Annotated in this window: 45 protein-coding genes and 1 pseudogene (1 of these 46 only partly in view); 26 read left to right on the plus strand and 20 right to left on the minus strand. The window is 60.4% G+C overall.

Annotated elements, in window-relative coordinates; all coding sequences use genetic code 11:
- Window positions 1-202: 202 nt before the first annotated feature.
- Window positions 203-1,096, plus strand: a complete 894-nt coding sequence (gene galU, locus ACZ881_RS08930; RefSeq protein WP_476114385.1) for a UTP--glucose-1-phosphate uridylyltransferase GalU — start codon at window positions 203-205, stop codon at window positions 1,094-1,096.
- 23 nt (window positions 1,097-1,119) lie between these two features.
- On the opposite strand, the gene ACZ881_RS08935 is transcribed toward galU, so the two are convergent.
- From ACZ881_RS08935 to ACZ881_RS08970, 8 genes are all read right to left on the minus strand, one after another.
- Window positions 1,120-1,473 (minus strand): VanZ family protein, encoded by a 354-nt coding sequence (locus tag ACZ881_RS08935; protein WP_476114387.1) that lies wholly within the window; start codon window positions 1,471-1,473, stop codon window positions 1,120-1,122.
- A gap of 360 nt (window positions 1,474-1,833) precedes the next feature.
- Window positions 1,834-2,451, minus strand: coding sequence for an LPXTG cell wall anchor domain-containing protein (locus tag ACZ881_RS08940; protein WP_476114389.1), 618 nt, complete (start codon window positions 2,449-2,451; stop codon window positions 1,834-1,836).
- 175 nt (window positions 2,452-2,626) lie between these two features.
- Window positions 2,627-4,342, minus strand: a complete 1,716-nt coding sequence (locus ACZ881_RS08945) for a DUF4012 domain-containing protein (RefSeq protein ID WP_476114390.1) — start codon at window positions 4,340-4,342, stop codon at window positions 2,627-2,629.
- Between the two features lie 153 nt (window positions 4,343-4,495).
- Window positions 4,496-5,809, minus strand: a complete 1,314-nt coding sequence (locus tag ACZ881_RS08950; protein ID WP_476114393.1) for a UDP-glucose dehydrogenase family protein — start codon at window positions 5,807-5,809, stop codon at window positions 4,496-4,498.
- A gap of 39 nt (window positions 5,810-5,848) precedes the next feature.
- Complete coding sequence (locus ACZ881_RS08955; protein ID WP_476114398.1) at window positions 5,849-7,285, minus strand: sugar transferase; 1,437 nt, start codon at window positions 7,283-7,285, stop codon at window positions 5,849-5,851.
- Window positions 7,286-7,332: 47 nt separating this feature from the next.
- Window positions 7,333-8,307, minus strand: coding sequence for a GDP-L-fucose synthase family protein (locus ACZ881_RS08960; RefSeq protein WP_309074501.1), 975 nt, complete (start codon window positions 8,305-8,307; stop codon window positions 7,333-7,335).
- Window positions 8,307-9,335 (minus strand): GDP-mannose 4,6-dehydratase, encoded by a 1,029-nt coding sequence (gene gmd / locus ACZ881_RS08965; protein ID WP_017197215.1) that lies wholly within the window; start codon window positions 9,333-9,335, stop codon window positions 8,307-8,309. Before gmd ends, ACZ881_RS08960 begins: the two co-directional genes overlap by 1 nt.
- Before the next feature lie 45 nt (window positions 9,336-9,380).
- Window positions 9,381-10,652, minus strand: coding sequence for a glycosyltransferase family 4 protein (locus ACZ881_RS08970; RefSeq protein WP_476114401.1), 1,272 nt, complete (start codon window positions 10,650-10,652; stop codon window positions 9,381-9,383).
- A 782-nt stretch (window positions 10,653-11,434) separates the two neighbouring features.
- Between ACZ881_RS08970 and ACZ881_RS08975 the strand changes: the two genes are divergently transcribed.
- Window positions 11,435-12,403, plus strand: coding sequence for a glycosyltransferase family 4 protein (locus ACZ881_RS08975; protein WP_476114404.1), 969 nt, complete (start codon window positions 11,435-11,437; stop codon window positions 12,401-12,403).
- Window positions 12,404-12,765: 362 nt separating this feature from the next.
- Window positions 12,766-12,975 (plus strand): annotated as a pseudogene (locus tag ACZ881_RS08980) (DapH/DapD/GlmU-related protein); the annotation flags it as partial.
- A 57-nt stretch (window positions 12,976-13,032) separates the two neighbouring features.
- Here ACZ881_RS08980 and ACZ881_RS08985 read toward each other — a convergent pair.
- From ACZ881_RS08985 to ACZ881_RS09005, 5 genes are all read right to left on the minus strand, one after another.
- A complete protein-coding gene (locus ACZ881_RS08985) occupies window positions 13,033-14,082 on the minus strand; it encodes a polysaccharide pyruvyl transferase family protein (protein ID WP_476114406.1) in 1,050 nt (349 codons plus the stop codon).
- Between the two features lie 15 nt (window positions 14,083-14,097).
- On the minus strand, window positions 14,098-15,309 hold the full coding sequence (locus ACZ881_RS08990) for a lipopolysaccharide biosynthesis protein (RefSeq protein ID WP_476114409.1): 1,212 nt from the start codon (window positions 15,307-15,309) through the stop codon (window positions 14,098-14,100).
- A 105-nt stretch (window positions 15,310-15,414) separates the two neighbouring features.
- The gene (locus tag ACZ881_RS08995; protein WP_476114411.1) at window positions 15,415-16,923 is read right to left on the minus strand and encodes a tyrosine-protein kinase domain-containing protein; all 1,509 of its coding nucleotides are present in this window, start codon (window positions 16,921-16,923) and stop codon (window positions 15,415-15,417) included.
- Window positions 16,924-17,401: 478 nt separating this feature from the next.
- A complete protein-coding gene (locus ACZ881_RS09000) occupies window positions 17,402-17,950 on the minus strand; it encodes a YdcF family protein (RefSeq protein WP_476114414.1) in 549 nt (182 codons plus the stop codon).
- The gene (locus ACZ881_RS09005) at window positions 17,947-18,411 is read right to left on the minus strand and encodes an Lrp/AsnC family transcriptional regulator (protein ID WP_055971413.1); all 465 of its coding nucleotides are present in this window, start codon (window positions 18,409-18,411) and stop codon (window positions 17,947-17,949) included. The genes ACZ881_RS09000 and ACZ881_RS09005 overlap by 4 nt, the downstream gene beginning before the upstream one ends.
- 171 nt (window positions 18,412-18,582) lie before the next feature.
- Between ACZ881_RS09005 and pdhA the strand changes: the two genes are divergently transcribed.
- Genes pdhA through ACZ881_RS09020 form a run of 3 tightly spaced genes read left to right on the plus strand, consistent with a single transcriptional unit; the run spans window position 18,583 to window position 22,399 of the window.
- Window positions 18,583-19,800, plus strand: coding sequence for a pyruvate dehydrogenase (acetyl-transferring) E1 component subunit alpha (gene pdhA, locus ACZ881_RS09010; RefSeq protein ID WP_476114417.1), 1,218 nt, complete (start codon window positions 18,583-18,585; stop codon window positions 19,798-19,800).
- Window positions 19,797-20,897 (plus strand): alpha-ketoacid dehydrogenase subunit beta, encoded by a 1,101-nt coding sequence (locus tag ACZ881_RS09015; RefSeq protein WP_476114419.1) that lies wholly within the window; start codon window positions 19,797-19,799, stop codon window positions 20,895-20,897. Before pdhA ends, ACZ881_RS09015 begins: the two co-directional genes overlap by 4 nt.
- Before the next feature lie 2 nt (window positions 20,898-20,899).
- On the plus strand, window positions 20,900-22,399 hold the full coding sequence (locus tag ACZ881_RS09020; protein WP_476114423.1) for a dihydrolipoamide acetyltransferase family protein: 1,500 nt from the start codon (window positions 20,900-20,902) through the stop codon (window positions 22,397-22,399).
- 253 nt (window positions 22,400-22,652) lie between these two features.
- Here the strand turns inward: ACZ881_RS09020 and ACZ881_RS09025 are convergent, their stop codons facing one another.
- Together ACZ881_RS09025 and ACZ881_RS09030 are read right to left on the minus strand one after the other, a co-directional pair.
- Window positions 22,653-22,826 (minus strand): hypothetical protein, encoded by a 174-nt coding sequence (locus ACZ881_RS09025; RefSeq protein ID WP_476114425.1) that lies wholly within the window; start codon window positions 22,824-22,826, stop codon window positions 22,653-22,655.
- Window positions 22,827-22,909: 83 nt separating this feature from the next.
- Entirely contained in the window at window positions 22,910-23,032 is a 123-nt protein-coding gene (locus ACZ881_RS09030; protein ID WP_476114427.1) for a hypothetical protein, read from the minus strand.
- Between the two features lie 68 nt (window positions 23,033-23,100).
- Here ACZ881_RS09030 and ACZ881_RS09035 point away from each other — a divergent pair, with 68 nt between their 5' ends.
- The gene (locus ACZ881_RS09035) at window positions 23,101-23,409 is read left to right on the plus strand and encodes a hypothetical protein (RefSeq protein ID WP_476114430.1); all 309 of its coding nucleotides are present in this window, start codon (window positions 23,101-23,103) and stop codon (window positions 23,407-23,409) included.
- Between the two features lies 1 nt (window position 23,410).
- Here the strand turns inward: ACZ881_RS09035 and ACZ881_RS09040 are convergent, their stop codons facing one another.
- Window positions 23,411-25,981, minus strand: coding sequence for an S-layer homology domain-containing protein (locus tag ACZ881_RS09040; protein WP_476114432.1), 2,571 nt, complete (start codon window positions 25,979-25,981; stop codon window positions 23,411-23,413).
- A 380-nt stretch (window positions 25,982-26,361) separates the two neighbouring features.
- Between ACZ881_RS09040 and ACZ881_RS09045 the strand changes: the two genes are divergently transcribed.
- The 10 genes from ACZ881_RS09045 to ACZ881_RS09090 all read left to right on the plus strand — a co-directional run bounded on the left by ACZ881_RS09045 (window position 26,362) and on the right by ACZ881_RS09090 (window position 43,163).
- The gene (locus ACZ881_RS09045) at window positions 26,362-26,691 is read left to right on the plus strand and encodes a transporter substrate-binding domain-containing protein (protein ID WP_476114434.1); all 330 of its coding nucleotides are present in this window, start codon (window positions 26,362-26,364) and stop codon (window positions 26,689-26,691) included.
- Window positions 26,688-27,698, plus strand: coding sequence for a cation efflux transmembrane domain-containing protein (locus ACZ881_RS09050; RefSeq protein WP_476114436.1), 1,011 nt, complete (start codon window positions 26,688-26,690; stop codon window positions 27,696-27,698). Before ACZ881_RS09045 ends, ACZ881_RS09050 begins: the two co-directional genes overlap by 4 nt.
- 148 nt (window positions 27,699-27,846) lie before the next feature.
- On the plus strand, window positions 27,847-29,655 hold the full coding sequence (locus tag ACZ881_RS09055; protein ID WP_476114437.1) for a polymerase: 1,809 nt from the start codon (window positions 27,847-27,849) through the stop codon (window positions 29,653-29,655).
- 100 nt (window positions 29,656-29,755) lie between these two features.
- Window positions 29,756-31,312: a polysaccharide pyruvyl transferase family protein gene (locus ACZ881_RS09060; RefSeq protein ID WP_476114439.1), complete on the plus strand. Its 1,557-nt coding sequence runs from the start codon at window positions 29,756-29,758 to the stop codon at window positions 31,310-31,312.
- A gap of 93 nt (window positions 31,313-31,405) precedes the next feature.
- A complete protein-coding gene (locus ACZ881_RS09065; RefSeq protein ID WP_476114442.1) occupies window positions 31,406-32,278 on the plus strand; it encodes an MBL fold metallo-hydrolase in 873 nt (290 codons plus the stop codon).
- Between the two features lie 113 nt (window positions 32,279-32,391).
- On the plus strand, window positions 32,392-33,474 hold the full coding sequence (locus ACZ881_RS09070; RefSeq protein ID WP_476114443.1) for a hypothetical protein: 1,083 nt from the start codon (window positions 32,392-32,394) through the stop codon (window positions 33,472-33,474).
- A gap of 98 nt (window positions 33,475-33,572) precedes the next feature.
- Window positions 33,573-35,729, plus strand: a complete 2,157-nt coding sequence (locus ACZ881_RS09075; RefSeq protein WP_476114446.1) for a beta strand repeat-containing protein — start codon at window positions 33,573-33,575, stop codon at window positions 35,727-35,729.
- A gap of 264 nt (window positions 35,730-35,993) precedes the next feature.
- Complete coding sequence (locus ACZ881_RS09080) at window positions 35,994-37,211, plus strand: MFS transporter (protein ID WP_476114448.1); 1,218 nt, start codon at window positions 35,994-35,996, stop codon at window positions 37,209-37,211.
- 172 nt (window positions 37,212-37,383) lie between these two features.
- Complete coding sequence (locus ACZ881_RS09085) at window positions 37,384-40,152, plus strand: S8 family serine peptidase (RefSeq protein ID WP_476114451.1); 2,769 nt, start codon at window positions 37,384-37,386, stop codon at window positions 40,150-40,152.
- Window positions 40,153-40,355: 203 nt separating this feature from the next.
- A complete protein-coding gene (locus ACZ881_RS09090) occupies window positions 40,356-43,163 on the plus strand; it encodes a S8 family serine peptidase (RefSeq protein WP_476114452.1) in 2,808 nt (935 codons plus the stop codon).
- Between the two features lie 101 nt (window positions 43,164-43,264).
- Here ACZ881_RS09090 and ACZ881_RS09095 read toward each other — a convergent pair whose 3' ends face one another.
- On the minus strand, window positions 43,265-44,620 hold the full coding sequence (locus ACZ881_RS09095) for an acyltransferase family protein (protein ID WP_476114454.1): 1,356 nt from the start codon (window positions 44,618-44,620) through the stop codon (window positions 43,265-43,267).
- Window positions 44,621-44,830: 210 nt separating this feature from the next.
- On the opposite strand from ACZ881_RS09095, the gene ACZ881_RS09100 reads away from it, so the two are divergent.
- A complete protein-coding gene (locus ACZ881_RS09100) occupies window positions 44,831-45,103 on the plus strand; it encodes a hypothetical protein (RefSeq protein WP_476114456.1) in 273 nt (90 codons plus the stop codon).
- A gap of 94 nt (window positions 45,104-45,197) precedes the next feature.
- Here the strand turns inward: ACZ881_RS09100 and ACZ881_RS09105 are convergent, their stop codons facing one another.
- Window positions 45,198-46,106: a phosphatase PAP2 family protein gene (locus ACZ881_RS09105; RefSeq protein WP_476114458.1), complete on the minus strand. Its 909-nt coding sequence runs from the start codon at window positions 46,104-46,106 to the stop codon at window positions 45,198-45,200.
- A gap of 156 nt (window positions 46,107-46,262) precedes the next feature.
- Here ACZ881_RS09105 and ACZ881_RS09110 point away from each other — a divergent pair, with 156 nt between their 5' ends.
- From ACZ881_RS09110 to ACZ881_RS09125, 4 genes are read left to right on the plus strand one after another with little or no spacing between them, the layout of a single operon-like run.
- A complete protein-coding gene (locus ACZ881_RS09110; protein WP_476114460.1) occupies window positions 46,263-47,681 on the plus strand; it encodes an extracellular solute-binding protein in 1,419 nt (472 codons plus the stop codon).
- Window positions 47,678-48,643, plus strand: a complete 966-nt coding sequence (locus tag ACZ881_RS09115; RefSeq protein WP_476114462.1) for a carbohydrate ABC transporter permease — start codon at window positions 47,678-47,680, stop codon at window positions 48,641-48,643. Before ACZ881_RS09110 ends, ACZ881_RS09115 begins: the two co-directional genes overlap by 4 nt.
- 8 nt (window positions 48,644-48,651) lie before the next feature.
- Window positions 48,652-49,524 (plus strand): carbohydrate ABC transporter permease, encoded by an 873-nt coding sequence (locus tag ACZ881_RS09120; protein ID WP_214818532.1) that lies wholly within the window; start codon window positions 48,652-48,654, stop codon window positions 49,522-49,524.
- Between the two features lie 20 nt (window positions 49,525-49,544).
- Entirely contained in the window at window positions 49,545-50,957 is a 1,413-nt protein-coding gene (locus tag ACZ881_RS09125; RefSeq protein ID WP_476114465.1) for a glycoside hydrolase family 32 protein, read from the plus strand.
- Between the two features lie 248 nt (window positions 50,958-51,205).
- Here ACZ881_RS09125 and ACZ881_RS09130 read toward each other — a convergent pair whose 3' ends face one another.
- Window positions 51,206-52,255 (minus strand): LacI family DNA-binding transcriptional regulator, encoded by a 1,050-nt coding sequence (locus ACZ881_RS09130; protein WP_476114467.1) that lies wholly within the window; start codon window positions 52,253-52,255, stop codon window positions 51,206-51,208.
- A 66-nt stretch (window positions 52,256-52,321) separates the two neighbouring features.
- On the minus strand, window positions 52,322-52,951 hold the full coding sequence (locus ACZ881_RS09135; protein ID WP_476114469.1) for a DUF2510 domain-containing protein: 630 nt from the start codon (window positions 52,949-52,951) through the stop codon (window positions 52,322-52,324).
- Between the two features lie 115 nt (window positions 52,952-53,066).
- Between ACZ881_RS09135 and ACZ881_RS09140 the strand changes: the two genes are divergently transcribed.
- The 4 genes from ACZ881_RS09140 to menD form a co-directional block, all read left to right on the plus strand.
- Window positions 53,067-53,675, plus strand: coding sequence for a hypothetical protein (locus ACZ881_RS09140; protein WP_476114471.1), 609 nt, complete (start codon window positions 53,067-53,069; stop codon window positions 53,673-53,675).
- Between the two features lie 61 nt (window positions 53,676-53,736).
- On the plus strand, window positions 53,737-54,753 hold the full coding sequence (locus ACZ881_RS09145; RefSeq protein WP_476114475.1) for an o-succinylbenzoate synthase: 1,017 nt from the start codon (window positions 53,737-53,739) through the stop codon (window positions 54,751-54,753).
- A gap of 78 nt (window positions 54,754-54,831) precedes the next feature.
- Window positions 54,832-56,919 (plus strand): PhoX family protein, encoded by a 2,088-nt coding sequence (locus ACZ881_RS09150; RefSeq protein WP_476114477.1) that lies wholly within the window; start codon window positions 54,832-54,834, stop codon window positions 56,917-56,919.
- Window positions 56,920-57,182: 263 nt separating this feature from the next.
- Window positions 57,183-57,671: the beginning of a 2-succinyl-5-enolpyruvyl-6-hydroxy-3-cyclohexene-1-carboxylic-acid synthase gene (menD, locus tag ACZ881_RS09155; RefSeq protein WP_476114480.1), read on the plus strand. The gene runs 1,221 nt beyond the window's last position; only the first 489 of its 1,710 coding nucleotides appear in the window; it begins with the start codon at window positions 57,183-57,185; the stop codon falls past the right edge of the window.

The raw sequence follows: 57,671 nt of genomic DNA on the forward strand, positions 1-57,671 counted from the left end.
CCTGTATTGGCACTGTTCTTGGCCTCAGACGAATTTGCGGACGTGGCAGCCATGCCTGCAAGGCTGTGTAAGCTGCCCGCATCAAGCTTGGGCAAGGGCCTGATGCGGGCAGCTCACGCCTAATGCTAAGGCAGCTTGTTAAGCCGTTGGCAATATTGGGCAGCTAATTTCGCATTTCATCCGCGAGCTATATGGTTTGTTCATGACTCATTGGGGGAGCACTGTGCGAAAAGCTGTTATTCCGGCTGCTGGGCTGGGAACCCGTTTTTTGCCTGCTACTAAGGCCATGCCAAAGGAGATGCTGCCGGTGGTGGATGCGCCGGCCATCCAGTATGTAGTTGAGGAGGCCGTCAACGCTGGTCTCACGGACTTACTTATGATCACTGGACGCAGTAAGAGGGCTTTAGAAGACCACTTTGATCGCGCTCCCGATCTCGAACAGACTTTGGAAGCCAAAGGGGACGAGACGCGCCTGGGCGCGGTTCGATACTCCTCAGAGCTCGGTCCTATTCACTACGTTCGGCAGGGCGAGCCCAAGGGACTGGGGCACGCAGTGTTGTGCGGCCGCCAGCATGTGGGGAATGAGCCATTCGCCGTCTTGCTGGGGGATGATCTGATAGACGAGCGCGACGAACTCCTCACAACCATGATGGATGTCCAAGCCGAAACTGGTGGTTCGGTGGTTGCGCTAGTAGAAGTTGATCCATCACAAATCAGTGCCTATGGCTGTGCCGACGTCTCGGCGATCGTCGGCGAACGTTTCGTGCGGGTCAATGCCTTGGTTGAGAAGCCGAAAGTTGAAGAAGCCCCGTCAGGGTTAGCTGTTATCGGACGCTATGTTTTGCACCCGGCAGTCTTCGACGTCTTGGAAACCACGGAACCTGGCCGGGGCGGTGAAATCCAATTGACCGACGCGCTTCAGAGCCTGATTTCAATCGAAGGCGAGGGCTCTGGCGTCTACGGTGTCATTTTCCGCGGTAGGCGGTACGACACGGGAGACAAGCTTAGTTACCTCAAGGCGGTAATCAGCCTGGCTACCGAACAGGCGGAATTTGGCGAGGAGTTGAAGTCGTGGATGAAGGGTTTAGTCAACTGATTTAGGTCTACTGTCCAAAATAGTCAGCGCGAGGCTTCAGCAGCCTGCTGGGCCGTTCTTCGCAGAAGCAACCGGGCGCTTGCTATGCCAATAACGGCACCAAGGGTGTTTGTGACAACATCTAAAAGACTTGAAAAGCGGGCAGCAAGAAACAGCAACTGCCCCAGCTCCATGCATGTCGAAGCCAATAAACCGATGCCCGCTACTTGCCACCAGGCCGTGGCCGGCAGAGCCATTCGGGTAAGAAATCCGAATGGGATAAACATGGCTACGTTGGCCGACGCTTCTACTACGTGGTAGTCGAACCACCGTGGAACACCAACTTCGTGGAAATACCTGAGGACTGCGGCAAGTTCTCCGTAAATGGGTTGATCCACGGGCGTGGGCCAAAAACCAACGACTGCTAGACCAGCTATGTATGAGGCCAAGAGAATTCGCCAAGGGAGCGGGTTTTTCAAGCCTACCTTCAGGAAGTTCGTAGGAGAGCGAAAGCACTGACGCTGAACGCAGCTGCAGCAAGTAAACCTAGTAGTAAGTATTGTGGGAAATCCTGCGGCAAGTTGGGTAAGTGGATGCGTGGAAGTTGCAGATCAACACGCCATCCACGTCTTCTCCAATGTCGCCCCATAGTCCCTATGAATACCACAGCTGGGTCCATGGGGGAAACGGATCAAAACAAAAGGGTGGATTGCCAACAAAGTGCGTTGACAACCCACCCTCAAGTGGCTTGGTCTAAATTATGCTGAAGCCTCGGTGCCCTTTGCCCGACGGCGAGCTACCACGACGGATGCCGTGCCGGCTGCCAGCGCGCCTGCGCCAACGAGGGACCACAGGATAAGGCTGGAGTCAGCGCCAGTGTTGGCCAGCGGCACACCGCCAGTGTTTGCCAGGTTTGTGCCCGTTCCGGTGGTGCCGCCCGTGTTGGAGAGGGCTGCGCCACCGACTACTACCGTTACCGGTCCAACGGTTACTCCGGAGGAGTTGCCTGTGGCAGTGAGTGCGTAGGCGCCCGGCTCGTTGATGACGATTGAAGCAGAGAATGCACCGTTCCCATCAGCCACCGTTGAAATGTTGGACGGGGCCAGCGGAATGCGTGCCGAAACGGAGAGGCTACCAGCGGAGACGCTGCCGCTTGCCGCAGGTGTTCCCGTCGGCGTTACGGTGATGGTGATGCCTTCGCCCGGGGTAAAGCCCGTGCCGCTGAAGACAAATGCTTCACCCGGCGCCACGGAGGCATCGGAAACGGCGACGGATGTGTTGGGTGCCGGGTAGTTGGCGTTGTTTGCTACGGCCGGAACTGCGCCGAGAAGTGCGATGGAGCCTGCGAGCGTAAGCGCTGCAAGAGATTTCCTCATGTGTGTCCCCCCTGAGACCTTTAAGTGGTACGACGTGGTGTTGGAGATTTCCGAGACCCTACGAGACCGTAAGTGAAATCTCATTATGCTGCCCACGTAGAACTTACCATTCAATGCTTGCAAGCTGCAAAGAAAATCCATACCCGTTACAAAGGATTAACGTGCGCGTCTTTCTCTATTCACAGGAAGCGGGCTGTGGAGCCAAGATGACATCCTTGACCGCCTGAGTTGTGGGCGTGACAGCTATTTCAGGGGTCGAGTGCTGAACGATGTGGCCAAAATTGAACTCCAAAGTAGTGCTCTCACCCGGCCCCAGCCTGATGGTGGTTGTACCTACACCGCGTTGGCTATGTCGCTGAGCGGCGAAGGGTATCTTGACACCATCTCTTACAACTGTGTCAATATCTGCCTGAACTGGACCATAGGCCACAACGTTTGTTTGGACCGCACCTGCCGGGACACCGAACGCACCATCACCTGTCACGTATGCGGGGAGTGAAGTCGCTGCATCGGCTGGTGCCGTATTTGTACTCGTCACCCTCACGGCCACCTCGCGGTAACCATCTCGTGTGCAGTCTTTGACCACCTGCACAGTTCGCTGCATCCAGTAGTCCATTTTGGCGCCTGTGCCGTCATTGAAATAGATACCGAACTGAGCTGGAGCGATGGCGGAACCAGAAATCATGCCGCCGAGTGGGTATCGTCCAAGAGTGTCCTGTTCTGCTGTGGAGTTCGACCACAGAAGAATCCGGCGTTCCTCGACTCCCTTGGAAAGAGCATCCATCAGTCGCTTAGCATCTGTTGTTCCAGAGGATAGGGCACCGAAAATTTCTTTAGCTGCGGCGGCGAAGTAGACGTCTTGAAGCTTCGGTTCGTCTATCTTTGCGTACGCATCCGACAAAAGGGTCTGCACAACGTTCTTACTAGTTAGCTGTGCGGGCAACTCGGATCCGATCTGCTGCACGGTAGGGTCCGTGATTGGCACTGGCCCAGTTGCTTCGAGAATAAAGCTCAGGGCGACAGGATCGAGTGACAATACTCCATCCAATTGTTCACCTGAACTTTTTTCCCACATCGCGCGAGCTGTCTTAGCCGTTGTGGCGAAGTCTGGCGTGAGATTGACATCCTGCATGAATCTGCCAACGCGAGGGGTGTAGATGGCTTGCTGTTCAGCATCGATCGGTACCGGGGGAATAAAGGCTCCCAAGGCCGCGGCACTTGTCTGCGATTCGAGCTTAAGTTTGCCTTTGTCCACATTGAGGACGGCCAGTGCGCCTGGAATCCCTCCAGTGGCCCGGGATTCGGCATTGTTTTGCATAAGGAGGAGATAGCGTCTCGGCCTCTCTGCACCAAGCATGTCAGGAGCCAATCGTGCGGCGTCAGCTGCCGAGTCGAGTTCGCTTTGGAGCGATGAAAGCTTATCCCTGGCGTCAATAAGTGGTTCGGAGACTTGAGGGAGAAGGTTTGCTGTCTCAATGTTGTTTAGACGGCGGGAAGACTCTCGAACCGCATGAGCTGCAGCCTGAACTTGCGGTTCTGCTGTTTTTAATGGGGTGAGGTTCATGCCATCTGCCGAAGGAGCTAGAGACTTCCAATCGAGCGATTGAAAGGCTTTCACAAGGGGAGCAGCTCCAAGGCGCGCCACATCGTCCGCTGAAATTGCCACTTCGGCGGCGGCTTGGAGGTTAGGTCCCACCCAAGGCAAGAGAGCAGTTGCTTTCCATACCGGGTCGTTGGCAGCATCGCGAGCGGCCTTCGTGTGCTGTACCAATGAATCGACGGTTGCCGCCGCAGCTGCGGCATCGTTTGCAGCTATGTCCTTCTTGAGGCTGGGCAGTAGCGCCGTCGCGGCTTGCAACTCCGACTTCACATCGGCCGCTTTCAAGCCCACCCAAGAGGATACGCCCAACAATGCGATAGCCAGGGCAGCGGTCCAGATACTTAGCACAATGATCCGGCGGCGCAGTTTTCTCCGGGAACGCTTAGGCTTGCGAGCTGTGCCCTCGTCATCTGCGTTTGTGGCTTGTTGGTTTCCGCTCACTGGCTACGGCCGTCCCAGCCCACGATAGAGCCATCCCGCAGCTCGCCACTTTGCAGGATCCAGAACGTTCCGACCGTCGAGAATTCGTGGCGTCGCAACTGTGCCGGCCAACACATGTGGATCGAGCTCCCGGTACTCCTGCCATTCCGTCAGGAGCAATACGATGTCAGCATTCTGGAGTGCCGATTCGACGTCTTGTACATATTGAAGTTCAGGAAAGCGACGTGCAGCGTTAGCCAACGCCTTCGGGTCGGTAACAGTCACCACTGCCCCTTGCAATTGCAACTGTGCTGCAATGCTGAGAGCAGGTGAGTCCCGGACATCATCGCTTTCAGGCTTGAATGCTGCCCCAAGTACGGTTACTCGCTTACCTAGGAGTCCGTCGCCGCATAGCTCGCGAGTAAGCTCGACCACCCTTGTCCTGCGTCGCATATTAATCGCGTCGACTTCGCGGAGGAATGTCAGAGCTTGGTCGGCGCCGAGTTCCCCAGCTCTAGCCATGAAGGCTCGAATATCCTTTGGAAGGCAGCCGCCCCCAAACCCGATCCCGGCGTGGAGGAACTTCCGGCCGATCCGGTCATCCATACCGATGGCGTCCGCAAGCCTCGTAACGTCTGCGCCGGCAGCCTCACACAGCTCAGCCATGGCATTTATGAATGAAATCTTGGTTGCAAGGAAGGAATTTGCTGCGGTCTTGACCAATTCGGCGGTGGGCAGGTCGGTCACCAGACGCGGAGTGCCGCTCGCAAGCGGCGACGCATACACCTCATCCAAAACGGCTACGGCGGCATGTTCCTCTGAGCCATCGCTCACTCCGTATACGAACCGATCAGGGTGAAGAGTGTCGTCGACGGCGTGACCCTCACGCAAGAATTCGGGGTTCCAGACAAGGTGCACGTCTGGTTGATGTTCGGAGATCAAGGATGCGAGGCGTGCGGCTGTCCCAACAGGCACGGTTGATTTTCCGACAACGAGGTCACCGGCAGCCAAGTGGGGAAGAAGCCCAATAGTTGCAGCGTCCACATATGTCATGTCGGCGCCGTTTTCCCCCTTTTTCTGGGGCGTTCCGACACAAATGAAGTGGACGTCGCTGCCTGCTGCAGCCGCCATATCGGTGGTGAAAGAAAGGCGTCCGGTCTCTTGAACATCCTCGAGCAGTGCTTCAAGGCCAGGCTCGTAAAATGGGGCTCTCGCAGCTGACAGATCAGCAATCTTGCGGGCATCCACGTCGATTCCGACGACTTCATGACCTAGCTTGGCCATACAGGCAGCGTGGACAGCGCCAAGATAGCCACAGCCAATAACTGAAATACGCATTCGATTGGTTCCTTCCGCAGTTCTCTGCGCGGTTATGTGCTAGTAAGCGCCTGTGCTGTGGAATACAGCACGGACTGTGCGGAGAATGATTACGAGGTCGCCAGCCAGCGACCAATTTTCGACGTAGTAGAGATCCAACCGAACCGAATCCTGCCAAGACAGGTTTGAACGGCCGCTGACTTGCCAAAGACCTGTCAATCCGGGCTTGACCAGGAGGCGCCTTCGGACATCGTGCTCGTAAGCCTCGACTTCCCGGGGCAACGGCGGTCGGGGACCAACAAGGCTCATGGAGCCAGCCAGGATGTTGAACAACTGAGGAAGCTCGTCCAAGCTGTACTTGCGTAGCACCCCTCCAATGCGTGTAATTCGGGGGTCATCCTTGATCTTGAAGAGCAGTCCGTTGCCTTCATTGCGCTGCTGGAGCTCAGCCAAACGCGCTTCCGCATCTACGACCATGGAGCGGAATTTGAGCATTTGGAAATGCTTTCCTTCCATGCCTACGCGGTCTTGTTTGAATAAAACAGGACCTTTGCTGTCGAGCTTCACGCATGCCGCGATCACGAGCATCGGCAGCGCGGCCAGAATAATGAGAATCCCCGAAACCACTATGTCAAAGAGACGTTTGGCCACGCGTTGCCCGCCCTCGAGGGTAGGCGTCGTCACGTGGATCAGGGGGAGCCCAGCAACCTGCTGCGTGTGAATTCGCGGCCCTGCGATGTCTGTAAGTGCTGGTGCCATGATCAGCCCGACGTTTCGAGCTGCCAGTTCCCAGCCCAGATGGCGGATGGTTTGGGGATGGAGCTGCACGCCCGCAGAGACGGCGACCGCATCTGCGTTACATTCATCGATGGCGGCGAGAACGGACGCTGTGTCTGCTTGATGGCCGAGAATTGGCAGCCCAGATTCGGGTTCGATGCTCGGAGTTTCGACGACGCCGGGAGTGTAGGCCGCCACAGGAAGATATCCCGAGTGCTTTGCTCCGTGGAGTGACGATGCAAGGTGTGCTACGGCACTTGGACCACCCAGCAGAAGAAGCCGGGACATACTGTGACCTTTTTGTCTTGCGACGCTGAGGTGTTGGCGGAGCAACCACCGGGCGAGAAGTAGCCCAGCCAACCCGACCGGCAAAGCTATGCCCACGTATCCTCGAGCTGTTTCGATTCTCAGTGAGTAGGAAATGATGGCAACAAGGCCAAAAAGCCACAGTGAGGCCGCTGCCACACGCTTGTATTCGTCCGGCCCGGCTCCGAGAATTCGGCTCTGTCGGCTGTTCCAAGCGCCCAGCATGAACCACCACACGACGGCAAGGGCAATAGAAACCCACACGTAATTGGGTTCCTGACCTGAAATGACAAAGTCAGGTTCGAATCCGAAACGAATCACGTAAGCGCCAACTACTGCCCAGATAATGACGAACGCGTCTGCAACCCGGAGTCTCCGGGATGCCTGTATTTGCCACGCCTTGTCGCGACTCAAAAGAGTCCCCCCACTTCCGGTATCAAGAACCATGAACCCAGCGACAACTAGCTACGGACTTGTCCGTGCTTTGAGCGGTACCAAGCGACAGTCGAACGGATACCTTCTTCAAGACCAATGGATGCTTTCCATCCCGCCTGGGCAAGATTGGATACATCAAGGAGTTTCTGAGGTGTGCCGTCGGGCTTTGACGTGTCCCACTCGATGTCGCCTTCGTATCCGACTGCATTCGCGACAATTCCGGCAAGGTCTTTGATGGTCACGTCAGAACCGGTCCCAACGTTGACTTGCTCCGGACCGTCGTAGTTCTCCAACAGGTGAAGGCACGCCGAGGCCATGTCATCCACATGAAGGAATTCTCGGCGAGGTGAGCCCGACCCCCAATTCGTGACGCTGGAGACGCCTTCTGCTACAGCCTCGTCGTAACGACGAATAAGGGCTGGAAGGACGTGCGATCCCGTCGGGGAAAAGTTATCGCCAGGTCCGTAGAGATTAGTAGGCATTGCAGAAATCCATGGCAAGCCGTACTGACGACGGATCGCTTGCACATGCATGATGCCTGCGATCTTCGCGATCGCGTAGGCATCATTTGTAGGTTCCAGGTGTCCGGTAAGCAACGAATCTTCACGGATCGGTTGATCAGCAAACTTCGGATAGATGCATGAAGATCCCAGGAAGAGTAAACGTTCCGTACCGTGTTCGCGCGCAGCATCAAGCACGTTTACCTGGATCCTCAAGTTATCGCTGAGAAAATCCACCGGGTATGTGCTGTTGGCGAGGATGCCGCCCACTTTGGCTGCGGCCAAGGCTACGTAGCGAGGCTTGTGTTCCGCAAAGAAGGCAAACACGTCGTCCCGATTTTTGAGATCGAGTTCGGAAGAAGTTCGTCCGAGCAAACGTTCGAAACCCTCTGCCTCCAGCCTGCGCCAGATTGCAGAACCTACGAGTCCTCGGTGACCTGCCACGTAGAAACTTGCATCCCGGTCAAGCGGACCAGGCCGGAACTCAACTGAATCGGTCATCAGCTCTTCCAACTCTCAAGGTCCACCGTGTCGATCCAGTGGTTGCCAGCGTGCTTAAGTGCTTCGATATCAGCGTCTACCATGATTCGAGCCAGTTCGGGCGTTTCGACGGTGGCTTTCCAACCAAGCTTTTCGTGAGCCTTCGACGCGTCACCAACAAGGGCGTCGACTTCGGTGGGACGCAGATAGCGCTCATCGAAACGAACGTGTTCTTCCCAGTCCAAACCCGCGTGCTCAAAGGCGATCTGCAGAAAATCACGAACGGTGTAGTTGCCGCCAGTCGCCAAAACAAAGTCGTCAGGCTCGTCTACCTGAAGCATTCGCCACATACCCTCTACGTATTCTGCGGCATAGCCCCAGTCGCGGACGGCATCGAGGTTGCCCATGTAGAGCAGGTCCTGCTTTCCAGCTTTAATGGCTGCGACGGCGCGGGTGATCTTTCTCGTCACGAACGTTTCGCCGCGACGCGGTGATTCGTGGTTGAACAAGATTCCGTTGACTGCAAACATGCCATAGGCTTCGCGGTAATTCTTCGTAACCCAGTAGCTATAGACCTTTGCAGCTCCGTAGGGAGAACGCGGGTAGAAGGGCGTTTCTTCGTTCTGGGGGGGAGGCGTCGCCCCGAACATTTCAGATGAGGAAGCTTGATAAAACCTTGTGTTAACTCCGGACATCCGCACTGCTTCAAGTAGCCGGATGGAACCGATGCCGGTGGTGTCTCCCGTGTGCTCGGGTTCGTCGAATGACACCCTCACGTGGGATTGAGCAGCAAGGTTGTAGACCTCGTCGGGCCTAATTTCTGCAATCAACGTCACCAGACGGGCACCGTCGCTTAAGTCACCGTAGTGCAAGAAGAGTTTTGCGGTCGGGTCATGAGGATCAACATATAGATGATCGACCCGCGCTGTGTTGAATGTCGAAGCCCGTCGAATAAGACCGTGGACTTCGTAGCCCTTCTTGAGAAGAAGCTCGGCCAGGTACGACCCGTCCTGACCAGTGATACCAGTAATTAGCGCGCGCTTTACCATGGATCCCCCCATTAGAGAATTTGTGCGTTGAAGAGTCGGGTGGGCCTAGCGGCTCCGTGTCGAGACGATGCTCGACAGGAACTCATCATAGTGGGCGATTGCGGTGTCCTCAGACAATGTGACTTGGCGAAACCTCAGGCCGTTGGCGGCCATGTCCTGTTTTTCTTGTGTTTCTTGTGATAGCCGTTCGAGTTCCTCTACTAATTTTGCGGGAGAGGCTGCATCGACGCGCAGGCCACCCCCTGAGGCGGCTATTTCTGCGGCAGTTACACTCCCATCGTCTGTTGCGGCAACTACTGGTACTCCCGCGTTGAAATAGGAGGTGAGTTTGCTTGGTACGGCCATGTCTTTGACGCCGGGCAGTTCATTGACAAGCAAAAAGTCAGCCGCGGAGAGCGCGACTTGGAATTCATCACCGGGTAGAGGATCCAAGAAGTCGATCCGCCGTAGACCGGAGGCCATTTCCTCAAGCTTCCGCCGCTGGTTGCCGTCACCCATGAGCACGAACTTCAGTCGGCTGTCAGATTCTTCCGCGATACGAGCTGCATCAATGACGTTTTCCAGACCTTGCTTCATTCCCATGTTGCCGGCGTGCAACACCACGACGTCGTCCGGCTCCCAAGCCAATCTTGCGCGCATTTCTTGCTGCCCACTGACAGGAGCAGCAGGCAGGTGTGTCCAGTTCCTGATAACTTTCACTCGTTCCGGCGCAACCGAAAGTGAATCTACGATGAAGTTTTTAAATCGGTCGTGGATCGCGGCAACTCCATCCGCTCCCTGAAGGATTGCCGACTCGAAGGCGCCCATGAGTTTGGCTACAAGACTCCCACCGGACCTGGTCTCCACGATGCCCCTGCTGTAAATATCCTGTACCCACAGTCCTACTGCGGGGCGGTTTGGTCTTAGCTTGGTCCGGGCTATGGCCATCCCACTCGAAAATAGCGCTGGGCTCACCACCAGTACTGCGTCTGGCTTGTTCCACCTGGCGAACATCACACGTAGCCCAAAGCTCAGCTCCATATGCATGCGATTGACGAGGGTTGGTTTCCTGGGGACGTAGTGCCGGAGCCTCTTAACGCGTACTCCATTTACGAGCTCCGAGCGCACCCAACCAGTGTATTCGGGGCTGCGTTGCCACATCGGATAATGTGGGTAGCCGGTGAGCACGGTAACTTGGTGACCTGATGCTGCGAGCCCCTCTGCCAAGCTCGTCGTGTAGGGCGCGTTGCCTGTGGGCTCAGGGGAATAGTTGAGTCCTATGATTGTGACTCGGAGCTTGGGATTGTTCACAGTCAAAGAATATGCTGACTCTGTCACAGTTGTGTAAACAACTCTACATATTTGTTGAGAGGCGCAATGGACGCATCAGAGAAAACGGCTGCCGGCGCGGCTCCGGACGTACCTGTAATCGACTTGGCAAGCGCTCCGGGGGAGCGGGCGGCTTGGAGTCGTCCTAAGTCACAAATCTATCTTTGGGCTATCGCCGAACGGCTCCTGGTCACGAATTCCTGGCAGATCAGCTCCAGGCTGCGTACCGCCGTACTGCGGAAGTTCGGGGCTAAGATCGGCTCAAACGTCACTTTCCGTCCGCGCACTCGCGTGTCGTTCCCCTGGAACCTGAGTATCGGCGATAACTGCTGGATAGGTGAAGGTGTTTGGTTTCACAATCAGGACCTTGTAACCGTTGGAGATAATTGTGTTATTTCACAAGAAGCCTTCATAACCAGCGGGAGTCACGCCCTTCGTACCGACATGGCCCTGATAACCAGTCCGGTCACAATCGAATCCGGCGCGTGGGTAACTTCCCGTTGCATGGTTCTGGGAGGCTCGACTCTGGGTGCCTCGTCCGTAGTTACCCCCAATACAGTGGTCCCGGCGAAGACCGTCGTACCTCCCAATGCCATCTACGGAAGCCCGAACCGTCCTCAGGTTCTGGACCACCGCTTCGCAACGAAAAGTGACCGACCTTGAAGTCTCAAACATCTCCTAGTCAATATGCCCTCTTCTTGGCCGTGCTTCCGAAGTATCGTCAGGCTTGCATAGACAGCCTTATAGGTTCGTTGGGTGACGACTTGAAAATACTCGTCTCCGAGAGTCACTTGGACGAAACAGTAAAAACTGGAATCTCACCAGAGCTGTATCGCAGAGTCCCCATGGCTCGCTTGTTGCGTAAGAAGTTCTTCATTCAGGGGGGCGTCCAAAATGTAGTGGGGACTCCGAATCTGGTGCTGGATCTTAACCCCAGGAGTCTCTCATCATGGTGGCTCCTTGTGGTGCGAAAGGTACTGCGTGGTAAGCGCACCTTGGTTTGGGGGCATATCCATCCTCAGGCGGGCTCGGACGCCAAGACTGCACCCCTGCGACTAGCGATGAGGCGGCTCGCTGACGGAACAATTTCGTATACCTACAGGGATAGGGCAAAGGCATTGGCCGACCTGCCAACGGAGCCCGTCTGGGTTGCCCCTAACTCTCTGTACCCGCTCGACTTGATGGTGCCACCTGAGACACCAGGTCTTCAGCGCAACTCTGTGCTTTATGTCGGACGCTTTGAGCCGGCCAAGAAAGTTGATCTCTTGGTGCGTGGTTTCGCTATAGCTGCCGCTTCCCTTCCTGAGCTCCGCCTCACCCTCGTAGGGGGTGGCAGTGAGCAGGCGAAGTTAAAGGATCTGGTCAATCAGCTAGGAATAGAAGAAAAAGTCAACTTTGCTGGCTGGATAGATGAACCGGAAGCTCTGAAGTCTCATTACAGTACTGCGATAGCAACGACATCGACTGGCTTTGCTGGCCTGGGTTTGACCCAAAGCCTTGGCTTTGGTGTGCCCATGATTGTGGCAAGGGACGAAAACCATTCCCCTGAAATCGAGTTGGCCGACTCTGGTGGCGTGACTTGGTTTGAATCAGATTCTGCCGAGGCCTTGGCGGAATCGATCTGTGAAGCGTGGCACAAACGTGAGCAACTTCCCAATGCGTCCATTAGCGAATTCACGAAGAAACGATATTCCGCTGAGGCGATGGCTGACGGACTCCGTACAGCGCTCCAAGGCTTACCCCAATCCCTTCCTGACTGAACGGACTATGCCTCAATATGACACGATCGACTAGGTCTGCTATTCCACGTCCGCTGACTCGAGCCGCCCGCCGTCTGCTGACATTACTTGCCACTCGTGGAAATGTAACCCACGGTGACAACTTCAGAGTCGGTCGGGGCGCCATTGTGTCGCCTCCGCACCGGTTGGAGATAGGAGCGGATGTTGCGATCGGGCCGAGATCAGTAATTCAAGTTGACGGCAAGTTCGGCGACTTTGTCATGATCGGCATGCACGTGCAAATCATCGGACGCAACGATCATGCAATTGATGAAGTCGGAGTGCCCATGATCCATGCGACATGGGTTGGAGACCGGGCCCAAGAACCCAGGGACCGTGTTGATATCGGGAACGACGTCTGGGTTGGCGCGTCGGCTATCATCCTTGGCGGTGTGACTATTGGGGAGGGGGCCGTGGTTGGAGCTGGCTCAGTTGTCACTAAGGACGTAGCGCCGTATTCCATAGTCGTGGGCAATCCTGCCAGAAAAGTCGGTGACCGTTTTACGAACGGACTTGATGAGAAGCAGCACAGCGCGGCAATTTCCCGAGCATGATGCGACAAAGTTCGTGAGGAAGCGAACGGCGACTATTGGTTCGCCGTTCGCCCTCGCTCACGAATAGTCCGGAACTTTGGAAGATATGTAATTTCCGAGGACAGTGCCAGCAGCTTTCGCCGAGTTGCCCAAGTCTTTGCGGTCATCTTCGGTTCGGCCTAGGAACCCGAAGTCAGGGTCCTCCAAGACCAAGCTGTCGAAGTCAACCCAAGGCTTCAAAGTCGTGGGTATCTTGTTCTGTTTCTCTTCGTGGAGTGCAACTGGGAAGGCTTGGTGGGCCACTCCGAACAGCAGGGAGTGCAGGCGGTTGCTTACTACCGCATGGGAACGAGAGTAATAATGCTCGATCACTTCTTCTTGCTCGATGTGCGTCCTGTTTTCCCAGAGAACGGCCTCTATGCCCAGAAGCTCGCTTAGGTCCGCATGGCGTTTGTCGTCGCGGCGTACCTGGGTAATTAGGACGGGCTTCAGACCGCGCGCATGGCTCTCGCTGACTAAGGAAGCTAAGCCGTCAAGGTTGACGTCACGATCGCTTCGGAATGACAGAGCAACGATATCCCGTTCTGCAGCAACAGTGTCGTTATCTAGGGATGCATTGCGAAGGAAGGCCATATCCGGCATGACGTCAGCGGAACGTCCGAGTACAGGCGCGGAAGCGGTATCGCGCATCGCGTAACTGGTAGCCATGGCACTCAATGCCCGCTCAAGCGCAACTGAAACACGTCCGGAACCTCGAAGCGAACGTCCGATCACGCTGAGCGAGCCACCGCGAATCCGTACAAACGCGCAAAGACCGAGAACCGCAGCAGCCTTGGCCAGTGACTTTGGAGAGTCCGTTAGGATGTGTGGTCCAGGTGCATAGGCCAAGCTAGCCCGTCCTAGAAGAGCATTGCGCATTACCGCTATCTGGAACGCCATGGGATTCGAGATGACCTTAGCGCCAGGCGGCAAATGGAATGCATCTATGTACGTCTTGGGCATGCTTCCAGCGAACACAACCAGATCGTATCCGCGCTGCAAGAACTGGTCGATAAGTTGACGTCGGATTTCGACGTCACCCAAATTATCCGACTGTGCTGCAATGCTGATGTGTAGTGTCTTTGTCATCTTTTCCTCAGGAAGTTAGGCGCGCTTTCTGAACCAGGCGAGTATGCCGATCGCAAGGATTAGGGCCTGAAATGTGAACGATGCGGCAAGGCCTGTAGCTGCCCCGATAGCACCAAACTGAACTGAACCCACTGATGCGCCCAAAAGGCACACAACGGTCGTGCCGACTGCCGTTTTTGCGACAAACTTCTGTTTTCCGACACCTTGAAGGATTGATCCGAAGAGGGATGCGGCGGCCGCAAATACGAGTCCACCGATTGCTAGTTGTATGGGTACTACTGCACCACTATAAGCGTCACCCAGGAACGTAACGACAAGCCACGGGGTAAAAACTATGATCCCCGAGTAGAGAATGCCTAAACACAGGCACACTCCAAGGGTAAGTGCGACCAAACGACGAATCCCTCGTGGAGTTGCCTTAGCCGCAGCAGGCAGGATGACTGTAGCCAAGGACGTGGATAGAATCCGCATCGGCCCGGTCGTCCTACTGGCCACGCCATAGAGCCCCGCTTGAAAAGGGCCGGCCACTGCAGAGACTATCGCTGAATCCAAATTTCTGGCCTGAGTTCCTAAGGAGTTGATCCAGTATGGGCGAGCAATCGAAAGAATATGTTGGCGGCCATGCTCGATCCTACGAACCATAATTAAGCCCGCCACGTAACGCCTGACGGCAACGGACGACGCTAGGGAAGCCATTGCGAGCGACACAGAAAACGCAAGGATGGCTGGGACGTTGAGGGCAACCATTGCTGCGTAAAGGCCAAGAGCAGCCGTTCTACGAAGTACAAGATTGACTGTATTGACCTTCGCGTCGCCGTCCGCCAAAGGGACCCCCAGCCATGTGTCCGCCTGGCGCTCAGCGCCAACCCAGACAGCGAGGGGCAGCATCATGAAAAATACTGGGTTCAAAAAGAGCCCAGCGCCAAGGAGGAGCACCGCAGCAGCAGCCGACAGATAGAGGGCGTTTACATCGGCCAGTTTCAGGGCATCCGTGACGATGGAATTGTGCTTTTCGGAAGCTCGTTCTCGGACGATCAATGTAGAAAGTCCAAAATCAAAGCCTGTTTGGATTACGGTAGCAATGCCGAAGGCAGCTCCAAGAAGTCCAAATTCCACAGGTCCAGCGTTACGGGCAACGAGGACGAATGTAACGGTCTGTAAAAGCGCTCCAAGTACCCGGCCCGCAGACACCCATAAGAATTGTCCTGCTATTTTTCGTCTGGTCACTGGCCACCGGCCGGTATGTCATCGAAGGTAATTCTGCGGGGCATCACGCGGCTCCCGGACAAGCCTCTTGCCCTGCCTGAAATAACCGGCCGCGGATGGCCTGCGCTATTCAGGACGGTGGCTTGTGCGCGCATAGATGTCGGCGTCTTCCGGTTCGCCGCCGCCGATGAGTCTGCGCCCTGCTGAACTTTGTGCCTCAGGCGCACCTGCTGAAGCTTTGCGCCGATTGTTGCGAGCAGTCCGGTTGGATTCTCGGATCTCCGTCGCGTCATAGGTCGTGTAACTGTACGCGTATGCGTCTGGGCCCTTAGTGGGCAAACGGTTGAGGACGACCCCCAACAATCTAGCCCCTACCATCTCCAATGATTGAAGGGACTTCTGAAGGACATGATGGGTCAGTTTTTGTGCCCCGACGACCATGACAACACCATCAACAAACTGTGAAAGCACTGCAGCGTCCGTGACAGGTAGAAGTGGCGGCGCATCGATAATTATTGTGTCAAATGACTGCCCGAGCCGCAGAAGGAGCTGCTGCATTTCCTCCGAGCCGAGAAGTTCGCTCGGGTTGGGAGGGATCTGGCCGGACGTGAGCACGTAGAGATTTTCGTCGCCCCAAGGCTGCAAGAGATCCGCTACATCGGCCTCAGCGACCAAGGCAGTTGTTAGCCCTGCGTTTCTGTCCAGGCCGAGATATGTGTTGATCATCGGTCGCCGGAGGTCAGCGTCAATAATGCAAATGGTCTTGCCAGCCTGCGCCAAAGAAATGGCCAAGTTGGTAGCGGTAGTACTCTTGCCCTCTCCGGGCACCGAGGACGTGACGAGGATTGTTTTCGTTTTGCCACCGACGTTGGCGAACTGGAGATTCGTGCGGAGCTGCCTAAAGGACTCTGAGCGGTGAGATTGCGTCGCGGATTGCGTCAAAAGCGGTGTCTTAGCCGCCTGAGGATCATAGGAAATTCCACCAAGAACAGGGGCGTTAGTGACTCGACGCAGGTCAGCTTCACCGCGGATTCTGCTATCCAAGGTCGACCTCAGAAGGGCGGTTCCGAGGCCCACAGCAAGACCGAGAAGTAGGCCAACGGCCAAGTTCACGCGGACATTAGGCGCGGAGGGCTGGGCTGGTGCCACAGCGGGCGTGACGATGGACAGCCGGATCGGTGAAACACCGTCAGTGGAGGGTTTTTCCAGATTCTCGACGGTCCGGATGAGACTGTCACCTACAGCCTGAGCAATTGCTGCCGACTGAACGGGCGATTGGTCCGTCACCGAGATGTTGATGAGAACAGTGTTGAGGTCTGTGGTCGCTTTGATTCTTGATGCCAACTGGACCGGGGTTTCATCCAAGCCAAGACTGTCAATAGCTGGTTGAAGAACCACAGGTGTTGTTGCGGTTTTAACGTATGACTGCACGCGCGCCTGGCTGAACGTGTTTCCTTGCTGCAGTTCCTGCACAGACCCCGAGTTCTGAATGGCAACAAAAAGCTGCGTCTCAGACGTGTAAGTGGGCTTGATAAGCACAGTTGCTATGCCCGCACAAAGTAGCCCCAAGAGCGTCAGCGCCGTTATCAGAATCCAGTTGCGCCTAAGAACGCTCAAGTAGTCACGAATTTCCAAAGTCTGGGTCCCCTTGTTTTTGCGGTCGTGCTTTAGTCAGCAGGCGCTTCCCGGCCACATCCAGCGTACGAGTCCTGATCATTGTAGCGGTCGTCGGTGTCACGAATGTTTCATCTTCGTTCAGCACATGACACAAAATGACGGGTTCGTATGTTGGGCGGCGTGAAGGCTGTCCGAACAGCGTATGACTCCCATGGCGTTCATGCCTTGAGATCTCTGACCGTGATCAAACTCTACAATTCAACCTTCGAGAACCGTACTGAGCGACCAATATTTGTCTGCGAGGATCGTACTGGGCCTCGTAACTTGGCAAATATCTTCTTTGCTGTCGTCGGGGGAACGTCTATCCGTAGCGTCACATCGCGGCTGGCCCAGCCAACACGCTCCGTTACAACGTCGTCCACGCCCACACTCAGCAACTCCCAAATGGCCTCAATCGCGCGGTCCGCCGTTAGCCCGACACTATTCCGTACAACACTCAGCACTCAGGCCGCAACCACACATCGAACAGCCCGCCCGTTTCCACCACGAATCGCCACGCCCAGCCAGCGGGGGAGAGTTGCGGCTCTGTACCGACCATGTAAACGTCGGCAGCGATGCACTGCTTCATCAGGGTGCCGGCCCGTTGGACGTGATAGTCAGAGGTAACCACAGTCACTGACTTCCAGCCCCGCTCCGCTGCAAGATCGCGGAGTCGCGCGGCCTCGCCTCTGGTGTTGAGCGGATCCGGACGGAAGCAGTCCAGGTGAGTGACGCCGTCGTGCTCTTCACAAAACTCATCCGAACCGGCGTTTGCCGGCAAGCCGGTGGTGACAACTACCAAATCCTGGATACCTAACTGGTCTCGCAACGCGAGGCCCACCGGGAGCCGTTCGTTGCTCATGCCGCCGAGGACCACAATCGCATCGGTCCGCTGGGGCGTGGCATGGGGAGGGTTGTGGAAGAGCTGGAAAGCTGCAATCAGCCACAGGACACCTGCCAGGACGCATGCCGCCAGCGTCCAGGCGAGCTTTCTTTTGAACGTCACCTGGTATCTACGTCCTCGAACACCAGGAAGGTTTGGGTGTCCAGGATGCCCTCCATGGACTGCAGCTGATCGAAGATGACGCGGCGGAGATGGATGTTGTCTGTTGCGCGGACCAGGAGGATGACGTCGAAGTCGCCGCCCACCAAAGCGATGTGATGGATTTCCGGGATGGCCCGCAGCTGTTCCTTGAGTTCGCGCCACGAGTGCTGCTGAACCTTCAATGTCACATAAGCCGATGACCGAAGGCCCGCTTTGATGGGATCCACCAGCGCCGTGAACTTGGTCAGCACGCCCTCGCCCGTGAGCCGGGCGATCCGGGTGTACGCGTGGGCGCGGCTGATGTGGACGTTCTCCGCCACCTGCGTGATGGACATGCGCCCATCGGTGGTCAGCTCGCGGATGATGTCCCGGTCCACGCTGTCCAGCGGTACGGCGGTCTGCTCCGCCTCGGCCTCGCTCACTGGCTCTCCAATTCGTCCACAGCACGGGCACGTTACCCAGCTCACAATTGCAATTCGTCTTTCAGAATAACCAGTTTAGGCAATGGCTTCCATGATTCGGCGGAAAGCTGGATACGAAACAGAGCCGGGGAACATACTGGAAGCACATAGTGGCTAGAGAAGGACGGACCAATGACGATCCACGCAGACCACTCTGCGCCGGAAACGGCTGTAGAGGACCAAGCTGCTGACGTTCGGACAAAATTCGGCATCAGCGTTGAGGACTACATGCTCCCCGCCCGGCACCAGATCCAAATGGTGAACCCGGACGGCACCCTCCGTTCCCATGACGAGCAAGGCACCGAACCCGGCCACGAGTACCCCACCCCCAGCGACGCTGAACTGATGGCCGCTTACGAGCAGCTCGTCGTCGGACGTCGCGTCAACGACCAGAACTCGGCGCTCGTCCGGCAGGGCCGCATGGCCGTCTACCCCTCAAGCCACGGCCAGGAAGCCTGCCAGGTTGCAGCTGCCATGTGCCTCAGCGAAGGTGACTGGCTGTTCCCCACCTACCGTGACGCCGTCGCCGTCATGACCCGCGGGGTGGACCCCGTTGAGGTGATGACCATCTTCCGCGGCGACTGGCACGGCGGATACGACCCCAAAGAGCACAACGTCGGCATCCAGTGCACCCCGCTGACCACCCAGCTGCTCCACGCCGTCGGCGTTGCCCACGCTGCCAAGCTACGCGGTGAAAACACCGTAGTGATGGCCATGTGCGGCGACGGCGCCACCAGCGAAGGCGACTTCCACGAGGCACTGAACTTCGCCGCCGTCTTCCACCTGCCCGTCATCTTCTTCGTGCAAAACAACAAGTACGCCATCTCCGTACCGCTCAGCCACCAGTCCGTGGCGCCGTCGCTCGCCCACAAGGCTGTTGGCTACGGCATGGCCGGCGAGCGCGTCGACGGCAACGACCTCGTCGCGCTGCTCGCCGTGATGGACCGCGCTGTGAAGCTGGCCCGCGAAGGATCCGGGCCGCTGCTCATCGAGGCCCACACCTACCGCATGCAGGCACACACCAACGCCGACGACGCCACCCGCTACCGCCCGGACAGCGAAGTTGCCGAATGGCAGGCCAAGGATCCGCTGGCACGCATGAAGTCGTACCTCACGGACAAGGGCCTGCTGGACGATTCCGCTTCGGAGCGCATCGCTTCGCATGCCGAGGCCGTGGCCACTCAGCTCCGCGAAGGCCTGGGGGAGGACGTTCCGGTGCAGCCGCTGGACCTCTTCAAATACGTCTTCGCCAAGCAAACCCCGCAGCTGAAAGAGCAGTCCGAACTGCTGGCCAGCGAACTCGCCCGCGCCGAAAGCGCCGACAACACCGGATCGGAGAGCGCAAAATGACCGTCACCACTACTGCCAACGGCACCACCACAGCCAACGTCAGCGCAGCCACCGCCAGCGCCGCCGCTTCCGCCGCGGCCACTGCCGAAGCCACCGGCCCGCAGAGCCTCACCATGGCCAAGGCGCTCAACACCGCCATGGCCGACGCCATGCGCGCCGACCCCTCCGTCCTGGTCTTCGGCGAGGACGTGGGCATGCTGGGCGGCGTCTTCCGCATCACCGACGGCCTCATGGCCGAATTCGGCGAACAGCGCTGCTTCGACACCCCGCTCGCCGAATCCGGCATCGTCGGCATGGCCGTGGGCATGGCCATCAACGGCATGCGACCCGTCATCGAAATGCAGTTCGACGCCTTCGCCTACCCGGCCTTCGAACAGATCGTCAGCCACGTAGCCAAAATGCACAACCGCACCAAGGGCAAACTCAAAATGCCCATGGTCATTCGTGTCCCTTACGCCGGCGGCATCGGGGGAGTAGAACACCACTGCGACTCCTCCGAGTCCTACTACGCCCACACCGCAGGCCTCAAGGTCTACACCCCGGCCACCGTGGCCGACGGCTACCGCATGCTCCGCGAAGCCATCGACTCCGATGACCCCGTCATGTTCATGGAACCCAAGAAGCTCTACTGGTCCAAGGACCAGGTGGACTTGGGCGCGCTGCGAGCAGAGCACGACGCCGGCACCTCCACCGAGGGCCGCGCTGCCGTCGCCCGTCCCGGCACAGACGCGACGCTCATCGCCTACGGCCCGTCCGTCCCCACCGCGCTTGCGGCTGCCGCAGCCGCCGCCGAAGAGGGCCGCTCCCTGGAAGTCATCGACGTCCGCACCCTCGTCCCCTTCGACGACGAAACCGTCTGCGCGTCCGTACGCAAGACGGGACGCGCCGTCGTGATCGCCGAAGCCCACGGATTCGCGTCCGTGTCCTCCGAGATCGTGGCCCGCGTCCAGGAACGCGCGTTCCACTACCTCGCCGCGCCGATCCTCCGCGTGACCGGCTTCGACGTCCCGTTCCCGTCTCCCAAGCTGGAGCACTACTACCTGCCAAGCGTCGACCGCATCCTCGACGCCGTCGACGACCTTCAATGGGAGGACTGACCATGAGCTCAGATATGCAGGTCTTCAAACTGCCCGACCTGGGGGAGGGCCTCACCGAGGCCGAACTGGTGAACTGGCTCGTTGCCGTGGGCGACGAGATTGTGGTTGACCAGCCCATCGCCGAGGTTGAGACCGCCAAGTCCATGGTTGAGGTGCCCTCGCCTTACGCCGGCACCGTTGCCGAACTGCACGGTGAAGCCGGCCAAACGCTCGACGTCGGCAAGCCGCTGATCTCGATCGCTCGCGCTGGTTCTTCTACTGGTTCGCCCGCTGCCGCTGCTCCGGCTCCTGTCCCGGCTGGGTCTGTGGATCCTTCGCCGGTGTCCTCGGGTCTTGACGCTTCGCCGGCCGTGGAAGCTGCTGCTGAGACGTACCGGACCGAGGAGAAGGCCGGCTCGGGCAACGTGCTAATTGGCTACGGTACGCCCGGGGGAGCGACCGGTGGCCGGACCCGCCCGCGGAAGGCGAGTGGTTCTGCTGATTCTGTTTCTGCTCCGGTTGCCGTTGCTGAGCCGGCGATGGAACCGGCTGTGGCTGGGACGCGCATCCCCGGCAAGCTCAGTGCTGTCATCTCGCCGCTGGTCCGCAAGATGGCTCGCGACCACGGTGTCTCCCTCGACGCGATTGAGGGCTCGGGTGCCAGCGGGTTGATCATGCGCAGGGATGTGGAGGCGGCTATTTCTGCGCCAGAGGCACCTGCTGCTTCTTCAGTTCCTGGTGTTGCTGCTCCGGCCGCCGCTGGTGTTGCTGCTCCCGCTTCTGCTAATACTGGTTCCGTTGACAGCCGGACTGGTTTGGCCGTCTCGGCGCGGACGCCTGTCCGTGGGGTCCGCAAGGCTGTGGCTGCGAACATGACCCGCAGCCGCTCGGAGATTCCGGAAGCCACCGTTTGGGTGGACGTCGATGCAACGGCGCTGCTGGAAATGCGGGCCGAGCTCAAGAAGCGCGCACCGCACGATACCCCCGGGCTGCTGGCCTTCATCGCCCGTTTTGTCACGGCTGGGTTAAAAAAGTACCCTGCCCTGAACACGCGCTTTGAGACTGCTTCGGATGGCTCGCAGGAAATCGTTGGTTTCGACGGCATCAACCTCGGCTTCGCTGCCCAGACCGACCGCGGACTCGTAGTCCCGTCCGTCCGGAACGCGCATGAACTGAGTGCCCGCGAACTGGACGCAGAGATCCGCCGACTCACCGCCGTCGCCCGTGACGGAAAGGCGACCCCCGCCGAACTCGGCTCCGGCACTTTCACGCTGAACAACTACGGTGTGTTCGGTGTGGACGGCTCGGCCGCGATCATCAACTACCCGGAGGTTGCGATGCTCGGCGTGGGCCGCATCATCGACAAGCCCTGGGTGGTCAACGGTGAGCTGGCCGTCCGCAAGGTCACCGAGCTGACCCTCGCCTTCGACCACCGAGTGTGCGACGGCGAAACCGCAGCCGGCTTCCTCAGATACGTCGCCGACGCAATCGAGAACCCAGGCGGCGCGCTCGCAGACATGTAACCCCCGTCGCTCGCTCACATCCCTCGGGGTTGGGCCGAACGCTCTCTCACGTCCCTCGGGTCTGGGCGGAACGCTCGCTCACGTCCCGAGGGCTTGAACCGGACGCTCGCTCATGTCCCGAGGGTTTGGGTGGGTCGCTCGCTCACATCCCTAGGGTCTGGGCGTAACGCTCGCGCACATCCCAGCCCTTGAGCGATACAGCAGAGACCACGACCCTTGGGGCTGTGGTCTCTGCTGTATCGCTTGGTCCTGCTTACTTGGGCACCTGCGTTTGCGCGGCTTGGGCGCCCTGCTCCCGCAACCAGCGCCGTCGTTTTACTGCGAGCCGGAACGCGTACACGGACATCACCAGCCCGCCGATGCCCACCGCGAACCCGAGCAGGATCACCTTAAGCTCACCGCCGGACGCTGTTACGAGGAAACTCACCGCAAGCATGCCGACCGATACGAGCGTGAGGAAGACCGCCAGAGCCGTGATGAGTCCAGGGCTCTGGACTGGCGTGATGGCGCCTATGGAGTACCCCTCCGGGACGCCGCCGGGCCGTACTGCTCCTGGTACTGGCGCACGTTGAAGCTGCTGGGGTCATAGAGGGTTCCGTCAGGCCTGCGGAACTTCTTGTCTTGGCTGAACATCACACGAATCCTATTCGGAAGGTTGTGCCGAGCGCTTTTCCCTTGGGATACCTCCCTAGGCTGGTGCCATGGGGAACCACCAACGAACCGTAGATGCCGTCCTTGATGAGATCACTTCCGCAATCGCCGAAGTGCGGTCAGTCGCGCAACTCGAGCACAATGCGCAGCGCCAGCGAGCCGCCGACTGGCTCGACAAGCAGTTCCTTGACGTCACGGACGCTCATACCCTCCGCTCGGCTGCGGCCGATGCACTCTCGTTGTACGGCGGAAACGGATCCTTTTCTGACGTGGGAACGGCCGAATCGGCCCACGCTGTTGATCAGTTAGCGAGAGCCCTGCGCCGTGGACGGACGCTGTTTTTCCCAAGCTCGAGCTGAACTAGCGCGTCATTGTGTAGGCGACTTCGGCGTCGATCCATGATTCCGCGCCTGTGGTGTCGTTGGCGCGGACCAGGATTGTCCTTGTCCTGCTACTGCCCGGCTCCGTGGCCCTCCAGTCCAGGTAGAAGGCCCGATACTGCCACTTCTCACCGATGTCCAGAACGTTGTTGGCGTTCGTATCGCCGCCTGTGTACTCATAGAAGTCGCTCGCTAGATCCTCTTTGTCCGTAAGGGTCTTCAAAGGTGTTGTGTTGGACGCCGTAGTTTTGGTGATCTCGAAGCTAACAACGGAGTAGGGGGTTCCCCGGTCGGATGTGGCTACGTAGGTGGACTGGAGATTCGCCACAGCAAGCGACGGAGCTGGCACCGCGTAAGCGCGCAGGGACCCCGACACATCCTTTGTGCCTCCGTCGTTATACGTAACCCGAATCGAGAATTGGACAGTCTCGACGGTTTTCGGCGACCACGTCAGGGTCGCCGGGATTGTGGGCTGGCCGGCAGACAGTACTGTGTTGGGCAGCGGGCTTGAGATCCATTGGACCGAGGCGACATCGCCGCCATCCTCGACCAAAACTGCTTGTCCGCTCTGTCCGACGCGAACCGGCACTTGCGGAAGCGTTATGCCCGGACCGGGTGGGTTAGTCGGCGTCGATGTGGGCGTCGGCGTCGGCGTGGGGTTTGTCGGTGGGGGCTGGATGACAGTGGTGCCTTGGCAGGGGTTTGCGGTGAACAGCGGCCATGACTTGGTTACTGTTGCTTCCCACTCGCCCAAGTCGAAGCCCATGATCTCGATGCCCGCAGTCACGCCGAGCCGTCCGTCGACGCCCAGCTCCAAGGGGCAGGTCCAACTGAGGTCCTGCCCGCTGGCCGCGGTGACGGTGATGGTGGTGGTCGCGTACGGTCCCATTCCGAACGTGATCCCAGCGACGCCGTAAAGCTTGATCGTGGCATCAAAATCCAGGGACGCCCGCACGGTTAGAGACGCCGATGCCTTGTATTGATTCTGGATCCCGGCAGTGGAGGGCTTGTCATTGACCAAGTTGAACGAGCCGTTTTTGTATTTGAAACCGTGACCGCTGGAAACAGTCTGCGACGAGGAGAAAACCACCTGCGCATCCCCGTCCAGGGCGAAGTTCGCATTCATCTCCGCATCGGCGGTCACTGCCACGGGGACCGGCCCAACCCAGAACGTGAACCAGGCATTGAGCTCACCAAGCTTTGACGTCACCTGGCCCTTCAACGACCCCTCGGCCGTGACGGTATGCTCGGCCTTCACCGACGGCGTCACCACAACCGAGGCTTCCTTCAACTGCAGGAAGCCGACGTCCAAAGTCATCTTCGCCGTGGCCTTCGCCGTCACCGACGACTTCAAAGTCACCGAGCCATTACCGGTCAAGGGTGCGTCGGGTTTGTCGAACTCACCCTTGACTGTCTTCTTGAACGTCATCGACTTGTTGAACACATCCGCCGAGGCTTCCGCGAACGGTTGAGCCATGTCCAGCTTTGTTGCGGTCGGGGCCGCGTCGGGTTCAACCACGACGTCGGGTTCCGGGATGAACTCTGACCTCACCGGGGTGCCGCTCACCTCGAGCAGCCCGCCGGTGGAGACCACGGCTTCGGGGAGGGTGGCGGGTTTGGTCTTGACCAGGGTGTTCCCGCCCGGGTCCCGCACTACCTGGACGACCCGGACCAGCAACCCGTCCGGGGTTCCGGTGGTGACACCGGAGACCAGCACGTCGTTGGGTTTGATCTCCAACGCCTGATCCGATGGAAGAACCACAGTGTCCGCGCTCACCAGCGCTGTTTCGAGTTGGGATGGTTCAAGGACCTCGACGTCGGGGGCCACCGTGACCGTCCCCGCCGCAGGGTTCCCCGGGTCAGCAGGTGCTTTCTGGCCCGCGTACCGGTACAGGAACGCAGCCATCGCATCACGGGCGATCCCGTTCAACGGCCGGTACTCCCGCACCCCGTTACCCACATCCCAGCCCGTGGAAATCCCCGACGCCGCCAACCACGTGATCTCCGCATAGAACCCGCCACCAGCCGGCACATCCACGAACGGCGACACCGGCGGGGCCGTGAACGCTGGCTTGTCCGCGTACCGGTACAAGAACGCGGCCATCGCATCACGGGCGATCGGGGACAACGGCCGGTACTCCCGTTTCCCATTGCCGACGTCCCAGCCCGTGGAGATGCCCTCAGAGGCCAGCCAGGTGATCTCCTTATAGAACGCAGCCCCGGCCGGAACATCCGTGAACGGTGATTCCGCGGGGGCGGTGAATGCCGGTGACCCGGCATGACGGTACAGGAACGCTGCCATCGCATCCCGGGCAATGGACTCCAACGGACGGTACTGCCGCACCCCGCCGACATCCCAACCCGTGGAAATACCCGACGCCGCCAACCACGAAATCTCCGTAGCAAACTGCGAGGACTCAGGCACATCAGAGAACGTCACTACGTTCTCCACCACCGGATCCGCAGCCACCGCCGCCGGCAACACCAACAACCCCGGCGCCACCACCACCAACACCACAGCAACCAACCACGCCACACCACGACGAAACACCGCAACCCCCACACACCGGCGACACCCAGAAAACACTCAGAAAACCAACTAGACGACATCCCTCACAGGCGAAGCAACAGAAAGCCCCCAAAAGTCGCGGACATTGCTCAATATGGCGGCGGGGTGGCGCTCCGGTAGGGGCTGAAGCTACAGAAAGCACCAAACGCACGTCCAAATAATAAGTAACCTGTCTATAGTGGTGGCAAGACCCAGTAGGAGGTTGCGGAGACATGTACCGGCGATTGAGAGTGGCCATTCTGGCGGCGGCTGTCATTTTGCTAACGGGCTGCGGCGTCAGCGTCCCGGCTGACCCTCAGGGCACACTCGACCGGGTTAGCGGTGGTGTGCTCAGAGTAGGCGCTAGTCCCAACGGCGACTGGGTGAAGCTCCCACCTTCCGGGGAGCCCACCGGGACCGAAGCTGAACTGGTGCGGAGGTTAGCGGCGCAACTGGATGCCAGGGTGGAGTGGAGCACGGGAACCGAACATATCCTGGCCGAACGCGTAGAGCACGGCGAACTTGACCTCATGATCGGTGGCTTGCGTGAAGACACGCCATGGGAAAAGCACACAGCGCTGACGCAGCCCTACGCCGAATCCGTGGACGACACAGGGAAAAAGCACAAACACGTAATGCTGGTCGCCAAAGGAGAGAACGGCTTCCTCTTAACACTGGATACGTTCCTCAAAGAGTCGGAGGGCACCAAGTGAAAGCCACCCAAAGCCGGCCCAGCAGCGCTAGCTCACGTTTCGGCCATACCGAACTGCCTGAGGAGCAGCACCAAGCGCTACGCAAAGCGATCCGCTTCGAGTGGATCACCGTGGCCTTCCTGGCAGTTTCGACCGCCATGATCTACCTCCTGCTGGGAAACTCACAAGCTATGAAGGCTGCGTGGCTCGAAGACGTCCTGTCGTTCCTCCCGCCTCTGTCTTTCCTGATTGCCGCCCGCGTGATCCGCAAGCGCCCCACCGAGGAGCATCCTTACGGTTACCACCGTGCCGTTGGCGTTGCACACGTCGTAGCGGCTGTGGCGTTGTCCGTCATGGGCGCGTACTTGATTGTCGACTCCGGCATCAGCCTTCTGACGGCGGAACACCCCACAATCGGTGGGTTCGACTTCTTCGGCCAGACGATTTGGCTCGGCTGGGTCATGATCATTGCGATGCTCCTGACCGCAGGCCCGCCGGTGTACTTGGGCCACAAGAAGATGAAACTGGCGAAGACCTTGCACGACAAGGTCCTCTATGCGGACGCCGACATGAACAAAGCAGACTGGCAGACCGCCGTCGCCGCTGCTGCAGGCGTTGCGGGCATCGGTATCGGTTGGTGGTGGGCGGACGCAGTCGCCGCGCTGATCATCTCCGCGAGCATTCTTCACGACGGCATACGCAACACTAAGGCAGCCATCACTGCCCTCATGGACAAGCGCGCCAGAACGTACGACGACGCCAAACCTCACCCCTTGGGCAAGGAAATTGACGGCTACCTCAGTGGACTTGACTGGATAGAAACAGCAAAATCCCGGATCAGGGACGAAGGACATGTCTTTCACATCGAAACGTTCGTTGTGCCGTCAGGGGACATGCCCACCCTGAATCAGCTGGAATCAGCCCGCCGAGCATGTATTGATCTGGACTGGAAGGCGAAGGACATGGTCCTGGTTCCCGTTTCCACCCTGCCCGCAGAATTCCTGCCCGGCCTTTCAGGAGAGCACTGAACCTTCTTGTACAAGGCCGGTGCGCCGGAGAGTCAGGCCCGTGCTATTTCTTATACGGCGGGTCTGTCGATCATGGGGGAAAATAGTGCAATCATTACGCCGCATTTGGGAGCCGACTTTCGGTTGTCACCGAATGGCGCTTCTGAGTGTGACTTTATTGGTCGCGACACCCTTGATCATGCTGCCGGGCGGCCTCCATAGGTTCGTTCTGCCGAAACTTGCCATTCTGTTGCTCGCTTTGTGCCTGGGTCTCCTGGACCCGGCAACGTCAAGACTCGGACGTCCGGCTGTGCTGATTTTGGCAGCCATAGTGGGGACATATGTCATTGCGGCATTGAGTTCCGAGGATCTGTTGGCTGCATTTGTTGGACGGTGGCCGCGGTATGAGGGCCTGCCTGTCCTGCTCTTATACGTGGGCTTGTTGGTGGTAGGAGCGCGTGTATTGGGCGGTTCCTCCGCTGCAAAAAGCAGGCAGTATCTGGTCCATGGACTGTGCTTCAGCATGCTCATTCTGGCGCCCATTGCAGCGGCCGAGGCGGCTGGTCTCCGACCCCTTGGTGGTGCCGACGACACGCGACCCGGGGCGACGTTGGGTAATGCCACAGATCTGGGCTTGGCGGGTCTGGTCGCTTGCCTGCTGCTTCTGCCCACGGCGTTATGGTCAAAGAATAAATTGGCACAAATAGGAGCGGCTGCGGCAGGGGTAGTAACTGTCACTTCCGGTTCCCGTGCCTGCATCCTCATTGTGGTTATTTGTGGAATTCTGCTCTTCGGATTCAAGGCATTTCAGCTGTTCAAGTCGGGAAGGCCCGTCCACGCGATCGCTGCCTTCGCAGGATTCATGGGCGTGGCAGCAGTTTTGTCATGGTCCATCCCGTCCGTTGCGGAACGTTTGTTCAGCATGGAAACCGTTACGGGTCGCGTATACCTCTGGGAGGCATCCCTTCAAACCCTGTCCAGCAACGCGTTCCTGGGACTCGGAGCAGGGCAATTCGTGGACGCATTGCCTTCTCACCTATCCGATGCCTTCGCCAAGAATGTGGGCACTGAGTTCCCGGCGGACAGCCCGCACATGGTCCTTCTCCAACTGGTCAGCGCAGGAGGATTGTTGTTCCTTCTTCCCGTAGCTGCGGCTGTGTGTATGGTCATCGTGATCGGATTCAGGCGTATCCGCACCGCACCATTGAACGAGCACAAACTGTTTCTGATCGGTGCGCTGGTGGCCATATGCGGCTACGGATTCGCACTCATGACCCACTTCACCTCACCTGGAACAATCGGCTTGGTCTGTGTCCTGGCTGGTGCCACTCTTGGAAATGCTCCCGTGCCGGAGGGACCCGCAAAGAGTCGGCCGGGTAAAGCTCTTGACTCGGCTCGCCTATCAGCAGTTGGACTCGCCCTGGTGGGCGCTATCGTCGCTGGCGTTGCGGCAACCGCAGAACTGTCCATGAAGTCCGGTACTGACCTGGCCGCCGGAGGTGATATTCCAAAAGCGACTAAGGAGTTCGAACAGGCAAAGACCCTACGGCCCTGGGACCAAGACATCGACCTTCTTGCCGCACAAGCGTTCGCTGTCCGCGCCGTCACTGGCGATACAACAGCGGCAGCAGCCGCTACCACCTGGGCGAGGGCCGCCGTCGAGCGTAACCCGTCCTCCATGGAGGCACTTACTGCACTTGCCATCGGACAACTGGGGACCGGCGACGTTCCAGCCGCGCGGAAGACGCTGGACACGCAGATCGACCGTTCGCCGTGGACGTCGGAGCCCCACCTTCTGCGGGGACTCGCGAAAGCCAGCGGCCAGGACATGGAGGGTGCCATTGCAGATATTGAACGTGCTGCTGCGCTGACCCCCAAGCCGGAGCGGGCGCTGAACATCCTCTCGGAGCTGTACATCGTGTCGGGCCAGCCCGACAAAGCCGCTGAAGTAGAGGAACGGCTGGCCCTCGTTCGCTAGAGCCTAAATTGGAGTAACCGGACAATAGCGTTGCTAACGGTCCGTGACAACAAACCCGGTACGCTGAAAGCTCCCTTTTGCGTCCAACCACCGGAGTGCCGTGCGAGTCGTAGTTCTTGGAGATATTGGTCAGCCCGTTTATCACGTGGGCGACGAAGCTATGACCCATGCCGTGGTGGACGAACTGCGCGCCAGGGGAGTTTCTGACATTGTCCTGCTGTCCCGGGATCCGGAGCAGAGCACCCGAATTTTCGGCACTTCCTCGGTGAAGACACTGGAATTCCCGTGGCCTCCGCACAGGCGCGAGACGTACCTCCGGGAAATCCGTGCCATCCTCGCTGGCGACATGACGGCCCTCCCCGCTGAGGATCAGGTCCATGCGCTCATCGACACCATAAAGACCTGTGACGGCGTGGTGATCGCCGGCGGCGGGAACATGACTTCGCCCTACGGCTGGCTGCTCTACGAGCGGGCGGCCGTTGGAGCCATTGCCAATGCCTTGGGTAAGCCGCTGGTTATTTCCGGACAGACAGTTGGACCCGTCCTCACGGGACCCGATTACGACACAGTGGTCGAGCTTTTCCGCTCAGCGACGCTCACTAGCGTCCGCGAGCAGACCTCCTGGGAGCTGATGCGGAACGCGGACGTCCCCGCAGGCTTGACGCTCGACGACGCGAGCTTCCTTGAGGTCGACCACGCCCCTGCAGCGGGTATCGAATCGGACCAAACCACCTACAAACCCCAACCTGGCCGACCATTCCTGGTAGCCACGTTCGCGCCCGGTACCGGTGCCATGGACAGGGACGCTTTCAACCAGCGCATCGCTGAGGTGCTGGACAGAATCGCCGACGCCGGGAACCTGGACGTTGTGATGATCCCCCACATGTCCCACCCGGGCGAGGTGGACATCGACATCGAAACCCACCAGGACATCCGGCAACGGATGCACACGGAGAACGTGGTGGTCTGCGGCCAGCTGTCCGCTGAGGAATCCGCGTCGCTGACAACGCAGGCCGACTTTGTGGTGGCGAGCCGGTACCACCCGATTGTCTTTGCACTGTCAGCGGGCGTTCCTTGCCTGGGCATCGCCGTGGATTACTACGGCGAGGTCCGTATCGGCGGCGCGCTGGCCAACTGGGGCCTCGGCCACACCATGCGTTCCCTGCGGCACCTGGCCACTCCGGAATTCGATACGTACATGGATCAGTTGTGGGCCGGCCGCGACGACATCAGTGCCTACCTGAAGCAACTCAGCCCGACGCAAGGCGAGTTCCAACGCGCCTGGTGGGACGCCGTCGTCGAGACTTTGAAGGGGGCCAGGCCAGAGGCGCCGGTCCTTGCAAGCCCCGAACCGGCGTTCCTTGAACTCGCATCCGGTGAGCATCCGTCCGTGGCCAAGCTGACGGCCAACAATGAACTGCACATCGGCCACCAGTCGGTAGAGCTCTTTGGACTGACCCACGTCCTGGAAGACACCCGGGGGAGCCTCGGCGCTATGGAAGCGGAGCGGGACCGGCTGCGGGGCGAACTGAACGGACTTACTGAAGCGCTCGCAGCAAGGGACTCAGAGCGCGAGCAACTCCAACACGAGCTTCAGTCTCTGAAGTCCTCCTTGTTGGTGCGTGCTGGCCGAAAGCTCAGGCTGCTCCGGCGCTAAGGAACATCCGCCAGCCTTCCAGCGTTCGTACGGGTTCCGTGGGTAGAGTAGAGGCCTGAACATCGCCGGATTGCAGTGGATACGGAGCACGAATTGTCAGCTTGGCTAGAACTCGGACCGGACAACTACGTCTTGGAAACCGAGGGATCGTTACTCAACACCGGACTTGTGGTGGGCTCTGAGCTCGCCATGGTCATCGACACCGGCTGCGGTCCGCGCCAGGGCCGCGAGATCCTCGCTGCAGTCCGCGAAAAGACCCGGCTTCCGCTGGTTGTGGTGAACACCCACGCGCACTACGATCACTTCTTCGGCAACGCAGTATTTGCCGACGACGGCGTCACGGAGTTTTGGGCGCACGCCAACTGTGCGGCGACCATAGAACGCGACGCCGACAACCAGCGACGCTTCGTGGTTACCAACGAACCTGAGATGGCAGCGGGGGAGGGCGACGCCGTCGACATCGTTGTCCCCAACGCACTGGTCCACGACCAGCCTGTCCTCGTTGACCTTGGCGGCATCACCGTGACCCTCTTCTACCTGGGCCGCGCGCACACCGACGGCGACCTTCTTGTTGGCACCAGCTCCACGCTGTATGTGGGGGACTTGGTTGAACAGGGCGCGCATCCGTCGTTCGAGGACTCCTATCCGGAGGAGTGGGCGGACGCGCTGCGGCACATCTCGGCCTTGCGCCACCGCTACGAGTTCCTGGTCCCGGGACACGGCAAGCCCGTCAGTGATGAGTTCGTGAAAACCATGGCGGACACCATGAGCACCGCAGTCCGGCAGGCAACACAGTCCATTCGCGACATGCCTTCCGACGCTACCAAGGCCATTCCTGTGCTGCCTTACGGTCCGGAACAATCCCGTTGGTTTATCAAACGGCTTCAGGAAACCAATGCCCAAGGACGTTCGTCATTAGGTACGCCGGACTTTGGGCCCGGTATAACCGGTTCCTACCCTTCTTAAACAAGGTTCCTTACAAATTTGTCATCTTGTTTACTCTCAGCCATGGACTAATGGCTTAGTCCCGTCCTAGGATGAAGGCGACCATTGGTTCGCGACTACCTGGGGGTGTCGAGATGAAGGGTTCACGCGTTTTCCCGCGTGCTACCAGCATTCTCCGCTCTGTCATGGTCGCGGGCGCCGGTACCGCAATCTGGATGGCCCTCTCCGCTTCGGCCGCGAGTGCAGACACTGGAACTTCCGACAAAACCCTTCTGGGCAGTGTCGCGTCCTCCAGTTCCGTCAGTGTTCCGGTGCCGAACGTGCCTCTGCCGAACCTCGTCAAAGGAATGGTTCCGACCCAACAGATCAACGTTCACGTGCCAGCGGTGACGCCCATCGTGGAACATGTCGTCGGCACTGTTGATCATGTGGTTGCCGAGGTTCCGGTAGTCAACCAAGTGGTTCCTCCGAACACCGCCGGAACCGTGGTGAACACTGTCGTGGTTCCGGCCACTGACACCGTGGACCACACGGTCAACGTTGTTGTTCCACCGGTAAATCAAGTTCTGGAACCCGCTCGTTTGGAACCCGTTACAGACGCGGTAAACCCGATCGTGGAACCCATTGTCGGCGTGGTGGACACCGTTCTGGCACCCGTCGACGCCATCGTCCCGCCGGTTACCGTCCCGCCCCTGGTCGTGCCGCCTGTTACGGCACCGCCGGTTGTTGACCCCGGGACCTCGCCGGTGGCCGGGATCCCGGGTGCGCCAGGCAGCGCCGTTTCAGATGTCCCGGCTACGGCGGACGCTGGCGCTTTGGCGACTACCGGCGTCGTAAGTTCAACGGACGCAACGCTTCCTGAGCCCAGCAAACTGGACGTCCACGTGAACCCTTCAGGGGTGGTCGCTGAAGCTCCAGCGATGCTGACACCCACCCGCAATTTTGGTCCTACAGGGATTACCGCGGTGCTCGGCGGCGCCTCCTCAGCCGCCGATCCCGCGTCGCCCTCGAGGTTGCCCACGGACCCTGCGACCGCACCCGCCGGCCTCACGGGAGCCGGTTCCGGCAACTCCCAAAACGGTCCGCCCAGCCAGGCAGCCGCCTTCCTTCACGACGCACTGATCATTCCCGTAGACGCTCTTCCCGGCCTGGAATCGGCCGATGCTGAACAACATCCAAAGCCGGTCTGCTTCGACCCCGGCTCCTCTCCTGACTAGTTCCCCAGCCGGCCGCGCAGCACTTCGCGGCAGACGGTCATTCGGGCGATCCGTCACTCGGACGTCCTTGGGAACAAGGCCTTCAGGAGAGAATCAAAATGAACACGACCATACGCAAGTGCCTCATTGGCACATGCTTTGCCGGGGGCATGATCGTCCTCAGCGCTACTGCGGCAAACGCCGCGGACACCACCAACGGAAAGGACGGACTCCTTTCCGGAACGCAGGTGGTAGCGCCAGTAACAGCGCCGGTCAGCCTCGGCGGAACATCACTTGGACTGTTGGGGGATTCAGCAGCTACGACGTCCGCGTCGGCACCTGCTGCAGGTTCAGGGTCCGCTACAGCGCCGGCCGCCAGCACCAACGGCGCGAACAGCATCGGCTCCGGAACGCAAGTAGTTGCTCCGGTAACGGTGCCCATAAACCTGGGCTCGTCGTCAGTGGGTCTGCTGGGGGGCTCCACTGAGGCGAGCTCAGCCACACCTGCCGCTCCTGCTTCAGCGGCAAGTTCGACGCCGGCGGCCAGCACCAGCGGCTCCGACGGTATCGCTTCGGGAACCCAGGTTGTGGCACCGGTGACGATCCCCATCACGGTGGGGTCGACGTCGGCCGGTGTACTTGGCGACTCAGCTGCCACCTCGGCAGCACCAGCACCAGCACCAGCACCAGCTCCTGCTCCGGCCCACACACCGGTGCAGGCAACCACGTCGGGGGGAGAGGGTATCGCGTCCGGCGCTCAGGTAGTGGCTCCGATTTCGGTCCCTGTTAACATCGGAGCCACTGCCGTGGGTGTTGGCGGAGACTCGGCTGCCACGTCCGGAACTTCGGCCGGAACATCGGGTTCTTCGGGCTCGTCCGGAACTTCGGCTCCGGCTACGTCGGGTGCTTCCACGTCGGGTTCGGATGGTGTTGGTTCGGGGACTCAGGTAGTTGCTCCGATTACGGCTCCGGTGAACCTTGGTTCGACCTCGGCTGGTGTGTTGGGTGACTCCTCCGCCACGAATACCGGCACCACGGCCGGAACTTCGGCTCCGGCTACGTCGGGTGCTTCCACGTCGGGTTCGGATGGTGTTGGTTCGGGGACTCAGGTGGTTGCTCCGATTACTGCTCCGGTGAATCTTGGTTCTACCTCGGCTGGTGTGTTGGGTGATTCCTCCGCGACGAACACCGGCGCCGGTTCTTCCGGATCTTCGGCTCCGGCTACGTCGGGTGCTTCCACGTCGGGTTCGGATGGTGTTGGTTCGGGGACTCAGGTAGTTGCTCCGATTACTGCTCCGGTGAACCTTGGTTCCACCTCGGCTGGTTTGCTGGGTGAGTCTTCGGCCACGAACACCGGCACCACGGCTGGAACTGCTCCGACGGGTACGTCGTCCGGGAGCACCACGTCGGGTTCGAATGGTGTTGGTTCGGGGACTCAGGTGGTTGCTCCGATTACTGCTCCGGTGAACCTTGGTTCGACCTCGGCTGGTCTGTTGGGTGACTCTTCGGCCACGAACACCGGCACCACCGGCGGAACTGCTCCGACGGGTACGTCGTCCGGGAGCACCACGTCGGGTTCGAATGGTGTTGGTTCGGGGACTCAGGTAGTTGCTCCGATTACTGCTCCGGTGAACCTTGGTTCTACGTCGGCTGGTGTGTTGGGTGACTCTTCTGCTACGCACACCGGTACCACCGGCGGAACTGCTCCGACGGGTACGACGCCTGGCAGCACCACTTCCGGCAACGGAGGACTTCTCTCAGGCACTCAGCTGGTCATCCCGATCACTGCTCCTGTCACCGTTGGTTCCACCTCGGTGGGCATCGGCGGCGGCTCGGCCGGTACCGTGAACCCGCCGGTTGTGAATCCTCCGGTTGTGAACCCGCCGGTTGTGAACCCGCCGGTTGTGAATCCTCCGGTTGTGAACCCGCCTGCCGTCAACCCGCCTGCTGCCGGTGGCAGCCCTAGCGCCGGTGGAGAAACCGGCACCAACACCCCGGCTGCAGGCTCAACCGGCACGACTGTCGGAGTACAAGCCAGCACACCTGTCGGCACGCAAGCCAGCACAGCTGTCGGCACCCGTGCCGGCACCGTAGTAGCCGCTGGTAACACCCAAGGTGCAGTGACTGCGGCAGTCTCAACCGCCGTCGGAAGCGCCAACACCTTGGCCAAGACGGGACTGAACGGAACCTGGGTTCTCTGGGCAAGCGCCATGCTCCTGATGGGCTTGGTCCTCACAGCAGCAGGTCGCCGGAAGGCAGTAGCTAACCTCCGCTAAGCAAGGGAAGCAATCTCATTTCGCATGTAGTTGTTGCGGCTCCGGCTTCCCGGAGCCGCAACAACTGCGACCAAGCAGCGGACTTGTGCGCACCCGTACCCGCCGATCGCCCCTGTTACCTCTGGTGCGATTGGCGTGAAGTGGTGCGGGTCTGACCACGAACGGGAGCGCCGAGCGGCAACGGGTGCGCAGCAGCCCCCGACCGGGAGTGCGAAACGTAATGTGGCCCCTCGGCCCGCCAACGACGGTCATAGGATGAAAGGGATGACCACCACCCAAGCAGACAAAAACTTCAGCCTCCGCAGCGTCGCGCTACCGGCATTCGGGCCAGCTGTGCTTTTCTGTCTCGGTGAGGGGGCTGTCCTCCCGGTCATCGCGCTCTCCGCCCGCGACCTCGGCGCATCGGTGGCGGTCTCGGCGTTGATCGTGACGCTGATCGGTCTGGGTTCCTGGTTCTTCAACATTCCGGCGTCGATCATCACTGAGAAGTTCGGCGAACGGTGGTCGATCGTCGGAGCCGCTGCTGTAGGCGCGATCGCCCTCGGGGCGGCAGCCTTTGCACCGAAAATGGAACACGGACTCTGGCTGTTGGCCGCCTCCATGACCCTGGTGGGTATGTCTGCCAGCGTCTTCAACCTCGCTCGGCAAAAATTTCTGACCGAGGCCGTCCCTGTCATGTTCCGCGCGCGAGCCCTCTCGACCTTGGGCGGCGTCACCAGGATCGGCCTCTTCATCGGACCATTCGTGGGCGCCGGCGTGATGCAGTTCGCCGGAATCAGCGGCGCGTACTGGGTGGGCTTCGGTGGCATGATGGCTGCCGCTGCCTTGTCGCTCACCATCCCGGATCTGGTCGCCCCGAAAGCGGCCGACGGCGGTCCGCCACCTCCCGCGTCCACCTTGCGGAGCGTCGCTGTTTCCCATGCCGGAGTGTTCCTGACGGTCGGCTTCGGCATCCTCCTGCTGAGCGCGTTGCGTGCTTCGCGACAGGTGGTGATCCCACTGTGGGCGGACCATCTGGGACTTGATGCCACCCACGCTTCGTTGATCTTCGGCTTGTCCGGGGCGATCGACATGCTGGTGTTTTACCCGGCCGGGAAGCTCATGGATAAGAAGGGACGGCAATGGGTGGCCATCCCGTCCACTGTGATCATGGGGACTGCCTTAATCCTGGTGCCGTTGTCGGCCGGGTTCGTCCCGCTTCTCCTCGTTGCCTTGCTGATCGGTTTCGGCAATGGGATCAGCTCAGGGCTCATCATGACGCTGGGAGCTGACTTCTCGCCGGATAACGGTCGAAGTCACTTCCTGGGCATTTGGCGATTCATGGCCGACTCCGGTGCCACGGGTGGACCCGTGCTGTTGTCCGCGCTGACGGCTGCAATCTCGTTGTCGGCGGGTATCTGGGCCACAGGTGTACTGGGCTTCGCAGCGGCAGCGGTGTTCGCCGTCGCAATTCCACGCCTGAAGCACCGGCGTAACTATTAGCTTTTTTGGGGTGGATTAGCCCCAAGCGCCGGAAGACTCCCAGGGAATTCGCAGGAAAGTCTAAAGTGTGGCTAAACTCATGCTGGCCGCAGTCTCGCGGCCATTTTTTCCGCGCTCTTGGGGGCGTTTGAGCAGAGGGCGCTGTCTTATGCAGATCCGACGGAGAGCCCGCATGCGCTCTCAAGTAATTTTTGCCGGCATTATCGCAATGGTGGGAGCCGCCCTGCCGGCGCTCCCGGCCGCAGCGGATGTTCCCCAGCCAGCACCTGCCGTCGTGCCGAACAATTCCAAGGTCAGCACGGACCAGTTCATCGTGAGGTTCAAGGAGCGAGACCGCATCCAATCGGCCGAACGGGAGTCCTTCTTCGGCCGTGCCGCAAGCGCCGTGGGCGCCAGCGTCCAAGCAGTGCGAACCACAGCTACGGGCGGTGACGTCATCAAGACGAATCGAAAGCTTGCCCCCGAGGAAGCCGACGATCTCATTTCAGCTCTGGCGGCGGATCCGAATGTTGAGTACGCCGAGCCGGACGTTATTATGCGACCGTATTCCGTGGCGCCGAATGATACTTACTATCCCATCCAGTGGGCCCACTCGGTTGAGCCAGGGGGGATCCATGTCCGGGAGGCATGGGACTTGAGCCGGGGTGAAGGGGGCGTGGTTGCTGTCGTCGACACCGGCATCCTTGATCACAGTGATCTAAACCCCAATATCCTCCCGGGCTATGACATGATCAGCACGGCTGCGGTGGCACGCGATGGCAATGGTCGGGATGCGGACCCCACCGACAAGGGCGACTACAACAGCGCCGGTCAATGCGGTGTAGGAGTGCCTGCAGAATCATCGTCATGGCATGGAACGCATGTGGCCGGCATTATTGCTGCCGTTGCCGGAAATGGTAAAGGCGTGGCGGGTGTGGCGCCCAAAGCCAAAGTAGTGCCAGTCAGGGTGCTGGGCTTGTGCGGCGGTTACACCTCGGACATCACCGATGGAATCGTCTGGGCCGTAGGCGGTAACGTTCCCGGCGTGCCGGTCAATCCCAATCCTGCACGGGTTGTCAATCTCAGCCTGGGAGCGGAGGCGGCGTGCCCCTCTTCGTTCCAGAGCGCTCTGGATTTCGCGTCGACGCGCAACGCGGCTGTAGTGGTGGCAGCCGGAAACGAAAACATCGATGCCGCATACGTCAGCCCTGCAAACTGCCGGAACGTAATCACTGTGGCTGCCAGTACTCGCGCAAAGCAACGTGCGTATTACTCCAACTACGGCAATAACGTAGACCTCTCAGCCCCTGGAGGTGACATGAGATATCAGGTTACCGATGGCATCGTATCCACGCTGAACAATGGTCGAGACGTTGCAACAGGGGAAGAGTATTACATCAAGGCCGGAACCTCCATGGCGGCTCCGCACGTTTCCGCCGTGGCAGCCATGATCACTGTGATGAAGCCATCTGCGACGCCGTTCGAAGTGGAACAGAGGCTTCGCGCCAATATCTCTCTCATGAGCTACTGTGCTGTCTGCGGTACCGGGTTGCTGAATGCTGCGGCGGCTTTGAAGGATGTGTGGATGGATGTGACGCCCATCGTTCCGAGCAAGCCAACTATTGAAGGCAAGCCGCAAGTAGGCGAAACTCTCACTGTCTATACAAGCCCGTGGGTTCCAGTCGGACGACTTGCGATGCACTACCAATGGAATCGGAACGGCGTTCCCATCCCCGATGGTTACCCTTTTTCCTACACCTTGACACCGGAGGACCTGGGTGCGACTTTGTCCATCACTCAAACCGGGGTTCGAGCGGACGGGACATCAGCCTCGGCAGTGTCTGCGCCGACGGCTCCCATTGCTCCGGGGCCGCTAGCTGCAGTAGAGCCCACAATTAGCGGCAGTGCCTACGTCGGCAGTGTCCTTACCGCAGAAACAGGTACTTGGGAACCTTCCCCTGTGGACCACTCCTATCAGTGGAATCTAGGGGGAGCTCCTATTGCCGGGGCAGTGGGAAAGGACTACAGCGTCGTCAACGAGGACGCCGGTAAGCCCATCAGCGTCACAGTGACCGGGAGCAAGGTCGGCTACACAACACAGTCACTTAGCAGTAAGCCAACTGTGGCAGTGGTACCGGCGGACAAAGTGGTTTCCCCCCTACCCGCCACTTTCGCCGAGGCCCCTTACATGCAAGACGATCGGTACACGATTCCAGCATCTCCGGGTGTTGAGTACCAAGTGGATGGCGTCACGGTAGCAGCGGGGACGCACCTGGCCAGAGGGCAGGTGAGAGTTGTTGCGAAGGCCGAAGATGGATACATGCTCCGAACAGGAGCTCCAGCCCAATGGACCGCCTACTTCAGCATGAGGGGGCCAAACTTTACCGCTCCAGCCGTTTCACCTTTCAAGGATGTCCTGACGACACAGCAGTTCTACAAGGAAATGTCGTGGATGGCCGATCGGAAAATTTCTGAGGGTTGGGTGGCAGCAGATAAGAGCCGCACCTACCGTCCGCTTACTCCGATAAACCGTGACGCCATGGCAGCATTCCTTTACCGCATGGCTGGTTCGCCCGACTACACACCGCCTGCCCAGTCGCCCTTCAAAGACGTGCTGACAACCCAGCCGTTCTACAAGGAGATGGCCTGGTTGGCGGAGACCGGCATTTCGACCGGATGGACTGAAAATGGCGCACGTTCGTACAAGCCGGTGACACCTATAAACCGTGACGCCATGGCCGCCTTCCTTTACCGGCTGGCGAACAAGCCTGACTATGTGGCCCCGCCGTGGCTGCCCTTCAACGACGTCAGCCCAAGTCAGCAGTTCTACAAGGAGATGGCCTGGATGTACGAATCCGGTATTTCTTCCGGCTGGACTGATGCTTACGGATCACGCACTTATCAGCCCCTCTCACCAATCAACCGCGATGCCATGGCTGCTTTCCTGTATCGGATGCCATAGCGCACGATCGCGAGGAACAAGCGAAAATCAACCGGGGCCGGTTGCAGGACTTTCTGCAGCTGGCCCCGGCCATTTTTGAAGCGACCTCCCCGACTCACAGGGAATTCGCAGGAAAGTCCAAACTGTGGCTAAACTCATGCTGGCCGCACTCTCGCGGCCATTTTTCCGCGCTCATGGGGCGTTTGAGTAGAGGGCGCTGGTTAATGCAGATCCGACGGAGAGCCAGTGTGCGCTCTCAAGTAATTGTTGCGGGCGTTATCGCCCTGGTTGGTGCCGCCCTTCCGGCGCTCCCGGCCGTAGCGGATGAAGCACCGGCGCCTATGCCGAGTGCCGCACCTAAAACGATGTCCACTAGTTCCGAGGAAATTCCCACGGATCAGTTCATCGTGAAGTTCAAAGAACGGGACGGCATTCAATCGGCCGACCGGAAGTCGTCGTTCGGCCGGGCGGCCAGTGCCGTGGGCGTACCTGTTGAATCCGTGCGCACCATGGCCACAGGTGAAGAAGTGGTCAAGACCGATCGGAAACTCGGTGCGGCAGAAGCCAGCGAGCTCGTTTCCACTTTGGCGGCTGACCCGAGCGTTGAGTACGCCGAGCCTGACTCCATCATGAGGCCGTTTGCTACCTCGCCTAATGACACCTATTACAACCTCCAGTGGGCGCACGGCACAGGTAACGGTGGCATGGGCGTACTTGGTGCGTGGGATGTAAGCCAGGGTGAGGGGAGCGTTGTTGCGGTTATCGACAGCGGCATCCTGAACCACAGCGACCTGAACGCGAACGTCCTTCCCGGCTACGACATGATCAGCGAGCCGGAAATAGCCCGCGACGGTAACGGCCGTGACTCAAACCCGCGTGATGAAGGCGATGGGACATACTACGGGCAGTGCGGCACCGGATGGCCCGCAGAGTATTCTTCATGGCACGGAACACACGTGGCCGGAATTATTGGTGCGGTTGCCGGGAACGGCAAGGGTGTTGCCGGGGTGGCCCCCAAGGCAAAGATTGTCCCGGTTCGAGCGCTGGGTATCTGTGGCGGCTACATTTCAGACATTGCCGACGCGATCGTCTGGGCCGCCGGCGGAACTGTTGCCGGAGTCCCTGCAAACGCCAATCCCGCACGCGTTATCAACCTCAGCCTCGGCGGCCGCGGAGTTTGCCCGGCTTCGTACCAGAATGCAGCAGATTTTGCCCGCGGCAAGGGTGCCTCTGTAGTAGTCGCTGCGGGCAACGAGAACATTGACGCATCGCAGGTCAGGCCGGCCAACTGCAAAAACGTCTTGGTTGTGGGCGCTACCAAGAAGGACGGCAACAAGGCCTATTACTCCAACTTCGGTGTGAACGTAGATGTTGCTGCGCCGGGTGGCGACATGAGGTTTTCCGGTGCCGACGGCATCGTGTCAACGCTGAACGATGGTCTGGATATAGCCACGACCGAGGACTACTACCTCAAAGAAGGCACCTCCATGGCTGCCCCGCATGTAGCTGCGGTGGCCGCGATGATGTACTCCAAGCTGCCCGCGTTGACCCCCGCCGACATCGAACAGCGTATGAAGGAGACAGCCCGGCCGGTCTACAACTGTAACTGCGGGGCCGGTTTTGTGGACGCTGGCAAGGCCCTCAAAATGCTCGCTGAAGATGTAGCGCCCATTATTCCAGGAACGCCCACCATCTATGGTCAGACCAAGGTGGGCGCGATGCTGACCGCCAATCCGGGATACTGGAGCCCAGGCCAGGTACTCAAGAGCTACCAATGGCTGCGCAACGGGGAGCCCATTCCCTACCAGAGGCTTGACCAGTACGTGCTTGCCCCCGAAGACGCAAACGCAGTCATCTCGGTGAGGGTAACCGGAGCGAAGACGTATGCCGCGAGCGTGTCGGCAACCTCAGCCCCTACTGCCCCCATCACGCCTGCGGATATCTTCTCCGTCGCCCCGAAGATCACAGGCCCAGCCTATGTTGGCAGCGTTCTCAAAGCAGACGTGCAGCCCTGGGGACCGGCTCCGGTAGCCCTCGCATACGAATGGAAGCGCAACGAGGATCCGATAGCCGAAGCCACAGGTTCCCAGTACAGCATCACGGAGACTGATATCGGCGCGACGATCACCGTGACGGTGACCGGCACCAAGCTTGGCCACGCCACGGTGTCCTTGACCAGCGAAGCGACTGCTGCAGTCCTGCCGGCTGACAAGGCTGTAACCCCCGCGGCAGTTGAGTTCGTGGACGCCCCGTTCACTGACCAGGACACCTACACCATCCCTGAAACGGAGGGTGTTGAGTACCGCGTCGCCGGTGAAGTGGCTACGCCGGGAACCCATCCAGCAACAGGCCGGATCACGGTCACGGCAGCGGCCAAGGATGGTTTCGTGCTCAAAGCAGGTTCGACTGTGGAGTGGACGGAACGCTTCAGCGCCAAGGGCCCGGACTTTGTGCCTCCCGCTGTATCGCCCTTCAAGGATGTGCTGACAACTCAGCAGTTCTACCGGGAAATGGCATGGATGGCTGACGCTGGAATCTCCAAGGGTTGGGTTGAGGCGGACAACTCTGTCACCTACCGCCCACTGACCGCGATCAACCGCGATGCCATGGCAGCCTTCCTGTACCGCATTGCCGGTTCCCCGGACTACACCGCACCGGCCCAGTCACCGTTCAAGGACGTATCCACCACCCAACAGTTCTACAAAGAGATGGCCTGGTTGGCGGAAAAGGGAATCTCCTCGGGTTGGACGGAGGGCGACGGCTCCAAGACCTACAGGCCCCTGACTCCGATCAACCGTGATGCCATGGCGGCATTCCTCTACCGCCTGGCTGAGAAGCCGGACTTCCAGGAACCCGCTACGTCACCGTTCCACGATGTGCTCACCACGCAGCAGTTCTACAAGGAAATGGCTTGGATGCTGGAGATGAAAATCTCCACAGGCTGGCTGGAAGCCAATGGCTCACGCAGCTACAAACCGCTTTCACCCATCAACCGCGACGCCATGGCAGCGTTCCTGTACCGCATGCCGTAGCTCCCCGTATGAGGTCGCTGCTTAGTGACCCTCTTTGACCAACAACGGCCGCCGAACAACCTGATCAGGTTGTTCGGCGGCCGTTTGGCTTTCAAAGAAGGTCAGGAAGCCACGGATCCCGTTGAGAGAATCCGCGGAGTCTTCCACGCCCGGTCCGGAACCTTGCCGGACACCAGAGCCACGGCGATCACCAGCAGCACGAGCCCCCACGTAGCATTCACGACGTCAAGCGCCGACCTCATCACCACGAACGGCGGGACGATGGCCAGGAGAGTTCCGGCAACGATGCGCCACATGGCGGGCCGGACCGCACCGGGGGCCAGTGCAGTGCTTGCGAGCTCCAGTCGGACCAGAGGGGTGGAAACCAGCAGCACCATCGCCCACGCGGCCACGTAAAACAGTGGCCGGCTGAGCCACCACTCGGTGCCGGCGGGCTCGGGGAACGGCAGGCGAAGGACCAGTGCAATCCCAAACATTGCGATGATCAACGGCAGGTGCCACAGGTAAATGGTCATTGCCCGGCTACCCACCACGAACATCACCTTCTGCACCCAGCCGACGCCCACGCATCGCTGCAGCACCGGATAGACGGCTTTCACCAAAAGAATGTGGGCCAGCCCCACCAGGATCAGCGGGAACATGGGCGGGTTTTGGCTGGTCAGCATGTCCACGGGATAGGGACCGGCGTGCGTCAGCGGAACCATCACGGCGTAGCAGCCGCCAGCGGCAAGAACGAGCTTCCACTTGGCGAAGCGGTCAAAGAAGCCGTCGGCGTAAAAAAATCCCAGCTGCTGCAGAAGTCCCCAAACGAACACCATGTTCAGCAGGCCGATCGGGTTCGAATCGAAGCCCCACGGGTTGCGCTCCAAGCCCAAACGAAGAACATCAACGACGACGGCGCCCGCAGCCAGCGCTGCCATGGTTCGGTAGGGCGCTGCCTCGTGAAACCTGGCCATCGTAGGAACCATGGCCTGGCAGATCAGGTACGCGGCCAGGAACCACAGCTGCACGCCGGCGCCCGCAGCGATAACGGCGAGCAGATCAGCGGGGACACCAGCCGCCGTCGCACTCCACAGCGCAATGGCGAGGAAGATGTAAAGGGCGACCGTGGGTCGGACCAGTCGCAGCACCCGGTTTCTGAGGTAGTCGCCGGCGTCACCGCCCTTGCGTTGCAGGCTGCGCCACGACGTGAGCGAAGCAAAGCCGCCCACCACGAAGAAGAGCGGCATGACCTGGCCGAACCATGTCCCTTGGGCAAACCAGCTAAGGGATGTAAGGGGATTGCCCACACCGATGCCGGACGCGTCCACGCTGATCCCCATCATGAGCAAATGAACGGCAACAACGGCAAACATGCAGGCGACGCGGATGAAGTCGACCACCAAATCGCGGGAGGCCGGGACGGCGAGACCTTGGGCGCTACTTCGGTTCGAGGCGGATCTGAGGGTAGATGACATGGGAGCTCCTGGGATTAGTCGCGCTGTTTGTCCATCGATTGGAGTAACTGTAACCCATGAAGAACGGCCAGTCGACGTAATCCTCAGAAACGTTGGAGCTTACGGGTCAGGATGGGCATGTCCGGGCGTAGCCTTGAGAGAACCGCACTCACAATCACTAGAGGTTTCATGCGGCGCATTTCATGAATCCACCCCCACCAATGAAGGGCAGTGCTGATTGTTATGCACATCAAAGAATTTTGGGACCAGCTCTCACCGGACACGCAGCAGTGGCTCATCGACAATCCGGGAACCATGATTGTGCCGAGGACAGTCACAGCGATCATTAATGGGGAAACGGGAGAGAACGAAGGCGTTGACGCCCACGGTGGCACGCACCTCACGGATGCGGATCGGAACTTCATCCATGAGCAGGCGCGGGCGCGTGGAGCTGTTTCTACTGAAGAGCCCAAGTTCTTCGACTCGGTCGGTCCGGCGGACTAGGCCCCTTGGGACTGCGCGCCCTTTAGCGCCGACCGCCCCCGTAACCACTGGTGCGTGGGGCGCGAAGGGGAGCGCCGCCGTCGCAATAAACGCGCTAGCCCTTGCGCGCCGCCAGGCCGAACAGCCACGTGCCGCCGAGCGCGGACAGGTATCCTGCGATCACAATGAAGGCGGTGCCGGCCCAGAAGTAGTCGATGGTGCTGTCTGTGCTGAGGTCGGGCACCTGCAGCAGCGAGTAAACCGCCACGAAGCCGGCGATCACGAGCGCCCCAACAGTGAGCCAGACCCACAGGCGCGAGGCGGCCCAGTGCTCGCCGTGCCCCTTCCACACATTCCAGCTGTTGCCGGTGCGGAGAATGAGCCAACCTGCCGGGAGCATCACGGCGGCTACCACCAGGAAAGCGGCAACGACGTCGGCGGGACGATGCCACTGGTTGATGAGTGTGGAGACTCCCGTGGCTACTGCGAACGTGCTGCCGAGGAAGCCTGCCAATGGACGCCATCGGGGCGAGACCATGAGGAACACCGCAGCTGCAGCGGAGGCGGCCAACGTGGTGTGCCCGGAGGGGAGTGAGTTCAGTTCAAGTGTCTGGACGCCGCGGTCGGGCCTGTCCGGGATGAGGAGCTTGAGGATCTGCGTGGCGGCGTTGGCGGCGATGCATGCTGCGACTGCGATTCCGGCTGCGGTCCAGCGTCGGCGGGCGACGGTCACGAAGAGGACCATGATCGCAGCGATGGCCAGCGAGAGCATGGGAAGCATGTCCAGGAATTCGGTGGAGGCCCTGCCGGCTGTTCCGCCCAGTACGGTTGCTTCGACCAGTGCGGACTCGTCAATGAACTGGCCTGCGGTGGTGCGCACAAAGAAGTAGTACGTCGCGGCCAGGCCAACGGCGCTGGCGATCGTAGCGAGGCAAAAGAGGAAGCCTTTGCCGGCGCCTGCGTCGCGTCCTTGAAGCGGCCGTGTGCTCGACCTTCCGCTGGTGCGGAATTGCTGGGAACTCATTCTGACTAGACTGCCACAGTTCTCTGGACGGCTCGTGTGAGTCACCCCTTGAGCGTGGCGGGTCCTGGTGAGACGTCGGCAACATTCCTGTGACGCTTGACGCGTGTTAGGTCACAGGTTTAAGCTTCCTAACACGTGTTAGGGAAGGAAATCCACATGTCGGGAACCAATAGGGCTTTGCGTGAATTCACACGTAGAAGTGCCCTCACAGCCCTCGGCGCCGGAATTGTTGGAGTCACCGCGGCGTCGTGGCCGCGCCTGACGGGGACCGACATTCCAGGCCGGGGGGACAACAGCCTCAGCATCGCCATCATGGGCACCGCCGCAGACGCCGCAGCCCGCCAGAAAGTCATTGACGCTTTCGCGAAGGTCCACCCCGAAATCAAGGTCAAGGTGCAGGCGATCCAGGCCGTGGACTGGAAGGACTTCTTCACCAAAATCCTCACCATGGTTGCCGCAGGGACGCCGCCGGACGTGGTGTACGTGGCAACGGAAGGCGCCCAGCTCTTCGCCGAGAAGCTGGCCCACCCGCTGGATGAGTACCTGCGCCGCGACGCCGACCATATGAAGGAATACTTCCAGGACGTGCACCCCAGCCTGGTGGAAGCGTTCATGTACAAAGGCAGCCTGTTCCAGCTCCCCATCGACTGGAACGCAGCCAACATGTACTACAACACCGCATCGCTCCGCTCGGCAGGCCTGGAACGGCCCTCCGACAACTGGACGCACACGGACTTCCGCAGCACACTCGCCGCGATGAAGAAGGCCAAGCCAGCCGACTTCACCCCTTACTACTGGACCAACCGTCTCTTCGGCGGAGTGGTGCCGTGGCTGTACGCGAACGACACCAGCTTCCTCAAAGAAACCAAGTCACCGGGCGGCGAGTGGCTGTGGGACGGCTTCTACGCCAACGACCCCACGCGCAGCCTCCGCTCCGGCGGCTACCAGTGGCTTGAGCCCAACGCCGATGATCCCCGCGTCTTCGAATCCTTCGACTACCTCCGCGGACTCGTCAAGGACGGATTGGGTGTCCGGCCGGAGGAAGGCGGCGGCAGCGCCCTGATCGGCCTCTTCGCGTCCAACAGGATAGGTACGACGCCGGCAGGCGGCTACTGGGTGCAAGGCCTCCACGAGGCGGGGATGACAGAGAACGACTTCGACGTCCAGTTCTTCCCGAAATGGCGGAGCCAGCGCCACCAGTTCGGCACGGCAGGCTACGCGATCATGAAGACCGCCAAGGATAAGGACGCCGCCTGGGAATGGGTCAAGTTCAGCTCCAGCCGCGAAGCCATGCAGATCGTGTTCCCCACGCCGAACACCACACCCGCCCGCCGCTCCATGGTCAACGAGCAGCTCTACGCCGGAACCGGTCCGCGGAACTGGAAGGTCTTCTACGACACCCTGGACAAGTTCCCCACCACAGGTCCCATCCCAGCGCCACCCCAGCAGGCCGCCGTCGAAACCGCCCTGATGAAAAACGTAAGCCTGGCTGTCAGTGGTGACGAGCGGCAACTCAAGGACGCCCTCAGTTCCATGCAGCGCGACCTTGAACTGGCCCTAAGGAGGCAGCCATGAGCACCGCAACCAGTACACCTACGGGGACGGGGAGCGAGCCGGGCCGTCGCCATGCCGCCCACAAGAACGAACAAGGCTCCAAGCGCGGCCGCGTGCAGCAACGCTGGCTTCCCTGGGCTTTCCTGGCACCGACCATCGTGGGCATGGGCATCTTCACCCTGCTGCCGATCGTCGCCTCGATCGCGCTCGCATTCTTCCGCTGGGACATCATCTCAGCACCGACGTTCGTTGGTTTCGACAACTTCGCCGAGGTGGTCCAGGACCCCACCGTCCGCGTGTCGTTCCTCAACACCATCGTGTTCGTGGTGGTGGCTGTTGCCCTCCAACTCGGACTGGCCCTTGGCCTGGCCATCATGGTGCAGGAGAAGCTCCCGGCCTGGCTCAGGGTGTTCTTCCGCTCGGCTTTCTTCTTCCCGTTGATCCTGTCCGCGGCGTCGGTATCGATCTTCATGCGGTACCTCTTCAACGAACAATTCGGCGTCGTGAACTGGCTGCTGTCCGTAGTCGGCATCCCAGCGGTTCCGTGGCTGACGACGCCAAGCGGGTCGGCCGCCGTCGTGATTCTTGTGTACGTGTGGCAGAACTTCGGGTTCTCGTTCCTGCTGTTCATCGGGGGTCTTGCCTCGATTCCGGTGGAGACATACGAGGCCGCGTCGATCGACGGTGCGACAGGCTGGCGCAAGCACTGGTTCGTCACCCTGCCGCTGCTCAGCCCCACCACTCTGGTGGCCTCGGTCATGGCGATCATCAACGCACTGCAGGTGTTCGACCAGCCCTACGTGCTCACCCGCGGTGGACCCGGCGACTCGACACGCACGGCCGTGATGGTGATCTACGAATCCGCATTCCAGCGCCTCGAGTTCGGCCAGGCCTCGGCGATCGGTGTGCTCCTGACGCTCATCATCATGGCCATCACAGCCGCGCAGTTCCGGCTCAGCAAACGATTCGTCTTCTACCAGTAAGGCCCGCCATGACTACCATCCAAGAACGTGTCACCACCACGGCGCCTGTAGTAAAGCGGAAGAAGCGCGACTGGTCAGTGGCCGTCCGCGTCGTCGTCTTGCTGATCGCGTCCGTCTTTGTCCTGGGCCCCGTGTTGTGGACGCTGTCCACCTCGCTGCGACCGCCGTCGGAATCCTTCCAGCTGCCGCCCGCCTTCCTGCCGCTGAACCCGGACCTGACCTCATACGAGCAAGTGTTCAAGCAGCTCAACATCGTGGCGCTGGTGGTGAACAGCGCGCTCGTTACGGGCCTCATTGCCGTAGGGCAGATGATTACCGCAGCGTTGGCGGGCTACGCTTTTGCCCACCTTAAGTTCCGGGGCCGTGGCGCGCTGTTCTCCATTGTTCTGGCCACCATGATGGTGCCCGCGCAGGTCACGATCGTTCCCGTGTTCATGCTGATACGCGGTGTCGGGCTTTCGGACACATTGCTCGCACTCATCATTCCGGCCATCCCGACGGCGTTCGGCACCTTCCTGATGCGCCAGTACTTCATGGGGTTGCCGGGTGAGCTCGCTGAAGCGGCTGCGATCGACGGCGCCTCGCCGTGGCGGACGTTCCGTTCCGTGTACGCACCGCTAGCCATGCCGGGACTGGCGATCGTGGGCATCCTGGCGTTCAACTTCCACTGGAACGAGTTCTTCCGGCCACTCATCATGACCATCTCCGAGCAGAACTTCACACTGCCACTGGGCTTGGTCTCGCTCCAAGGCAACCTCGGCACCGGAAGCATCTCCGTGGTCCTGGCCGGCGTTGTCCTCTCCATGATTCCCGCGTTGGTGGTGTTCATGTTCGGCCAACGCGCGTTGCAGGACGGACTCACCGCAGGCACGGGCAAGTAACTTTCTTGAAAGGGGTTCCGTTGACGGACCTTGCACTCTCTTCTGCCCTGGCTAGGGCAGCGACGCACCCGGACCCGGCGTTCCCTCGCTTCCACCCGCGTCCGGCACAGGGCTGGATCAACGACCCCAACGGCATCAGCTACATCAACGGCCGCTACCACGTGTTCTTCCAGTACAACCCTTTGTCCGCGCGACACTCGCAAATCCAGTGGGGGCATGTGAGCTCCGCTGATTTAGTGCACTGGGAAGAATACCCAGTGGCCCTCTCACCGCAGCCCGGCGGTCCGGACTCCGCCGGGTGCTGGACCGGTGTGGTGACATTGGATGGTTTTGTTCCGACTGCTTGCTATTCGGGTGTCCAGGACCACGGCGGTCATTCGCAGGTGGTGATTGCCCGTGGTTCGGCCGATCTGGTGACCTGGAAGCAGGACGGGCACGTTGCTGCGTCCATGCCTGCTGATCCGCTGGTAACCGCTGTGCGCGATCCCTTCATCTTCCACTTCAACGGGGCCCGCTACGCCATGCAAGGTGCCGGCCTGGCCGATGGTCGCGCGGCTTTGCTGCTGTACACGGTGGAGTCCCTTGACGACTGGAAGTACCAGGGGATTTGGCTGACCACCGCCGATCCCGTTGCTGCTGCTCATACGCCGGCCGAAATCTGGGAATGCCCGCAGCTGGTGCAGGTACCTGTGTCTTCTGGTGGCTCGGCGTGGGTCATGATGTTCTCCCTGTGGCTCTCGGGCGACGACCACGAACACGCCAACGGGGTGGGGCACCTGATCGGGTCCCTCACTGCAGACCCTTTGTCCGGATTGCCGGTGTTTACCCCGTCCTCCGGTGGGAAGTCCGATCTTGGCCGCGACTTCTACGCGCCGCAGATCGTGCAGCTTTCTTATGGTTCGGCTGATTCTTCTCCTGCGGCGCTGCTGTGGGGGTGGGCCAACGAAGGTCCGGGGCGCGATGGTCGCCGTGGCCGCACTGAGGAAGAAATCGACGACGCCGGGTGGTCGGGTGTGTTGACGCATCCCCGTGTTTTGTCGGTGGTTGACGGGGCGCTGGTGGTATCTCCAGTGCCTGAGGTTCTCGCGTATAGGGGTGCTTCGGTGGTTGGGGGTGCTGCTGGTTCCGTTGTGGTTCCTGGGTTCGCAGAGGTGCTGGTTCGGGGTGCTTCCGGTGTTTCTGGTGCTGGTGCCGGTTCCGGTTCCGTGGAGCTGGTACTCGGTTCGGGAGCCGATGCTCAGGTGGTTTACTCAGGTTCCCTGGCAGCGGGCGAAGAGTTGCGGATCTTCGTCGATGCATCCCTTGTTGAGGTGTACCGTTCTGGTTCCGTCGCCACCACCCTTCGGGCCTACCCGGCTCCGGGGGAGGAATGGAAACTCACCTTGCCCACCGGCGCGACTGCCGACGTCTGGGAGTTGGCCCTTCCGGCGTAGGCGGCAGGCCGGCGTCGTCCGTGTGTTGTGGGGCCCGTTGTGCATGCTTGGGGTGTGTTTTGGGGTGCAGAGTGGGCCTCGCAATGAGGGGTGTCGTGTGTTGTGGGGCCCGTTGTGCATGCTTGGGGTGTGTTTTGGGGTGCAGAGTGGACCTCGCAACGGGGGGGCGTCGTGTGTTGTGAGGCCTGTTGAGCATGCTTGGGGTGTGTTTTGGGGTGCAGTGTGGGCCTCGCAATGAGGGGTGTGTATTAGCGGGTGGGCGCGGGGCCGGTTGATTCGCGAGTGACCAGGCGGCAGGGGACCATCGTTTCGGCCGTGGTTCCCTTTCCTGCATCTGTGCCCTCGATCGCGTCCAACAACTTGGTCATGGCTGCCCGGCCGATCTCCCGGAGGGGCAGTGCCATGGTGGTGAGAGAAGGAACCATGGTGTCGGCAATCCGGTTTTCGTCGTCGTAGCCCATGATGGACAGGTCCTCGGGAACGCTGAGTCCCAGGCGCGCTGCAGCGAGGGCGACGCCGACTGCCAGGCGGTCGTTCGCGGACATGATGGCCGTGGGCCGATCAGCCGGGGACACGCCGTCGAGCAGTTTCATGGTGCCGCGGTAACCGGCGTCGATGTCCCAACCGGCCATGAAGATCCGATCTTCAAGGATCGGGGCGTCGGCCGCGGCGTGCGCGTCGCGGTAACCCTGAACGCGCAAGCGGGCTGCGGGCGAATCCTCTGACCCGCCCAGCAGCGCGATGTCCCGGTGGCCAAGCGCCAAAAGGTGCTCCGTGGCCTCCCTGCCGCCAGTGAGTTCGTCCGGAATGACGTGATGCAACTGAGGCTGGGCGTGGTTGTCGTAGCAGTTGGCCAGGACCGATGGGACGCGGAGCATCCCGTGCGGGACGTCGATGGGTTTCAGGCCAACGGTCACGTACATGAGCCCATCAACCTGTCGGTCCAGAAGGGTTTCAATGGCGCTCGCATCCCTGGCGGTGTCCCGCTCAGTGTCCATGACGACGGTAACGAACCCGCGGCTTCGGGCCACGTCATCTGCACCGCCGATGATGTTGCCATCGAAGGGGCTGACCACTACTTCATCGGCCAGGATGCCGATCACCCGCGACCGTTGATTCCGCAGGCTCAGGGCGATGGCGTTGGGGGAGTAGTTGAGCTCCTCAGCCGCTTGCCGGATTCGATCTTGGCTTTCCTTGGCCACGTTCCCATCGCCGCGCCCGTTCAGAACCAGCGACACCGCGCTTCTGGAGACGCCCGCCCTTTTGGCGACGTCCAGTGCGGTGGCCTTGCGGTTCATGGGAAAGTCCTTCCGTACTCTATTGTCAGCAGTCTACCTAACGCGTGTGAGGGTTCACCTTGGGCGTTATGTCGAGACCGAGTACCCAAGTTGGGAGTACATCGACTGCATGAAGTTGGACATCCAGATTCCGGTGACCACCATGCTGATAACAAACACGGCGATTGTGGCCCACACAGGCCACAGCCCCCGCTTGGGCGCCACTTTGTTGACGATCACAGAGCGGCCGATCACGTACACAAGCGCGCTAAGGAAGGCCCAAGCCCAGTGGAAAGGACGTACGACGCCGGACTTGAGAAGGCGTTGACGGTCCAGGAAAGCGAAAAACACCGAGAGTCCGTAGAACAGGAAGCTTGAACCCATCAGCAGGAAATAAGCGGGGGTGTACATGGAGAAGGGGTCCATGGTGGTAACCCCCTGCCGGGTGGTGATCATCTTGAACTCCGGCTGCCAGGTCAAAAGGAACAGGATGGAGACCAGTGGCATCAAAGTGATGGCCCAGATGAACGGGTTGTACACCGGCGTCTCCGGGCGGAGCTCAGGACGTGGCACCGGGACCGGTGCCTGAAACTGACCGGGCGCCTGGAATTGAGCGGGCGCTTGGTGCGCTGTCCAGACGCGTCCATCCCACCACCGGACGAAACGCGGGTCTGAAGGATCCGGGTACCAGCCGGCAGGCGTAGTCGAACCGGGCATTGATTGAGTCATTCTTCCCCCACTTTGAGTCGTGGTTCCGAGAATATCGCGATTGCCGGCTCTCGCTTGCCAGGAGCCTCTCCCCAGTCACCATGTGGCGGTGTAAGGATGGAGCATGAGCTTCTTCGACGACCTCCCCGAGCAGCCCGCGCGGCCGCGCCAGCCGCAGCCTGTCCAGCGCGGTTGGTACGGGCCGCCGTCGGACGAACTGCCCGGAATTGCGCGCGTTGGCGGGTTCCTCCACAAGAGCGCGCGGATGGTGGTGGTGCTGAAACTGGTGGAGGTTTACTCCACCGGTTGCCTGTTGGACCTGGTGTGGTCGGTGCGGCGGGGCAATGAACCGGACCAGGAATGGCGGGAAATCGTAGAGGAGAGCTACAACCACCCTCGATCCAGCCTGGACACCAGGACGGGGCTCGAATTGGGAGTCGCTTTTCGGGACGGACGCAAGGCTGTCGCTGCCATCCACGGACCGTCGTCCTTCCAAGAGCCCGACGACGTCACTGGCCCTGTTCTGACAACGTTGGGCGGCGGTGGGGGGAGCAACAACGACGAGTATGTTCAGTTCACCGGTCGTTATTGGTTGTGGCCCTTGCCGGTGGAGGAGGACACAACCCTGGTGGTGCGCTGGCAGGCGTTGGGGATACCAGAGAGCTCGTTTGTCCTGCCCGGCGAGCAGTTGGCTGAAGCGCGGGGACGCCTGCTGAACTACTGGAACGAGTAGCTTTTCCACATAGCCGAATTGGCCTGCAGAGGGGGCGGGAGGCCGCCGGTACAGTGGCAATATGCCTGAACTTCCCTCCCTCGAAGAACTCCTCGATTCCGCCCACGTAGTCTCGCTGCCCATGCGCGTGAAGTTCCGGGGCATCATGGAGCGCGAGACACTCCTCCTACGAGGACCACACGGTTGGGGTGAGTTCTGTCCCTTCCCCGAATACGACGACGACGAATCCTCCCGCTGGCTCGCAGCCGCCTTGGAAGCGGGCTGGCTGGGTTTCCCCACGCCCGTCAGGGACAAGATTCCGGTCAATGCCACGGTTCCAGCCGTTTCGGCGGAGCGCGTCCCGGAAGTGCTGGCGCGTTTTGGAAGGGTGGATGCGGTCAAGATCAAAGTTGCTGAGCGGGGACAGAGCCTGGGGGAAGACATCGCCCGGGTCAGCGCGGTGCGTGAGGCCCTTCCCAACGCAGCCATCCGCGTGGACGCCAACGGGGGATGGGACATTGACCAGGCCGTGGAAGCCCTGGGCAAGCTTTCCGCCGTTGAACTCGAGTATGCCGAACAACCTGTTCCCACCATTGAGGGCCTGGCCGAGGTCCGTCGTCGCCTCGCTGCCGCCGGTACGCCCGTCCTTATCGCCGCGGACGAGAGCGTCCGGAAGGAAGACGATCCCCTGCGTGTCGCCCGGGCTGGGGCAGCTGACCTCATCGTGGTCAAGGTAGCGCCACTTGGGGGAGTAGCACGGGCCCTGGACATCGTGGAGCAGGCCGGGCTGCCCGCCGTCGTGAGTTCCGCGTTGGACACCTCGGTGGGTATACGTGCCGGGCTTGCGCTCGCAGCCGCCCTGCCGTCCCTTCCCTATGCCTGCGGCCTTGGCACCGTTTCGCTGTTCACCTCGGACATCACGTTGGACCCGCTGGTGGCCGACGACGGCGCCATCCAGTTACGCGAAACGGTGGCCGATCCCGGGCTGCTTGAGCAGTATGCGGCACCCGCGGAGCGCCAGGACTGGTGGCGGGACCGACTCAGCCGGGTGCACTCGGTACTGGCGCGAAACAAGCACGGTTTGTTCACCGGGTTTTAACCAGAGCGACCTCTCAATTTCGGTTTCCGCTGAAAAGCTCAGCGGGAACCTCGTACATCCTCTGGAAGGTCTTCCCCCATGTCTGAAACCACCGGACGCACGTTTCCGCTGCTCCCCATGCTCGGCCACACCAAAGGCAAGCGCAGCGCTGTCACCTGCGCGTTGAAGTGCGACAACGCCTGCTCGGGCGATGTCTGCAACACAAGCGCCAACGGATACTTCCGCGATATCGCTTCGACGGCTATGTCCCGCCGCGCAGCCCTGGGGCTCGGCGCAGCAGGAGCGCTCGCCATCGTCCTTGGTGGCGCCGTGACTGGTGGTGACACCGCCATGGCCGACTCCGGGAACGGACTTTCTGATGCCGCCAAAAAGGGCTTCGACAAGTCCAAGCTCAAGTTCACTGCCATCAAGCCGGTAGACGCTGCAGTAGACGCCTTCACCGTGCCCGAGGGGTTCGACTGGAAGCCGATCATCCGCTGGGGCGACCCCCTCTTCGCCGACTCGCCGGCCTTTGACCTCAACGCACAGACTGCAGCCGCCCAAGCACGCCAGTTCGGCTACAACAACGACTACACGGATATCCTGCCGATCCCCGGATCCAAGGATCGCCGTGCCGTGCTCTTCAGCAACCACGAGTACACCAACGAGAACATCATGCTCCCCGCAGGCTTCGACCCGGCCGAGGCGCGGGCAATTGGCCGCGCCGGACACGGGCTGGCCGTGGTGGAACTCGAGCGGAAGAACAAGAACAAGCCGTGGAGCTACGTCCAAGGCGCACCCCTGAACCGACGTTTCCTTACCGACACTGTCTACGAGCTGACCGGACCCGCAGCCGGCACCAACCTGGTCAAGACCATTGACGACCCCGCCGGCCGCTGGATCAAGGGCACCCTGGGCAACTGCGCCGGCGGAACAACCCCGTGGGGAACCATCCTCTCCGGTGAGGAGAACTTCAACGGCTACTTCGCTGCCCCTGGCACCAGCGACGGTGACAAGCGCTACGGAATTTCCTCGAAGGCAACCACTCGTCAGTGGGAACTTGATGAGCCGCGCTTCGATACCCGCAACTCGGGCTACGCCAACGAAACCAACCGCTTCGGCTGGATCGTGGAAGTGGACCCCTTCGACCCCACCTCCACCCCCAAGAAGCACTCCGCCATGGGCCGCTTCAAGCATGAGGGCGCCAACGTCATCGTCGCCCCTTCCGGTCACGTGGTTGCTTACATGGGCGACGACGAGCGCTTTGACTACCTCTACAAGTTCGTTTCCAAGGGCAAATACCAGGCCGGTGACTCCAAGGAAGCACGCAAGAACAACATGGGCCTGCTCTCCGAGGGCGACCTTTACGTGGCTCGCTTCACGGGTGACTCTCCTGCGGACATTGACGGTACCGGCAAGCTTCCCGCAGACGGTGCCTTCGACGGCACCGGCGAATGGCTGCCGCTGGTGGTCAACGGCACCTCCGCTGTGCCGGGCATGACCGTGCCTGAGGTCCTTGTCTACACCCGCATCGCCGCTGACAAGGTTGGGCCCACCAAGATGGACCGTTGCGAAGATGTTGAGCCCAACCCGCGCACGGGTAAGGTCTACGTGGCCTGCACCAACAACACCGATCGCGGCAAGGCCGGCAAGGAAGGCGCCACCGAGGTCAACCCACGCAACCTGAACCGTGATGGCCACGTCGTGGAAATCACCGAAGGACGCGAGCAGACGGGCACCAAATTCAACTGGAACCTCCTGTTGGTGGCCGGCGATCCCGCCAAGAACACCTCCACGTACTTCTCCGGGTTCCCGGCCGACAAGGTTTCGCCCATTTCCTGCCCGGATAACGTGGCCTTCGACTCCGTGGGCAACCTCTGGATCTCCACCGACGGCGCTCCCGGCACCATCGGCTACGCGGACGGCCTGTTCAAGGTCACCCTCGAAGGTCCTGAGCGCGGCAAAGTGGAGCAGTTCCTCGCCGTTCCCCGCGACGCCGAAACCTGTGGTCCGATCATCCACGACGAAGAGCGCACCGTGTTCGTCGCCGTGCAGCACCCCGGTGAGGACGGCTCGTTCGCAGCACAGAACTCCTTCTTCCCGGACTACGTGCCTGCCGGAGCTACACCCGCAGCGGGCGCAGCAAGGGCTCCGCGTCCCTCCGTGGTGCAGGTCTTCCGCAAGTAACCCCTGTCGTTCCCGATTCTGACGAATGCTCCCCCTCCCGGTTCCCCGGGTGGGGGAGCATTTCGTCTACCCGAGCCTTCTCTCACATCCCACGTGTTTGGGCCCGTCGCTCTCGCATATCCCTCGTGTTTGGACCCGTCGCTCTTTCACTTCCCGCGGCTCCCTGTCGCCCAAGCCCGCCAGCACCAGTGAGAGAGGCCTGCCGGTTTGGGGCCGGGATGTGAGCGAGCGTTTGGGGCCGGGAGCGCCAATAGACTGGAACGGTGACTTCCCAGGACTCTCTAACATCCATCGGCGCCGCCCGGATCGCCGTTACAGCGCTGCTCGACGGCGGTGTGCGGCACGTGGTGGTGGCGCCGGGTTCGCGTTCAGCGCCCATGGCCTACGCCTTGGCGGAAGCGGAAGCTGCAGGCCGCGTGCGGCTCCACGTGCGCATCGACGAACGGGACGCCGGGTTCACCGCCTTGGGCCTGGCGCTTTCCACCGAGGCGCCGGTGGCTGTGGTCACTACCTCAGGTACAGCGGTGGGCAATCTCCTGCCTGCAGTCATGGAAGCCAACCATTCAGCTGTCCCCGTAATCGTCATCTCGGCAGACCGGCCCGAAGAACTTCACGGAACCGGGGCGAACCAGACCACCATCCAACTGGACCTCTTCGGCGAGCACGTGCGATTCGCCGTCGACGTCCCGGCCGGTGACCACCCGCAGAAGGCTGTTGCCACCGCACTCTACGCAGCCACCGGGGCCCTCGAA

Source organism: Paenarthrobacter sp. TE3676 (assembly GCF_056279165.1).

Bases quoted from the DNA above. Each gene is read 5' to 3' on its own strand.
- galU (WP_476114385.1), top strand. From the start codon at position 203: ATGACTCATTGGGGGAGCACTGTGCGAAAAGCTGTTATTCCGGCTGCT.
- ACZ881_RS08940 (WP_476114389.1), bottom strand. From the start codon at position 2,451: ATGAGGAAATCTCTTGCAGCGCTTACGCTCGCAGGCTCCATCGCACTT.
- ACZ881_RS08950 (WP_476114393.1), bottom strand. From the start codon at position 5,809: ATGCGTATTTCAGTTATTGGCTGTGGCTATCTTGGCGCTGTCCACGCT.
- ACZ881_RS08960 (WP_309074501.1), bottom strand. From the start codon at position 8,307: ATGACCGATTCAGTTGAGTTCCGGCCTGGTCCGCTTGACCGGGATGCA.
- gmd (WP_017197215.1), bottom strand. From the start codon at position 9,335: ATGGTAAAGCGCGCGCTAATTACTGGTATCACTGGTCAGGACGGGTCG.
- ACZ881_RS08985 (WP_476114406.1), bottom strand. From the start codon at position 14,082: ATGACAAAGACACTACACATCAGCATTGCAGCACAGTCGGATAATTTG.
- pdhA (WP_476114417.1), top strand. From the start codon at position 18,583: ATGACGATCCACGCAGACCACTCTGCGCCGGAAACGGCTGTAGAGGAC.
- ACZ881_RS09015 (WP_476114419.1), top strand. From the start codon at position 19,797: ATGACCGTCACCACTACTGCCAACGGCACCACCACAGCCAACGTCAGC.
- ACZ881_RS09020 (WP_476114423.1), top strand. From the start codon at position 20,900: ATGAGCTCAGATATGCAGGTCTTCAAACTGCCCGACCTGGGGGAGGGC.
- ACZ881_RS09030 (WP_476114427.1), bottom strand. From the start codon at position 23,032: ATGTTCAGCCAAGACAAGAAGTTCCGCAGGCCTGACGGAACCCTCTAT.
- ACZ881_RS09035 (WP_476114430.1), top strand. From the start codon at position 23,101: ATGGGGAACCACCAACGAACCGTAGATGCCGTCCTTGATGAGATCACT.
- ACZ881_RS09070 (WP_476114443.1), top strand. From the start codon at position 32,392: ATGAAGGGTTCACGCGTTTTCCCGCGTGCTACCAGCATTCTCCGCTCT.
- ACZ881_RS09075 (WP_476114446.1), top strand. From the start codon at position 33,573: ATGAACACGACCATACGCAAGTGCCTCATTGGCACATGCTTTGCCGGG.
- ACZ881_RS09080 (WP_476114448.1), top strand. From the start codon at position 35,994: ATGACCACCACCCAAGCAGACAAAAACTTCAGCCTCCGCAGCGTCGCG.
- ACZ881_RS09085 (WP_476114451.1), top strand. From the start codon at position 37,384: ATGCGCTCTCAAGTAATTTTTGCCGGCATTATCGCAATGGTGGGAGCC.
- ACZ881_RS09090 (WP_476114452.1), top strand. From the start codon at position 40,356: ATGCAGATCCGACGGAGAGCCAGTGTGCGCTCTCAAGTAATTGTTGCG.
- ACZ881_RS09095 (WP_476114454.1), bottom strand. From the start codon at position 44,620: ATGTCATCTACCCTCAGATCCGCCTCGAACCGAAGTAGCGCCCAAGGT.
- ACZ881_RS09105 (WP_476114458.1), bottom strand. From the start codon at position 46,106: ATGAGTTCCCAGCAATTCCGCACCAGCGGAAGGTCGAGCACACGGCCG.
- ACZ881_RS09110 (WP_476114460.1), top strand. From the start codon at position 46,263: ATGTCGGGAACCAATAGGGCTTTGCGTGAATTCACACGTAGAAGTGCC.
- ACZ881_RS09115 (WP_476114462.1), top strand. From the start codon at position 47,678: ATGAGCACCGCAACCAGTACACCTACGGGGACGGGGAGCGAGCCGGGC.
- ACZ881_RS09120 (WP_214818532.1), top strand. From the start codon at position 48,652: ATGACTACCATCCAAGAACGTGTCACCACCACGGCGCCTGTAGTAAAG.
- ACZ881_RS09130 (WP_476114467.1), bottom strand. From the start codon at position 52,255: ATGAACCGCAAGGCCACCGCACTGGACGTCGCCAAAAGGGCGGGCGTC.
- ACZ881_RS09135 (WP_476114469.1), bottom strand. From the start codon at position 52,951: ATGCCCGGTTCGACTACGCCTGCCGGCTGGTACCCGGATCCTTCAGAC.
- ACZ881_RS09140 (WP_476114471.1), top strand. From the start codon at position 53,067: ATGAGCTTCTTCGACGACCTCCCCGAGCAGCCCGCGCGGCCGCGCCAG.
- ACZ881_RS09145 (WP_476114475.1), top strand. From the start codon at position 53,737: ATGCCTGAACTTCCCTCCCTCGAAGAACTCCTCGATTCCGCCCACGTA.
- ACZ881_RS09150 (WP_476114477.1), top strand. From the start codon at position 54,832: ATGTCTGAAACCACCGGACGCACGTTTCCGCTGCTCCCCATGCTCGGC.